The 53,707-nt window shown below is 65.7% G+C and carries 58 protein-coding genes (2 of these 58 only partly in view); 28 read left to right on the top strand and 30 right to left on the bottom strand.

Annotation, left to right across the window (positions count from 1 at the left end):
- Both LFT46_RS17465 and LFT46_RS17460 read right to left on the bottom strand, forming a co-directional pair.
- Positions 1 to 745, bottom strand: the 5' portion of a protein-coding gene (locus tag LFT46_RS17465) for an ABC transporter permease (protein WP_236799682.1). It extends 110 nt beyond the left edge of the window; the window shows 745 of its 855 coding nt (coding positions 1-745); its start codon is at positions 743 to 745; its stop codon lies beyond the left edge, outside the window.
- Positions 742 to 1,863 (bottom strand): ABC transporter substrate-binding protein, encoded by a 1,122-nt coding sequence (locus LFT46_RS17460; protein WP_236820498.1) that lies wholly within the window; start codon positions 1,861 to 1,863, stop codon positions 742 to 744. The genes LFT46_RS17465 and LFT46_RS17460 overlap by 4 nt, the downstream gene beginning before the upstream one ends.
- A 403-nt stretch (positions 1,864 to 2,266) precedes the next feature.
- On the opposite strand from LFT46_RS17460, the gene LFT46_RS17455 reads away from it, so the two are divergent.
- Positions 2,267 to 2,674: a VOC family protein gene (locus tag LFT46_RS17455; protein ID WP_236799680.1), complete on the top strand. Its 408-nt coding sequence runs from the start codon at positions 2,267 to 2,269 to the stop codon at positions 2,672 to 2,674.
- A gap of 34 nt (positions 2,675 to 2,708) precedes the next feature.
- Here the strand turns inward: LFT46_RS17455 and LFT46_RS17450 are convergent, their stop codons facing one another.
- Positions 2,709 to 3,602, bottom strand: a complete 894-nt coding sequence (locus LFT46_RS17450) for a helix-turn-helix transcriptional regulator (RefSeq protein ID WP_236799679.1) — start codon at positions 3,600 to 3,602, stop codon at positions 2,709 to 2,711.
- A 140-nt stretch (positions 3,603 to 3,742) separates the two neighbouring features.
- Between LFT46_RS17450 and LFT46_RS17445 the strand changes: the two genes are divergently transcribed.
- Positions 3,743 to 4,759 (top strand): zinc-dependent alcohol dehydrogenase family protein, encoded by a 1,017-nt coding sequence (locus LFT46_RS17445; protein WP_236820497.1) that lies wholly within the window; start codon positions 3,743 to 3,745, stop codon positions 4,757 to 4,759.
- A gap of 158 nt (positions 4,760 to 4,917) precedes the next feature.
- Positions 4,918 to 5,958: an NAD(P)-dependent alcohol dehydrogenase gene (locus tag LFT46_RS17440; protein WP_236799677.1), complete on the top strand. Its 1,041-nt coding sequence runs from the start codon at positions 4,918 to 4,920 to the stop codon at positions 5,956 to 5,958.
- Positions 5,959 to 6,057: 99 nt separating this feature from the next.
- On the opposite strand, the gene LFT46_RS17435 is transcribed toward LFT46_RS17440, so the two are convergent.
- The 5 genes from LFT46_RS17435 to LFT46_RS17415 form a co-directional block, all read right to left on the bottom strand.
- Positions 6,058 to 7,095 (bottom strand): nitronate monooxygenase, encoded by a 1,038-nt coding sequence (locus tag LFT46_RS17435; protein WP_236820496.1) that lies wholly within the window; start codon positions 7,093 to 7,095, stop codon positions 6,058 to 6,060.
- A gap of 86 nt (positions 7,096 to 7,181) precedes the next feature.
- Positions 7,182 to 7,640: an SRPBCC family protein gene (locus LFT46_RS17430; protein ID WP_236820495.1), complete on the bottom strand. Its 459-nt coding sequence runs from the start codon at positions 7,638 to 7,640 to the stop codon at positions 7,182 to 7,184.
- A 175-nt stretch (positions 7,641 to 7,815) separates the two neighbouring features.
- Positions 7,816 to 8,010, bottom strand: a complete 195-nt coding sequence (locus LFT46_RS17425; RefSeq protein ID WP_142132572.1) for a hypothetical protein — start codon at positions 8,008 to 8,010, stop codon at positions 7,816 to 7,818.
- Between the two features lie 229 nt (positions 8,011 to 8,239).
- Positions 8,240 to 9,004, bottom strand: coding sequence for a GAF and ANTAR domain-containing protein (locus LFT46_RS17420; RefSeq protein WP_236820494.1), 765 nt, complete (start codon positions 9,002 to 9,004; stop codon positions 8,240 to 8,242).
- Positions 9,001 to 9,252: a hypothetical protein gene (locus LFT46_RS17415; protein ID WP_236799672.1), complete on the bottom strand. Its 252-nt coding sequence runs from the start codon at positions 9,250 to 9,252 to the stop codon at positions 9,001 to 9,003. Before LFT46_RS17415 ends, LFT46_RS17420 begins: the two co-directional genes overlap by 4 nt.
- A gap of 381 nt (positions 9,253 to 9,633) precedes the next feature.
- Here LFT46_RS17415 and LFT46_RS17410 point away from each other — a divergent pair, with 381 nt between their 5' ends.
- Positions 9,634 to 10,368, top strand: coding sequence for a GAF and ANTAR domain-containing protein (locus LFT46_RS17410; protein WP_236820493.1), 735 nt, complete (start codon positions 9,634 to 9,636; stop codon positions 10,366 to 10,368).
- A 54-nt stretch (positions 10,369 to 10,422) separates the two neighbouring features.
- Here LFT46_RS17410 and LFT46_RS17405 read toward each other — a convergent pair whose 3' ends face one another.
- Positions 10,423 to 11,154 carry a Type 1 glutamine amidotransferase-like domain-containing protein gene (locus LFT46_RS17405; RefSeq protein WP_236820492.1) on the bottom strand — a complete coding sequence of 244 codons (732 nt, stop codon included), beginning with the start codon at positions 11,152 to 11,154 and terminating at the stop codon, positions 10,423 to 10,425.
- 104 nt (positions 11,155 to 11,258) lie between these two features.
- Here LFT46_RS17405 and LFT46_RS17400 point away from each other — a divergent pair, with 104 nt between their 5' ends.
- From LFT46_RS17400 to LFT46_RS17390, 3 genes are all read left to right on the top strand, one after another.
- The gene (locus LFT46_RS17400; protein WP_236820491.1) at positions 11,259 to 11,591 is read left to right on the top strand and encodes an ArsR/SmtB family transcription factor; all 333 of its coding nucleotides are present in this window, start codon (positions 11,259 to 11,261) and stop codon (positions 11,589 to 11,591) included.
- 12 nt (positions 11,592 to 11,603) lie between these two features.
- A complete protein-coding gene (locus LFT46_RS17395) occupies positions 11,604 to 12,101 on the top strand; it encodes an SRPBCC family protein (protein ID WP_236799668.1) in 498 nt (165 codons plus the stop codon).
- 156 nt (positions 12,102 to 12,257) lie between these two features.
- On the top strand, positions 12,258 to 12,851 hold the full coding sequence (locus LFT46_RS17390) for a J-domain-containing protein (protein ID WP_236820490.1): 594 nt from the start codon (positions 12,258 to 12,260) through the stop codon (positions 12,849 to 12,851).
- Here LFT46_RS17390 and LFT46_RS17385 read toward each other — a convergent pair.
- Complete coding sequence (locus tag LFT46_RS17385; RefSeq protein ID WP_236820489.1) at positions 12,848 to 13,441, bottom strand: GNAT family N-acetyltransferase; 594 nt, start codon at positions 13,439 to 13,441, stop codon at positions 12,848 to 12,850. The genes LFT46_RS17390 and LFT46_RS17385 overlap by 4 nt on opposite strands.
- A 288-nt stretch (positions 13,442 to 13,729) precedes the next feature.
- Between LFT46_RS17385 and LFT46_RS17380 the strand changes: the two genes are divergently transcribed.
- The gene (locus tag LFT46_RS17380; protein WP_236822070.1) at positions 13,730 to 15,154 is read left to right on the top strand and encodes an HNH endonuclease; all 1,425 of its coding nucleotides are present in this window, start codon (positions 13,730 to 13,732) and stop codon (positions 15,152 to 15,154) included.
- 31 nt (positions 15,155 to 15,185) lie between these two features.
- On the opposite strand, the gene LFT46_RS17375 is transcribed toward LFT46_RS17380, so the two are convergent.
- Complete coding sequence (locus LFT46_RS17375) at positions 15,186 to 17,363, bottom strand: transglycosylase domain-containing protein (RefSeq protein ID WP_236799664.1); 2,178 nt, start codon at positions 17,361 to 17,363, stop codon at positions 15,186 to 15,188.
- A 178-nt stretch (positions 17,364 to 17,541) separates the two neighbouring features.
- Here LFT46_RS17375 and LFT46_RS17370 point away from each other — a divergent pair, with 178 nt between their 5' ends.
- Positions 17,542 to 18,168, top strand: coding sequence for a PadR family transcriptional regulator (locus LFT46_RS17370; RefSeq protein WP_236799663.1), 627 nt, complete (start codon positions 17,542 to 17,544; stop codon positions 18,166 to 18,168).
- A 3-nt stretch (positions 18,169 to 18,171) separates the two neighbouring features.
- On the opposite strand, the gene LFT46_RS17365 is transcribed toward LFT46_RS17370, so the two are convergent.
- The 3 genes from LFT46_RS17365 to LFT46_RS17355 all read right to left on the bottom strand — a co-directional run bounded on the left by LFT46_RS17365 (position 18,172) and on the right by LFT46_RS17355 (position 20,936).
- Entirely contained in the window at positions 18,172 to 19,500 is a 1,329-nt protein-coding gene (locus LFT46_RS17365) for an ammonium transporter (protein ID WP_236799662.1), read from the bottom strand.
- 325 nt (positions 19,501 to 19,825) lie between these two features.
- Complete coding sequence (locus LFT46_RS17360) at positions 19,826 to 20,620, bottom strand: carbon-nitrogen hydrolase family protein (protein ID WP_236799661.1); 795 nt, start codon at positions 20,618 to 20,620, stop codon at positions 19,826 to 19,828.
- A gap of 82 nt (positions 20,621 to 20,702) precedes the next feature.
- Positions 20,703 to 20,936 (bottom strand): DUF2630 family protein, encoded by a 234-nt coding sequence (locus LFT46_RS17355; RefSeq protein ID WP_236799660.1) that lies wholly within the window; start codon positions 20,934 to 20,936, stop codon positions 20,703 to 20,705.
- Positions 20,937 to 21,021: 85 nt separating this feature from the next.
- On the opposite strand from LFT46_RS17355, the gene LFT46_RS17350 reads away from it, so the two are divergent.
- On the top strand, positions 21,022 to 21,420 hold the full coding sequence (locus LFT46_RS17350; protein ID WP_236820488.1) for a hypothetical protein: 399 nt from the start codon (positions 21,022 to 21,024) through the stop codon (positions 21,418 to 21,420).
- Positions 21,421 to 21,445: 25 nt separating this feature from the next.
- Here LFT46_RS17350 and LFT46_RS17345 read toward each other — a convergent pair whose 3' ends face one another.
- Positions 21,446 to 21,778 (bottom strand): DUF202 domain-containing protein, encoded by a 333-nt coding sequence (locus tag LFT46_RS17345; protein WP_236820487.1) that lies wholly within the window; start codon positions 21,776 to 21,778, stop codon positions 21,446 to 21,448.
- A 4-nt stretch (positions 21,779 to 21,782) separates the two neighbouring features.
- Positions 21,783 to 22,187, bottom strand: a complete 405-nt coding sequence (locus LFT46_RS17340; protein WP_236799657.1) for a YidH family protein — start codon at positions 22,185 to 22,187, stop codon at positions 21,783 to 21,785.
- A 251-nt stretch (positions 22,188 to 22,438) separates the two neighbouring features.
- Between LFT46_RS17340 and LFT46_RS17335 the strand changes: the two genes are divergently transcribed.
- The 3 genes from LFT46_RS17335 to LFT46_RS17325 all read left to right on the top strand — a co-directional run bounded on the left by LFT46_RS17335 (position 22,439) and on the right by LFT46_RS17325 (position 25,903).
- Positions 22,439 to 23,464 carry an LLM class flavin-dependent oxidoreductase gene (locus LFT46_RS17335; RefSeq protein ID WP_236799656.1) on the top strand — a complete coding sequence of 342 codons (1,026 nt, stop codon included), beginning with the start codon at positions 22,439 to 22,441 and terminating at the stop codon, positions 23,462 to 23,464.
- 143 nt (positions 23,465 to 23,607) lie between these two features.
- Complete coding sequence (locus tag LFT46_RS17330; RefSeq protein WP_236799655.1) at positions 23,608 to 24,705, top strand: ferredoxin reductase; 1,098 nt, start codon at positions 23,608 to 23,610, stop codon at positions 24,703 to 24,705.
- A gap of 13 nt (positions 24,706 to 24,718) precedes the next feature.
- The gene (locus tag LFT46_RS17325) at positions 24,719 to 25,903 is read left to right on the top strand and encodes a fatty acid desaturase family protein (RefSeq protein WP_236799654.1); all 1,185 of its coding nucleotides are present in this window, start codon (positions 24,719 to 24,721) and stop codon (positions 25,901 to 25,903) included.
- A 69-nt stretch (positions 25,904 to 25,972) separates the two neighbouring features.
- Here LFT46_RS17325 and LFT46_RS17320 read toward each other — a convergent pair whose 3' ends face one another.
- A complete protein-coding gene (locus LFT46_RS17320) occupies positions 25,973 to 27,043 on the bottom strand; it encodes a cation diffusion facilitator family transporter (protein ID WP_236820486.1) in 1,071 nt (356 codons plus the stop codon).
- A complete protein-coding gene (locus LFT46_RS17315) occupies positions 27,040 to 27,435 on the bottom strand; it encodes an ArsR/SmtB family transcription factor (protein ID WP_236799652.1) in 396 nt (131 codons plus the stop codon). The genes LFT46_RS17320 and LFT46_RS17315 overlap by 4 nt, the downstream gene beginning before the upstream one ends.
- Positions 27,436 to 27,597: 162 nt before the next feature.
- Between LFT46_RS17315 and LFT46_RS17310 the strand changes: the two genes are divergently transcribed.
- Positions 27,598 to 28,434, top strand: a complete 837-nt coding sequence (locus LFT46_RS17310; protein ID WP_236799651.1) for an alpha/beta fold hydrolase — start codon at positions 27,598 to 27,600, stop codon at positions 28,432 to 28,434.
- A gap of 52 nt (positions 28,435 to 28,486) precedes the next feature.
- On the opposite strand, the gene LFT46_RS17305 is transcribed toward LFT46_RS17310, so the two are convergent.
- Together LFT46_RS17305 and LFT46_RS17300 are read right to left on the bottom strand one after the other, a co-directional pair.
- On the bottom strand, positions 28,487 to 28,894 hold the full coding sequence (locus LFT46_RS17305) for a response regulator transcription factor (protein ID WP_236799650.1): 408 nt from the start codon (positions 28,892 to 28,894) through the stop codon (positions 28,487 to 28,489).
- A 68-nt stretch (positions 28,895 to 28,962) separates the two neighbouring features.
- Complete coding sequence (locus tag LFT46_RS17300) at positions 28,963 to 29,706, bottom strand: GAF and ANTAR domain-containing protein (RefSeq protein WP_236802943.1); 744 nt, start codon at positions 29,704 to 29,706, stop codon at positions 28,963 to 28,965.
- Positions 29,707 to 29,959: 253 nt separating this feature from the next.
- Here LFT46_RS17300 and LFT46_RS17295 point away from each other — a divergent pair, with 253 nt between their 5' ends.
- The 4 genes from LFT46_RS17295 to LFT46_RS17280 all read left to right on the top strand — a co-directional run bounded on the left by LFT46_RS17295 (position 29,960) and on the right by LFT46_RS17280 (position 34,464).
- Positions 29,960 to 30,553 (top strand): adenylate kinase, encoded by a 594-nt coding sequence (locus LFT46_RS17295; RefSeq protein WP_236799649.1) that lies wholly within the window; start codon positions 29,960 to 29,962, stop codon positions 30,551 to 30,553.
- Between the two features lie 44 nt (positions 30,554 to 30,597).
- A complete protein-coding gene (locus LFT46_RS17290) occupies positions 30,598 to 31,464 on the top strand; it encodes an NAD-dependent epimerase/dehydratase family protein (RefSeq protein ID WP_236820485.1) in 867 nt (288 codons plus the stop codon).
- A 38-nt stretch (positions 31,465 to 31,502) separates the two neighbouring features.
- Positions 31,503 to 33,491: a S8 family serine peptidase gene (locus tag LFT46_RS17285; protein ID WP_236820484.1), complete on the top strand. Its 1,989-nt coding sequence runs from the start codon at positions 31,503 to 31,505 to the stop codon at positions 33,489 to 33,491.
- A 175-nt stretch (positions 33,492 to 33,666) separates the two neighbouring features.
- Entirely contained in the window at positions 33,667 to 34,464 is a 798-nt protein-coding gene (locus LFT46_RS17280; RefSeq protein WP_236820483.1) for a phosphatase PAP2 family protein, read from the top strand.
- Positions 34,465 to 34,500: 36 nt separating this feature from the next.
- Here the strand turns inward: LFT46_RS17280 and LFT46_RS17275 are convergent, their stop codons facing one another.
- Positions 34,501 to 34,818 (bottom strand): MerR family transcriptional regulator, encoded by a 318-nt coding sequence (locus LFT46_RS17275; protein WP_236799645.1) that lies wholly within the window; start codon positions 34,816 to 34,818, stop codon positions 34,501 to 34,503.
- A 141-nt stretch (positions 34,819 to 34,959) separates the two neighbouring features.
- On the opposite strand from LFT46_RS17275, the gene LFT46_RS17270 reads away from it, so the two are divergent.
- From LFT46_RS17270 to LFT46_RS17255, 4 genes are all read left to right on the top strand, one after another.
- Positions 34,960 to 35,385, top strand: a complete 426-nt coding sequence (locus tag LFT46_RS17270) for an Hsp20/alpha crystallin family protein (protein ID WP_236822069.1) — start codon at positions 34,960 to 34,962, stop codon at positions 35,383 to 35,385.
- Positions 35,386 to 35,450: 65 nt separating this feature from the next.
- The gene (locus LFT46_RS17265; RefSeq protein ID WP_236820482.1) at positions 35,451 to 35,840 is read left to right on the top strand and encodes a DnaJ domain-containing protein; all 390 of its coding nucleotides are present in this window, start codon (positions 35,451 to 35,453) and stop codon (positions 35,838 to 35,840) included.
- A gap of 42 nt (positions 35,841 to 35,882) precedes the next feature.
- The gene (locus LFT46_RS17260) at positions 35,883 to 36,260 is read left to right on the top strand and encodes a hypothetical protein (protein ID WP_236799643.1); all 378 of its coding nucleotides are present in this window, start codon (positions 35,883 to 35,885) and stop codon (positions 36,258 to 36,260) included.
- Positions 36,261 to 36,357: 97 nt separating this feature from the next.
- Positions 36,358 to 37,920, top strand: coding sequence for a glycoside hydrolase family 1 protein (locus LFT46_RS17255; protein ID WP_236799642.1), 1,563 nt, complete (start codon positions 36,358 to 36,360; stop codon positions 37,918 to 37,920).
- Positions 37,921 to 37,933: 13 nt separating this feature from the next.
- On the opposite strand, the gene LFT46_RS17250 is transcribed toward LFT46_RS17255, so the two are convergent.
- Together LFT46_RS17250 and LFT46_RS17245 are read right to left on the bottom strand one after the other, a co-directional pair.
- A complete protein-coding gene (locus tag LFT46_RS17250) occupies positions 37,934 to 39,046 on the bottom strand; it encodes an App1 family protein (protein WP_236799641.1) in 1,113 nt (370 codons plus the stop codon).
- A 36-nt stretch (positions 39,047 to 39,082) separates the two neighbouring features.
- A complete protein-coding gene (locus LFT46_RS17245; protein WP_236799640.1) occupies positions 39,083 to 39,814 on the bottom strand; it encodes a DUF72 domain-containing protein in 732 nt (243 codons plus the stop codon).
- A gap of 64 nt (positions 39,815 to 39,878) precedes the next feature.
- On the opposite strand from LFT46_RS17245, the gene LFT46_RS17240 reads away from it, so the two are divergent.
- The 3 genes from LFT46_RS17240 to LFT46_RS17230 all read left to right on the top strand — a co-directional run bounded on the left by LFT46_RS17240 (position 39,879) and on the right by LFT46_RS17230 (position 42,805).
- Positions 39,879 to 41,687 carry a glycoside hydrolase family 15 protein gene (locus LFT46_RS17240; RefSeq protein ID WP_236799639.1) on the top strand — a complete coding sequence of 603 codons (1,809 nt, stop codon included), beginning with the start codon at positions 39,879 to 39,881 and terminating at the stop codon, positions 41,685 to 41,687.
- Positions 41,688 to 41,801: 114 nt separating this feature from the next.
- On the top strand, positions 41,802 to 42,092 hold the full coding sequence (locus LFT46_RS17235; protein WP_236799638.1) for a hypothetical protein: 291 nt from the start codon (positions 41,802 to 41,804) through the stop codon (positions 42,090 to 42,092).
- On the top strand, positions 42,092 to 42,805 hold the full coding sequence (locus LFT46_RS17230) for an HAD family hydrolase (protein ID WP_236799637.1): 714 nt from the start codon (positions 42,092 to 42,094) through the stop codon (positions 42,803 to 42,805). Before LFT46_RS17235 ends, LFT46_RS17230 begins: the two co-directional genes overlap by 1 nt.
- A 17-nt stretch (positions 42,806 to 42,822) precedes the next feature.
- On the opposite strand, the gene LFT46_RS17225 is transcribed toward LFT46_RS17230, so the two are convergent.
- On the bottom strand, positions 42,823 to 43,071 hold the full coding sequence (locus LFT46_RS17225; protein ID WP_236799636.1) for a hypothetical protein: 249 nt from the start codon (positions 43,069 to 43,071) through the stop codon (positions 42,823 to 42,825).
- 198 nt (positions 43,072 to 43,269) lie between these two features.
- Between LFT46_RS17225 and LFT46_RS17220 the strand changes: the two genes are divergently transcribed.
- Complete coding sequence (locus LFT46_RS17220) at positions 43,270 to 44,451, top strand: zinc-dependent alcohol dehydrogenase (protein WP_236799635.1); 1,182 nt, start codon at positions 43,270 to 43,272, stop codon at positions 44,449 to 44,451.
- Positions 44,452 to 44,533: 82 nt separating this feature from the next.
- On the opposite strand, the gene LFT46_RS17215 is transcribed toward LFT46_RS17220, so the two are convergent.
- The 4 genes from LFT46_RS17215 to LFT46_RS17200 are packed head-to-tail and all read right to left on the bottom strand — an operon-like array spanning position 44,534 to position 49,724.
- Positions 44,534 to 45,346 carry a bifunctional allantoicase/(S)-ureidoglycine aminohydrolase gene (locus LFT46_RS17215; RefSeq protein ID WP_236799634.1) on the bottom strand — a complete coding sequence of 271 codons (813 nt, stop codon included), beginning with the start codon at positions 45,344 to 45,346 and terminating at the stop codon, positions 44,534 to 44,536.
- Positions 45,347 to 45,361: 15 nt separating this feature from the next.
- Positions 45,362 to 46,636 (bottom strand): DUF6986 family protein, encoded by a 1,275-nt coding sequence (locus tag LFT46_RS17210; protein ID WP_236799633.1) that lies wholly within the window; start codon positions 46,634 to 46,636, stop codon positions 45,362 to 45,364.
- 1 nt (position 46,637) lies between these two features.
- On the bottom strand, positions 46,638 to 48,236 hold the full coding sequence (aceB, locus tag LFT46_RS17205; protein ID WP_236820481.1) for a malate synthase A: 1,599 nt from the start codon (positions 48,234 to 48,236) through the stop codon (positions 46,638 to 46,640).
- 36 nt (positions 48,237 to 48,272) lie between these two features.
- On the bottom strand, positions 48,273 to 49,724 hold the full coding sequence (locus LFT46_RS17200; protein WP_236820480.1) for an NAD-dependent malic enzyme: 1,452 nt from the start codon (positions 49,722 to 49,724) through the stop codon (positions 48,273 to 48,275).
- 220 nt (positions 49,725 to 49,944) lie between these two features.
- Between LFT46_RS17200 and LFT46_RS17195 the strand changes: the two genes are divergently transcribed.
- Positions 49,945 to 50,700, top strand: a complete 756-nt coding sequence (locus LFT46_RS17195; protein WP_236799630.1) for an IclR family transcriptional regulator — start codon at positions 49,945 to 49,947, stop codon at positions 50,698 to 50,700.
- Between the two features lie 104 nt (positions 50,701 to 50,804).
- On the opposite strand, the gene LFT46_RS17190 is transcribed toward LFT46_RS17195, so the two are convergent.
- Together LFT46_RS17190 and pucL are read right to left on the bottom strand one after the other, a co-directional pair.
- The gene (locus tag LFT46_RS17190; protein ID WP_236799629.1) at positions 50,805 to 52,310 is read right to left on the bottom strand and encodes a nucleobase:cation symporter-2 family protein; all 1,506 of its coding nucleotides are present in this window, start codon (positions 52,308 to 52,310) and stop codon (positions 50,805 to 50,807) included.
- 127 nt (positions 52,311 to 52,437) lie between these two features.
- A complete protein-coding gene (gene pucL, locus LFT46_RS17185; protein ID WP_236799628.1) occupies positions 52,438 to 53,346 on the bottom strand; it encodes a factor-independent urate hydroxylase in 909 nt (302 codons plus the stop codon).
- Between the two features lie 349 nt (positions 53,347 to 53,695).
- Here pucL and LFT46_RS17180 point away from each other — a divergent pair, with 349 nt between their 5' ends.
- On the top strand, positions 53,696 to 53,707 hold the 5' portion of the coding sequence (locus LFT46_RS17180) for a hypothetical protein (RefSeq protein ID WP_236820479.1). Its footprint extends 171 nt past the window's final position; 12 of the gene's 183 nt are visible here — the first part of the coding sequence; its start codon is at positions 53,696 to 53,698; the stop codon falls past the right edge of the window.

Genomic DNA, 53,707 nt, shown 5'->3' with positions numbered 1-53,707 from the left:
TGTTTGTTTGGCCGTAGGTGCGGGCGAGCTCCATCATGTAGCCGATCCCGCTGGTGGCATTGATCTGTTCCACCACCACCAGGGATACCCAGGCGCCGGTGACCGCGAAGCGGAGGCCCAGGAAGAACCCGGGAAGCGCGCCGGGGAGGACCACCTTGCGGATGAAGCCGGCCCGGCTCAGGCCCACCGTCTGGGCGAGCTCCACGAAGCGCAGGTCGATCCCGCGCAGCCCTGCGTGGGTCTGCAGGTAGACCGGGACGAAGACGCCGAGGGTGATGGTGAGGACCTTCATGGTTTCGTCGATGCCGAACCAGAGGATGAGCAGCGGGATCAGGGCCAGGCCCGGGATGGCGCGCTTGATCTGCACCGGCCCGTCGATGAGCGCCTCACCCACCCGGCTCAGCCCGGACAGGAGCGCCAGGGCGGCGCCCACCAGGATGCCGAAGAACAAGCCCAGGCCGGCGCGCTGGGCGGAGATGGCCAGGTTTTCCTGCAGCTTGCCGTCCGCGATCAGTTCACCGGCGGTGGCCACCACAGTCCAGGGTTCGGACATGATCCTGGGGTCAAGGAGCCCCGTGGCGGAAAAGACTGTCCAGAGCAGCAGCAAAACGGACGGACCCACCCAGGCGAGCCGCCGTCGTCGTCCGGGCCCCAGCTTCTTGGCCGCGGGCCGGACGTCTTCCCGCCCGGACAGCACCGGGTCCTGGTGCGGCGCCACGGTGGTGCGCTCCAGTACGGCGCTCATGCCGCACCTGCCTTTCCGGCGGAAGCAAACGCAGTGCCGGCAATGGACTCGAAGCGGGTGTCATAGAGGTCTGCCGCCTTCAGTTGTGGCTTCTTCTGCTCGCGGGACAGGAGATCGACGGTTTCCTGATGCCGTTCGATCGCGTCGGTCCACGAGGTGGGCAGGTCGCGCTTGCCCGTTGCGTCGATCAGGTACTGGCCGTCCTCCCGGGACAGGCCCTGGTCCTTGACGTAGTAGCCCTCCAGCCACTCGGCCGGGTGGTCCTCGATCCAGCGCTGCGCCTTGCCCCACACCTTCGCATACGCGGCAAGGGCTGCCGCCTTCGCGGGATCGGCCAGGACCTTGGCGGGGGAATAGAGGAGGCTGGGATCATCCCGAAGGCCGTGGCGGAGGGTGGTGGCGCCGTCGGCCCTGTATTTGGCCAGGTACCGCTTGATCTGCACGCCGCCCAACGGAGCCGCGTCCACCTGCTTGCTGGCCAGGGCGGTGGCGTAGGCGTCCCCGGTGCTGGGCAGTTCCACCAGCTTGACGTCCTCCTGTTTGAGCCCGGCCTTGTCCAGGATCCGCAGGACCAGGGCACCCTGCGCCTGGCCCGGGCTGTAGGCCACCTTTTTGCCGCGCAGGTCCTCAAGCCGGCTGATGCCCGCTCCCGGTGCCACGCCGAGTTCGTAGATGGGGTGGTTCACCGCATCCTGCCGGTAGCCGGCCGCGATGACGCGCACGTCCAATCCGGTCCAGGTGGCGTGGATGGGCGGAATATCCGCCACGGAGCCCACGTCCAGGGCGTTGGCCCGGAAAGCTTCGGTGGTTTGCGGACCGCCGGAGATGTTGGCGAACTCCACGGTGAAGCCGTCAAGGTCCTTGATCAGGCCGGACAGTTCCAGTGCGACCTTGATGCTGGGATCGCCCACCTTGATGCTGGTCCCCGCGGGCACTGAGGCGGCCAATGGTTCCAGGGCGCTTTGGCTGTTGCGCTGGCTGCCTGCGGTTGCCGTTCCCCCGCAGGCAGCCAGCAAGCCGGCGCCGGGGACCGCCAGGAGAGCCACCAGGGCGCGGCGGCGGGTGAAGGACGGGGCTTGTTGGCGGGAGCGGGGCGGCGGGGATGACGGGAAGGACATGGTGTTCCTTTCGGGAAAGATTCCGGGTACGACGACGAGACCCGGGATGTGTGCCCGGGTGGACGTGCAAGGTGAGTGGGTCCGCCTTGAACGGCGGGGTGCGCGAGCTTGTGGGTGGTGCTTCGTGGTGCTGCATGCGGCCTGGCCGGTGCCGTGACAACACCTAAACACGGCCCGCCGGGCATTGGCCAGCGTCACGCAACGGACGCTAAACGCGGCGAAATGGCACTACTTATGGCGCCATCCGGAAGACAAATTGGGACCAACGAGGACAATCAGGGCAACCCGGCGCCATAAACCGCAACCCGGGCTCACGTGACTGGCCGTGCCGTGCAAGCAGGCCCTTGGCGACGGGAGAGGCTCCCCGGCCGCGGGCGGACCCCGGTGTCTGTAGGCTGGCGGAATGACCGCACCCCAGATCTACGTCAGCTTTCCCGGCACGGCGCGTGAGGCACTCGGATTCTATGCGTCCGTTTTCGGTGGTGAGCTTACCCTCCACACAAATGCGGAGTTCGGCCGGACGGATGGTGCCCCGGATGCGATAGCGCACGGCGAACTCAGCGGCGTTGTTGCCTTGGCGGGGTCGGACACGCCTCCGGGCGGGACGAGCGCCCGGTTTGAAGGCCTAATGCTCTCCTTGCTCGGTACCGCTGAGCCTGCAGTTCTCCACGACTGGTTCAACAAACTCAGCCTTGGCGGCCGGGTGGTTGACCCTCTTGCGGCCAAGCCTTGGGGCGCCTCTGATGGCCAGGTCATCGACCGCTACGGGCTCCACTGGCTCATTGGCTATGAGCCCGGCGCCGACGCTTAGTGCCAGCCCAAGGGCTGCGGGCCGGGGCAGGTTCCTAGCTGCCCACCTTTGCCTGCGCCGTTTCCACAATGTTTTCAGTGACCGCCCACGACGCCAGGAGCTTCAGGGCCTCAGCGGACGGGCTTCCGGGTGTGGCCGGATAGACCGTAAGGGTATGTCCGGGGTCCTCTTCCAGCCCCAGGACCTGGTAGTTCAGCTCAAGAAGGCCCACCACGGGGTGCTGGAAGAACTTGGTCCCGGCGTAGTGGCGGCGGACGTTGTGGGCGGCCCACAGGGTGCGGAACTCGTCGCTGCGCATGGACAGCTCCCCAATCAGTTCGGCGATGCCCTTGTCATGCGGGTTGCGGCCGGCCTCGCGGCGGAGGATGGCCACGTTGGTGTTAGCCGCCCGGTCCCAGTCCGTGTAGAAATTGTGGGCGCGCGGATCCAGGAAGATGAACCGGGAGTGGTTGGCCGGCCGGGACGGATTGCGGTACATGTCCGAGTAGAGGGCGTAGCCCAGGGTGTTGGCGGCCACGATGTCCAGCCGGTTGTTGCCGATGAAGGCCGGCGCGTCCGTGATGGCGTCCAGGAGGTACTGCAGCTCCGGCCGAACCTTTGACGGGGACGCGGCACCCGCGCTCGCCGCCCGCTTGCGGCCCGATGTGTTGGCCGCGCGGGCAAGGTCGTAGAGGTGGTCGTGCTCGGCGCGGTCCAGTTCCAGGGCGCCGGCAATGGCATCCAGGACGCTGTCCGAAACACCGCTGAGGTTTCCCCGTTCCAAGCGCGTGTAGTAGTCCACGCTGACACCGGCCAGCCGCGCCACCTCCTCGCGCCGCAGCCCCGGCACCCGCCGCCGGCCACCGTACGGTTCGATGCCTGCCTGCTCCGGGGTGATGCGTCCACGGCGTGAGGACAGGAACTGTCGGACCTCGGCTCGGTTATCCATATGGAACACGTTACGGCGCCCGCGGCGGCGCTAAGGAGGTTCTGCCAGAACCAGTTTCAGCAGGGCCCTCGCAAACGGTTCCCGCGCCGGGTTTGATGGGAGTGTCCGCTTTCAGCCTTTCACCCTTTGGAGGAGCCAGCATGCGCGCAACCATCATGCACGCCCCCGGCGACGTCCGCGTCGAGGACCGGGACAAGCCCGCCATCCAGCAGCCCACGGATGCCGTGATCAAGGTTGTTGCCGCCTGCGTCTGCGGGTCGGACCTGTGGCCCTACCGCGGCGCCGACACCCTGCACGAACCCAGGCCCATGGGCCACGAGTACGTGGGGATCGTCGAAGAGGTGGGCGCGGACGTGAAGAATGTGCAGCCGGGCCAGTTCGTCGTCGGCTCCTTCTTTGCCTCGGACAACACCTGCGAAATCTGCCGCTCCGGCTACCAGAGCGGCTGTGTCCACCGGCAGGGCGTAGGCGGCGCCCAGGCCGAGTACCTGCGCGTCCCGCTGGCGGACGGCACCCTGGTGGCCACCCCGGGAACGCCCGACGCCGGGAAGGTTCCGTCGCTGCTGGCCGCCTCCGATGTGTTGGGAACCGGATGGTTTGCAGCCAAGGCGGCCGAGGCGGGACCCGGCAAGACAGTCGCGGTAGTGGGCGACGGCGCCGTGGGACTTCTGGGCGTCCTCGCGGCGAAGCAGATGGGTGCCGAACGGATCATCGCCATGTCCCGGCACGCGGACCGGCAGGCCCTGGCCCGGGAGTTTGGCGCCACCGACATCGTGGAGGAGCGGGGGGACGCAGGCGTGCAGAAGATCAAGGAGCTCACGGACGGGCTCGGTGCGCACTCCGTCATCGAGGCCGTGGGCACGCAGGAATCGATGATGCAGGCCATCCACGCCACCCGCGCCGGAGGCCACGTGGGGTTCGTGGGAGTATCCCACGATGTGGCGCTGCCCGGCCGGGACCTGTTCTCCTCGCTCGTGCACCTGCACGGCGGCCCCGCTCCCGTCCGGCAGTACCTGCCCGAGCTGATCGACCTGATCCTGGGCGGTGGGATCAACCCTGGAAAGGTGTTCGACCTCGAGCTCCCGCTTGACCGGGCCGCAGAGGGGTACAAGGCCATGGATGAACGCCGCGCCATCAAGGTGCTCCTCCGCCCGTGACAAGTTAGTCCGAATGAAGTCCGCGTCCATCACTTCTGCCAAAGGTAGGACTCAGAAGACCAGGCACAACAGGGCCACCCTTGCCCGCCCATTTCCGGGGTTTGCTCCGAACAACCCCGGTAGCATTTAGAAGTCCCCCAACAGATCACAGGAGAACCATGACTACCGTCAAGGCTTATGCATCCCCGTCCGCCACGGAGGACCTGGTGGCAACCACCATCGAGCGCCGCGAAGTGGGTCCTCACGATGTCCTGATCGACATCAAGTTCGCCGGCATCTGCCACTCGGACATCCACACCGTCCGCGGTGACTGGGGCCCGCAGCAGTACCCCCTGGTCCCCGGCCACGAAATCGCCGGCATCGTCACCGAGGTCGGCTCCGAGGTGACCAAGCACAAGGTAGGCGACCGCGTTGGTGTTGGCTGCATGGTCAACTCTTGCCGGGAGTGCGTCAACTGCCAAAAGGGCGAGGAACAGTACTGCCTCAAGGGCAACGTTGGCACCTACGGCGCCGTTGACCGCGATGGCACCATCACCCAGGGCGGCTACTCCACCCACGTCGTGGTGACCGAGGACTTCGTCGTGACCATCCCCGAGGGCATCGACCTCGACGTCGCCGCACCGCTGCTGTGCGCCGGCATCACCACGTTCTCACCCCTGCGCCACTGGGGTGCCGGCCCCGGCAAGAACGTTGCCGTCGTCGGCCTTGGCGGGCTGGGCCACATGGCCGTCAAGCTCGCCCACGCCATGGGCGCCGAGGTGACGGTCCTGTCGCAGTCCCTGAAGAAGCAGGAAGACGGCCTGAAGCTGGGCGCTGACCACTACTACGCCACCAGCGACGAGAACACCTTCTCCGAGCTCGCCGGCTCCTTCGACCTGATCATCAACACCGTCAGCGCCTCCATTGACATCAGCTCCTACCTTGGCCTGCTGAAGCTCGACGGCGCCCTGGTGAACGTCGGCGCTCCCGCCGAGCCGCTCCCCGTCAACGCCTTCGCATTGATCGGCGGCCGCCGTTCCTTCGCCGGTTCCATGATCGGCGGCATCCGTGAAACCCAGGAGATGCTCAACTTCTGCGCCGAGCACGGCCTGGGCGCTGAGATCGAGGTCATCCCGGCCGAAAAGATCAACGAAGCCTACGAGCGCGTCCTTGCCTCGGACGTCCGGTACCGGTTCGTGATCGACACCGCCACCCTCTAAGGCACCACGCACGCATGGCGGGCCGGCTCCCAAAAGGGGCGGGCCCGCCGTCGTGCTTTAAGGAGCGGACGACGGCGGGCCAAGCCTTTCGGCAGGGGCTTACGGCGCGAGGCTCTTCAGGATTGACGCCGCCGCGCCCTCCACGACGTTCCGGTAATTGATGCCGGCCCACAGATTCAGCCAGTCCGGTTCCCCTGCCGCCGCAGCCGCGGCGCGCAGGGGAGTGGTGAGGTGGTGGATCTCGGGATAGCCGTAAGGGGCGTCGCCATCATGGCGGCGCATGAACTCGTTGTGCAGGCCCCTGGCGTTGCGGCCGGAGAAGACCCGGGTGACGGCCGTGGTGGTGAAACGGTGCGACGACGTCAATGCGGCCCGGTGGGTGGCCTTGGTTCCGGCTTCGTCCGCGCAGAGGAAAGCGGTGCCGGCCTGGACCGCCGCGGCACCGACGGCGAGTGCGGCACGGGTGTGCTCCGCAGTGGCGATGCCGCCGGCGGCAATGAGCGGCACCTCAAGGTCGGACAGCTCGCCCAGGATCCCGTGCAGGGGCACCAGCGGGGGAGGCGCGTCGGCCTTGAAGGTGCCACGGTGGCCGCCGGCCTCGGGGCCCTGCACACACAAGGCGTCGGCGCCTGCCGCCAGCGCCCGAAGCGCCTCTTCACGGCCCGTGACCGTGGCTATCACGTACATCCCGCGCTTCCGGAGTTCCTCCACCACACTGGATTCGGGGAAATCGAAAGTGAATGAGACCACGGCCGGTGCGAGCTCCAGGAGTACTTGGAGCTTTTGGTCCCAGTCGTCATCGTCGTGCTTGGGCTCTCCCAGGCTGACACCAAACCGCTCAGCGTCAGCCGCCAGCGAATCGGCGTACTGCTGCAGGGCTTCGGGGCTGATGACCGAGGGCTGGGGGACAAAGAGGTTGACACCGAAAGGGTGCGTTGTGATCGACCTGACTGCTTCGATCTCTGCACGCATGGCGGCGGCACTCTTGTAGCCCGCCCCAAGGAAGCCGAGCCCGCCCGCGGAACTCACCGCAGCCGCCAATTGGGGTGTGGAGGGTCCGCCGGCCATCGGGGCCTGGACGACGGGCAGCGCCAATGACTTGAGACTGAACCTTTGGCCGTGGTGCTGCGTGTCCATCTGCCCTCCCCGTCGTCTGCGCGTACCTGACGAATGCTACGCCGGTACGCGCTTTCGTTCGATGTGGCAGGGGCCTGTCGCCACGATCAGCTTTGGCCGGCTTCGACCAGGAGCTTGAGGTTCTCGAGGGTCTGTTGGCGCGCCCGCTCCTGCATGCGCTCGATGATCAGTTCATCAGCGAACTTCCCCACGGCGCTGCCCGGAACGTTGTAGTCGAACTCTGCGGTCACCATGGTGGTCCCGTTTCCGTCCGGGGTGTAGTCCCATGTTTGCCAGCCCTTGAGCGGGCCATCGAACTCCAGCCGCAGTCGCTGTCCACCGTTCGGAGTCTGCTCCCTGCCGGTCACGCGGGTGGTCACGTGAAACGGGACAGCCGCCATCAGGTACTTGTGCTCGACGACGGTTCCCACACCGCCGTCGCCCTCAATCTTCTCCGCCTCACCGAGGTTGACCCACCACGACGCCCAGTGCTTCGGGTCCGACGCAACCTCGACGACGCGGTCCACCGATGCGTTGATCGGCGTGCTCACCTTGATATGGCCCATGGGAATCTCCTCGTGCTCGCGGCCGGATAGTTGGTGATGAGCAGACGCTATCGGCAGCCTGCCGGGCCAAACAGGGGCCAAAGCCCCGATGGGGCCCTTGGGCGCGGGCAGCAAAAAGGACGCGGACGACGGCGGGTGGGTCCCGCCGTCGTCCGCGTCCTCTGTTTGGGGCTGCTTACAGCGCCAGTGCCGGCTCGTCGCCGCGCACGCTCAGCGTGAAGGTGTTCGGTCCGCTGCAGTGGACTGCAATGCGGCACGTGGTGGTGTTGTGACGGGAAGAGAGGTCGGAGACCGCGGAATCAAGGGTCTCGTGGAGCGACGCCCGGTCCCAGATCTTAAGCGTCACGGATTCGGCAGTGTTAAACGTCATTGTTCAGTACTTTCCTGTGTCTAGCCGGTTGTCTGCCGGCGGTGGCCTGTCCGCGCTCGGAGGGTCGGTGGCCTGTGCTCACCGGTGGGCCTCGTTGCGTCACCAGGATGTCAAGGGCGGATGGTTCCCGCCCTGCCCATCCATAGTGCCCATGCCGAAAGGCGAGACTCAACCGGATGGCACAGTTATTGCGAGTGTTTCTCATCACGTGTGAGCCGCGCCACAGCTTCTATTCCTCGAAGTGGGTGGTGATGCGTTCTTCCCCCGAGATGGAAGCGATGACCATCGCGGCAACGTCGCGGAGCTTGACGTTCCTGGTGCTCGAGGCCCTGGTCAGGATGTTGAAGGCCGTGTCCCGGTCGCATCGGTTCTCGGCCATGATGGCGCCCACTGCCACGTCGATCACGGTGCGGGACTGCATGGCCGCTGCAAGGTCATTCCTCGCATCACTGAGCTGGGTGATCCGCAAAATCAGCCGCAACGAACTCGCCGCCTGGCCGGCAAATGACTCCACAAGGGCGATGTCCTGCGATGAGAACCCGTTGCTGCGGCCTGAGTACAGATTGAGCACCGACTCGGCGTCCCCGGCCAGGTCCAGGGGAACGGCAAGGATGGAGTACACGCCGTGCTGCATCGCAGTCCGTACATAGGGACCCCAACGGGTTTCGGCGGCCAGGTCCGGCACAAGGAGCGTGGTCTTGTGCCGGAGCGCGGTGAGGCACGGCCCCTCGCCAAACCCGTTTTGCAGCTCATCGAGGGCCTTGGCTGCAGCATCACTGGAAGCTACTGCCTCCGGCTTCTTGCGCCGGAGGACGGTGACCCCGCTGTGGATGGTGTTGCCCGGGGCGGACAGTCGCGCCGAAGCCAGGATGGCCAGTTCCCCGAGGAAGCCCTTGATGCTGGGGTTTTCCAGGACCAGCCGCTGCAGCGAAACTTCCGGTTCAGCTGCGGCCAAGCCATCAGTTTCCCGGAAGGGACCCTCGTCGGCGCTCATTCGTCCTCATTTGCGCTTAATTCCGTCATGGCCGTGGTGATCAGTCCCACCTGGGCAGCCGGGAGGTGCAGCGCCTCATTGAGGTACGCATCCAGTGACATCTCGTCGGCATCTCCGCCGAGGCCGAAATAGTACGTCCACAGCTTGACCAGGGGGACCTCACCCTGGTGGAAACGCTGTGCCACTGCCCGGCGCTGTTCGTCTGCTTCCAGCAGGTTGTCCGGGCCGCCGGTCCAGTCGGCGTTCATGGCCGGCCTCCGTTTGCTGAAGCGGCCACTGGCACCACCTTTGGCGGGGCCTGGCGCAGCGGGGCGCCGCAGCGGATAAAGGAATCTTGGGGCAGAAGCTCCGGGAACCCCTCACGGACTCCTGGTGGATGGTAGCTGGCCATAAGGCCTCAATCCCTGATTACGCCTGAAGGTTTAGGCCCCGGCTGGCGGCCGCCGCTCTTGGCACGGACGGCCCGTACATTCAACCCCTGGACCTGCGCGCAATCCCGAAATCTCCTACCTTTGACACTACGCGCCTTGGCGGATTTCTGATACAGGAACTTATTCGCCTCCGGTTCACCTCCGGTTCGCCCGGCCGGAGCACGCCCGTGGCCGCTTGAACTCAAGTAAGCTGGGCGAATGTTGAGTTCATCGGACCACGAATCTGTACAGGTACTTCAAAGTATTCTGGTGGGCTCAGAGAACGGGGTCGAGTTCCTTTCGGGACTGTCCAGCCTTGCCGCTGCTGCGGTGTCTGAAGCTGCCGGGGACACGATTGAGTGCGCTGTCACGCTGAAAATGCGACGTAAGCCTGCAACCGCTGCCGGCAGTAGCGCGCGGGCTATCGAGATTGACCATATCGAGCAGGAGTTGGGCGACGGCCCCTGCGTCCGGGCGCTCAGGGAGATGGCCCCGGTAATCATCGATGACGTGGACAGGGATCCGCGCTGGCTACCGCTGAACCAGAAGCTGGCTGAGTACAATGTGCACAGTACTTTGGGTGTGCCGCTGGAGATCACCGACGATGCCAGAGCTGCGTTGAACTTCTTCGCCACAAAACCGGGGGTGTTCACAGCTGACGTGTACGACAAAGCAGTTGGCTTCGCCGCTGCCGCCCACAACACCCTGAACCTTTCCGTTCGAATCAACAACGCGCAGAGCAGGGCGGACGACCTCGAAGCGGCAATGCAAAGCCGCACCGCCATCAACCTGGCCTGCGGGGTGATCATGGCGCAGAACCGGTGTTCACAGGAAGAAGCGATGGAAATCCTCACCAAGGTCTCCAGCAACCGCAACAGGAAGCTCCGGGATGTGGCCAGCGAGCTGATCGAGCAGTTGTCAGGAAGCAGCGCCAGGACGCACTTCGACGGATAACCCGGCTGCACCGGGAATTAGCCCCGGGCCGTCGCTTCAACCGGGCCAGTCAGCTCAGTCGCCTTTCAGCACGGAGACCGAAGTGGCCGCGCCGCCGGTGCCCCGGATGTCCCAGCAGTTTCCGGCACCAATGACCTTGTAGTCGACGTCGCCCGCTGATTCCACCACCACTGCTGTGTTCTCGTCGATGGCCACTGCCCGCTCCGCCAGTCCGGCTGCCACGGCACCAAGTGCCCGGCTCAGCGTACCGGCCTGGGCGGCGTGGACATCCACTGTGAACGGGACCAGCCCCAGGCCCTTGCGGAGATCCACGGAATCCAGGCCTTCTGAACACTCCTCCCCGCAGACCTCTACCCCATCGATCCGGTATCCGCCGATCAGTGCCAGGCGCGGTGCCATCATCGCCCCGGCGGAAAAACCCAGGTAGGGCACGCCGGCAGTGACGAGGTTGGGAATGGCGCTGGCCGCGGGGTGGAGCCATTCCCAGTAGCCGGGCGTCAGCCCGCCACCCACCACCACGCCGTCGACTCCATCAAATGTGGCCGGATCCGCAGGCTTGCCCGGCGCCAGCGGTACAACAACGATCCGGCAGTCGATCCGGCCCTGCAGGGGTTCCGCGTAAGCTGCCACGAGGTCCTGCAGGTTGACCCCCGTGCCATGCACGGCGACGGCGACATGGGCGGGCCGGCGCTGCCCGGCGTGCTGCCGGACTTCAGCTGCAAACGCGTCGAAGACGTCCGGAAAGGCATCCGGATCCGGGCCCCCTCCGGCGAGGAAGATGGTCATGCGGCCCAAGATACCGTGACTGGCTGGCGTCCTCCCGACAGCGGGGCATGTCCGCGCAGAAAACCCATTGACGCCAGTGAGCGGGCGGACTAATCTACAACAAAATGGTTGTAGATCAGCTCCGTGAGACCGAAGTGGATCGCCTCTTCCAGGCGTTCGCGGATTCCACCCGCCGGGACATTGTCCGCCGGGTCACCGTCGGCGAGTACTCCATCTCCGGCCTGGCAGCCCTCTACGCCATGAGTTTTGCCGCCGTACAGAAGCATGTGGCGGTGTTGGAGCGCGCATCCCTGGTCAGCAAGGAAAAGCGCGGAAGGGAGCAGATCGTGCGGGGCAATCATGAAGGACTGCAAAAGGCCCGGCGGCTGCTCGACGAATATGAACAGGTCTGGCGGCAGCGCGCCGCCAAGATGGCAGACATTCTCGCTGAAGGTTAGGACGGCATTGCCATGACAGTCATCAGTACGGAAAAAAATCCTGAGGCCCTGAGCCTTACCGTTGTCGCCGAGTTTGACGCCGGAGTCGAACGCGTCTGGCAGCTCTGGGAAGACCCCCGCCAGCTTGAGCGGTGGTGGGGACCGCCCACCTATCCGGCAACCTTCTACCTGCATGATTTCGTGCCGGGCGGCAAGGCCAAGTACTACATGACAGGGCCTGAAGGGGATAAGGCGCACGGCTGGTGGGAGTTCACCAGCATCGAGTCACCGCGCAGGCTGCAGTTCGACGACGGGTTCGCGGACAATGACGGCAATCCCACCGGGGAATACGGCACTGCCCACGCCACGGTGACGCTGGAAACAGTGGGGGAGCGGACGCGCATGACCATCCTGTCCACTTTCGAATCCGAGGAACAGCTGGAGCAGATGGTGCAGATGGGTATGGAAGAAGGCATGAAGCAGGCAGTCGGACAGATTGACAGCATCCTCGCCGAGCACGCCAACGCCTGACTGCACAGCATCAACCAGGAACCTTTCCACGGCGCCAGGTGGAGCGGACGACGGCGGCACGTCCCGCCGTCGTCCGCTCACCCTGGGCGTTGAACGTGCAAGCTGCCCGCTGAATACTGGAAGGTGGGGATTGAGCGAGGGAAGGCGGCGACAGCGATGAGCGGCGGCGCAGGGAATTTCCGGAAGCGGCTGGAGCGGGCGTCGGAGCTGCGTTCATACCGCGGCGCCGGCATCAGTGCCGAGGAAGAAACAGCGCTGGATGCCCTCGACGCGCAGGAGCGGGAGAAGCGCAGGAAGGTCAGCGACGCGGCCCGCGCCGAATACCTGGTCCGGGACGCCATGGCGCAGGGCAAGTTCGACAACCTCAAGTACGCGGGCAAGCCGATTCCAGGCCTGGGCGAAAGCTATGACCCCGACTGGTGGGTCAAGGGATTGATCCAGCGCGAGAACATCAGCGGCCTGGGCCCGGCCGCCATCCTGCTCCGCACCGAGGACGCGGAACTGGATGCAAAGCTGGACGTCCAGTACACGGAGCAGCAGGTCCGGGACGTTCTGCAGGACTTCAACCGCCGGGTAATCGACGCCCGCCGCCAGCTGCAGGGCGGGCCGCCGGTGATCACCAAGACCCGCGACGTCGAGGAGGAAGTGCAGCGCTGGCGTGGCAGGCGGGCCGCGCGCGTTGAGGACGCTCCCGCCGAGCCCGAGCCCGAGCGGTCCTGGTGGAAGCGGCTCTGGAAGGGAACCGGCTAGGAGCCCGGGTTCATGCCCTCAAAAAGCTCGCATACGGCGTTATAGTACTTGTCCGTCTGCCCCCGGTGGCTCAGCCCGATCCTGGTGCACACCCGCTGCGAGGCTGCATTCGCGGGGTTGGTGACCGCAACAACCCGTGGCAGGCCGCGCGCGAAGGCGTGGTCGAGGACCACACGGGCGGCCTCGGTAGCGTAGCCCTTTCCCCAGTGGTCCGGGTGAAAATGCCATCCGATCTCCGTGTCGCCCGAGGGCCGGAGCGGCAATTCGCTACCCGACGCCGGAATGGACTTGAGGAGCAACGTTCCGGCGAGCTGGGGCTTTGCGGACCCGGGCTGGGAGGGCTCCGGTCGGGCGAGCCCGGGATGGGTCTTGAGCTCGACAGCCCAGATCCCGTGGACGGGGTGGTCAAGTGCGCGCCATTTCCCTATAAGTTCCACAGCCTCGCCCATGCCCACCATGACGCGGGGCTGTTTGCCAATGAAGCGCTGCACTTCCCAGCGCGAGTATAGGTCAAGCACGAATTCCGCGTCGTCCGTATGCCAGGGGCGCAGAATGAGCCGCTCAGTCTCCAGGATCGTCACGCCACCCATCGTGCCAGAGTAATCGGAACGGCTGACTTTGCGTTTTCCACATAGGGGTTTTGGGTGGCTGTCGATGTCACACCTTGGTGGAAGACTTTGGTTATGGAGGCGGTTGTGGGGACGGCGGGAGTATTGGAGGCAGAGCCTCGGGGGCTGTTTGCTGCTGATGGGCGTCAGTTCCAGTTCGCTTTTCCAAGCGTCATTAATGTGACGGAGTCATCACCTCCGTTGTCTGCGGTATTTTCCGCTGCTGATGCGCGTCGGTTCGCGCCTGCTGTTCAACCCGCCGCCCCTTCCATGGGTGATGTCCTGAGCCTGTTGGCCCGCGTCCCGGTCCCTGCTGATGGTGCGGGCATGATTGACCAGCTGCGCGGGTTGGAGGATCTGAAGTGCCTGGCGGGTGCGCGGCAGGCCGAGGTTGCTGTGGCGTTTGATCGTCAGCAGCGGCAGGTGCAGGCTGCCGCCGGGGTCCCGGCCGGTGAGCAGGGTGCCGGGGTGGCGGCGCAGATCGCGCTGGCCCGGCGGGAGTCGCCGGCGAAGGGTGCCCGGCTGCTGGGCATGGCCAAAACGCTCACCGGCATGCCGCACACCTCCGCCGCCTTCAGGAGAGGGCTGCTCAATGAGTGGCGGGTCACGCTGGTGGTGAAGGAAATCATTTGCCTCTCCCCGGAGGACCGGGCCGGGGTGGATGAGGAACTCGCCGCCGACGCCGGCGCCCTGGATGGCATGGGCGACAAGGCCATCATCGCCGCCGTCCGCGCCGCTGCCTGCCGGCGGGATCCGGCCTCGGTCGCGAGGCGTGCTGCACACGCGGTCACGGAACGCAGCGTGAGCCTGCGCCCGGCCCCGGACACCATGACGTACCTGACCGCCCTGCTCCCCGTCTCACAGGGGGTGGCCGCCTACGCGGCACTGGCCCGGGATGCCGACACGCTGCGTTCGGCCGGGGATGAGAGGTCGCGGGGGCAGGTCATGGCAGACACCCTCGTCGAGAGGGTCACCGGGATCCCGGGCGGGATCAGCGGCGTGGAGGTCCAGCTCGTCATGACAGACCGCACCCTCCTCCAAGCCGATGCCGAACCCGCACGGCTGCCCGGTTATGGCATCATCCCGGCGGCATGGGCAAGGGAACTCGCCCTCGCTGGTTCGTCAATGCGAATGCCGGTAACAGCCCCCGGCCCCGGCAACCTTGGTTCTCCGGCCACCCCTGAAGCCGCTGGCGAGGCCACCGTGGACGCGTCCGGCCGTCACAACCTGAATCTCTGGGTCCGCCGGCTCTACACCGCCCCCGGCACAGGTGAATTGGTGGCGATGGACTCCAAAGCCCGGTTGTTCCCGGCGGGTTTGAAGCGTTTCCTCCAGGTCCGGGACGATACGTGCCGGACCCCGTACTGCGACGCCCCGATCAGGCACCACGACCACATCAGGCCTTGGCACAGCGGCGGCCCCACCACCACCGGCAACGGCCAGGGGCTCTGCGAAGCCTGCAACCACGCCAAAGAAACACGCGGCTGGACCACCAAACCAGTCCCCGGCCCTCGCCACACCGTGGCAACCTCCACTCCAACAGGCCACACGTACCACTCCACCGCACCGCCACTCCCCGGAACCCCGCCCAGCGCAACCTGTGGTCCACCGGGCACGACCGCCGTCGTGCCTTCCAGATCAACGGCAGCTGACTGCGCCCCTCCAAAGCGGTGGCCAGTGCCTCGCCGACAGTGAGGAACGGCAGCACTGAGGGGCGCGTCCCAACCTATGGCTTGTAATTCGGGTTCGGACCGATCATCGAAGGGGAAGGTGGTGCGAACGGGCCTGCCGGATAGAGCGGTGCCACCTTGAGCATGTAGTTGGCCCACTGCGGGCCCGCAATCATGTAGCCGTCCAGGCGCGGGTAGAAGGTGCCGTTGATGGTCACGTTCTGGCCTGCACGTTTCTGTCCTTCCAGTGCATCGCCGAAGAAGGAAGCGGTCACCAGGCCGGTGGTGTATCCCACCACCCACGTGGACCCGTTGTTGTTGGAGGTACCGGTCTTGGCAGCGGTGGGAAGCTTGTCCTGCACTTTGGGGTTGATCCAGACGCCTGAGCCCTTCTTCAAAACGTCCTGCAGAACAGAGTTGACCCCGCGGGCCACATCCGGTTTGACGGCGTCGTGGCAATCCGGGGCTTGGGCAGGCAGTTTGGCACCAGCGGCATCCTTAATCTCAACCAGTGCCATGGTGGCGCAGAACCGGCCGTCCGTGGCGAAGGTGGCAAAGGCGTTGGCCAGGGTCAGGGGAGCGACGCCTGTGCCGCCGAGCAGATTGCCCAGCTGGTGCATGTTGACGGGGGAACTATCCAGGCCGCTGTGCAGGCCAACCGCATCCACCATCTTCTGGATGCCGCAGAAATCCAGCTGGGAAGCTGAGGCGAAGGTGGCGGTGTTGATCGAGTTGTAGAGGCCGTAGTTCACGGGCATGGGCCGGTAAAACCCGTCTTCGGCATTTTGCAGGTCATCGGCCGCGCCAAGGGCCGGGTTCGCCTGGGCCGTGCTGTAGGCCCCAAGCACCTTTCCGCAGCTGTCCCTCCAAGGGAACCCAAGTGGATAAACCCGGCGTGAAGCGTCCACTTCGGCCGTGAGCGTCTTGCCCTCGTTCAGCCACTCGGCGAACGTGAAGGGCTTCATGGTGGATCCCGGCTGGAACCCCCCGGCACCATTCAGGTCGTTCCCCTGCGCGTCCCGGGCATCCACATTGAAGTTGAGGTTGGTATCGAACTTGCCGGGCTGGGGAAGGAACACCGTGTTTTGGGCCATGGCCAGGATCTTGCCGCTGCCGGGTTGGATGCTCACCAGCGACGCTGCCCAGTGGTCCGGGTTAGCCCCCGCGGTCCCGTCCACCTGGGCCTGGGCGGCAGCCTGGAGCCGGCTGTCCAGGGTAGTGACGATGGTCAGGCCGCCCCGGAAGAGCCGCCGCTCACGTTCAGCTTCCGTTGGGCCATAAGCGGGATTGTTCAGGATCAGGTGGGAGATGTAGTCGCAGAAGTACGGGGCCATGGTGGCATTGGCACAGCCCTGCTGTTGGGGGCTGATCTTCAGCTGGATGGGCGTGGCCACGGCTTCATCGTGCTGGGTCCGGGAGATCTTCCCCAGCCGCAGCATCTCGTCCAGGACCTGGTTCCGCCGCACGATCGACTTGGCCGGGTTGGTGGCCGGGTTGTAGAGGGTGGGGCTGTTGACCACCCCGGCCAGCAGGGCTGCCTGGGGGAGGGTGAGGTCCTTCGCAGTGGTGCTGAAGAGGCGGCGGGCTGCGGCTTCGATGCCGTACGCGTTGTTGCTGAAGAACACGATGTTGAGGTAGCCCTCAAGGATCTGGTCCTTGGAGTATTTCTTTTCCAAGGTGATGGCAAGCTTCATTTCCCGCAGCTTGTCGCCGAGGTTCTTTTGCCCGTTCAGGACCACCGCGTCCGGCCGGTCCTGGGAGAGTTGCGCCTCATTAAGGACATTGGTCACGTACTGCTGGGTGATGGTGGATGCGCCCTGCTCGCCGCCTCTGGTCAGGTTGGAAACCAGCGCCCGCAGTATCCCCTGCGGATCCACGCCGGCGTGCTCATAGAACCGGCTGTCCTCGATCGCGATGATGCCGTCCTTGATGAAGGGTGACATCTGGTCCAGCGGCACCTGCACCCGGTTTTCGGCGTAGAACGTGGCAATTTGCTGCCCGTCGGCAGTCAGGACCTTCGTGGCCTGCGACGGCGGCTGCACTGTGAGGTCCGACGGCAGCTTTTCGAAGAAGTCTATGGAGGAACTGACCCCCATCCCCGCGGCGGCGACGGCAGGGACCACCAGACTTGCCACCAGGACGCCGCACATAACACTTGCGGCCAGGAACCCCAGGATCCTACCCATTGTGGCGTTCAAACCGCGCCTGCGCCTAGGCTTCCGCTGCTTCGCCATTCCCCTGCCCTCGCCCTCGAAGGTGGGACCAGAATACGCTCCTGCACGAGGCGGAAACAGGTGCGGAAAGGTCAGGATTTGGTCACGTCAAAGCGTTGACGGGCGATAGTTACCGATATATCTTTTAACTATCGCTGACGCCAAAGCGACTACCTATCAATGAAAGGACGATGCCACCATGAACGGCATATTTGACGACAAAAATCCCGGCCCTGGATTCGGCCGGGGCCGCTTCGAGCGGGGAAGGGGCCATAAAGGTCCGCACGGGCACAGGGGTCCGGGGTTCGGGCCGGGATTTGGTCCCGGTTTCGGGCCGGGCTTTGGTCCGGGTTTTGGCCCTGGGTTCGGCCCCGGTTTCGGACGGGGCGGCCAGCGGGCCAACCGGGGTGATGTCCGCGCCGCGATCCTCTCGCTGCTGGCAGACGCCCCCTCGAATGGTTACGGACTGATCAAGACCATCGCCGCAAAGACCGGCGGCATGTGGCGGCCCAGCCCCGGATCCATCTACCCCACCCTGCAGCAACTGGTGGACGAAGGCTTGATCGCGGCCCTCAGTGAAGGCCGCGGGACCGAGTTTTCCCTCACCGATGCCGGCAAGGCCTACGTGGCGGAGCACGCAGAGGAAATGGAAAACGCCTGGAACGCTGAACCGGACAGTGCGGACCGGGACTTCCACCAGAGCATTGGCAAGCTGATGGGTGCCATCCACCAGTTCCGCAGTGGAGTGTCAGAGGAACAGCGGGCTGCCGCCATCGAGAAGATGGATGAAACGCGGCGCGCGCTCTACAAGATCCTTGCGGACTAGCTGCTACGCGAAGGAATCTTCCTTGGCGAGCCGTTCCACGGGGACGGCGGCAGGAGCAGTTCCGTGGTGGTGGCTCAGCATGTGGCCCAGGCTGCTGAAGCCGGAACCCATCTCGCCGAAGGCGTAGGCGGTCTCGGCGTGCTCGGACAGGTCCACGCCGGCGGCTTCGGCCTCGTGGCTGACGCGGAAGCCCACGGTCTTGTTGATGATCCGGGCAATGACCGCGGTGCCGATGCCGGACAGGAGCAGGGTGATCACGACGGCGGCTGTCTGGGCGATGAGCTGCTGGACGCCGCCGCCGTAGAAGAGTCCACCGCCCAGGCCGTCCACGGGGAGGGCGATGAAGCCGAGTGACAGGGTGCCGATCAGGCCGGCGCCGAGGTGGACGCCCACCACGTCCAGCGAGTCGTCCAGGCCGAAGCGGTATTTGAGGTCCACGAACACGCAGCACGCGGCTCCCGCCACCAGGCCCAGGCCGATTGCCGCCACCGGGCTGATGTTGGCACAGGAAGGTGTGATGGCCACCAGGCCGGCGACAACGCCGGAGGCGGCGCCAAGCGACGTGGGGTGCCCGTGGCGCATCTTCTCGGTGACCAGCCAGCTCAGCATGGCTGCCGAAGGGGCCACCAGCGTGTTGATCCAGATGAGGCCGGCCTGCTCAGCGCTGGTTGCCGCACCGCCGTTGAAGCCGAACCAGCCAAACCAGAGAATGGCCGCGCCCAGCATGATGAAGGGGATGTTGTGGGGGCGGTGGTTCGGGTCCTTGGCGAAGCCGTGGCGCTGTCCCACGATGACGGCGAGTACCAGGGCTGCCGTTCCTGAGCTGATTTCGACGACGGCGCCGCCGGCGAAGTCGATGACCTGGCCGAAGATCCGGGTGACCGCCCCGCCTGCACTCATTAGTCCGCCGCCCCAGATCATGTAGGCAAGCGGGCAGTAGATCACCGTGATCCACACCGGCACAAACAGTGCCCAGGCGCTGAACTTGGCCCGGTCGGCGATGGCGCCGCTGATCAGGGCCACGGTAATGATGGCGAACGTGGCGCTGTAGCCGGCCTTGAGCAGGTCAGGGGAGCCCATCAGGTTCTGCAGCCCGAAGCTGGTGAAGGGGTTGCCGAACAGCCCAAGGATCCCGTTGCCGGTGGTCATCGAGTAACCCCAGAGGACCCAGACAACGCCAACGATCCCTGCCGAGATGAAGCTCATCATGATCATGTTGAGCGCAGCCTTGGCGCGGGTCATGCCGCCGTAGAAGAGGCCAAGCCCGGGGGTCATCAGCAGTACCATTGCGGCTGAAATCATCAGCCAGACGTGTTGGGCAGTGATTTCCACCGGTGGGTCCCTTCGCAACGTGATCTTGGTGCGGGACCCGATTGGGCCCCGGAGCATTTCCCCCGGGATCCATTTTTGGTGCAGCGTGTTTCAGCTGATGCCCTTTAAAGTTGCGCCCACGTTACACAAATCCCGTGGGCGTGAAGATCACGTGTCGGCAATGTTTCCGGAATGTAAACGGCCTGGTCTCTGCGTTCGGGCGCGAAAGGCGAACACGGCCTCAGTTCCCCGAAACGACGGGGCGCACGGGCCTCTTGAGGTGAGGACCGCCGTCGTACGCTCTTTTGCCTTCTGTTTCGGGGCCGTGAACGGCACCTCACCCGGATCAGAACTTGCGTGCGTTGGCCAGGACCGGCAGCTTGGCGCGAACGTCGTCCACTGTTGAGGGATCGATATCGACGACGGCGAGTTCGGGCTTCCCGCCCAAGGCCACCACGGCCTTGCCCAGGGGAGTGACCACCGCGCTGTGCCCGATGCCGGTGGGCGCTGCTCCGGCCGGACCCGCGCCGATGGCTTCGGGGTCGCCCTGGCCGCACGCAACCACGAAGGTGGTGCTGTCCAGCGCACGGGCGCGCACCAGCAGGTCCCACTGTTCAGCCTTGCCCGGACCCGCGCCCCAGGAAGCGCACACAATATTCACCTGGGCGCCTGCATTGGCGTTGGCCGTGAACAGGCCGGGAAAGCGGACGTCGTAGCACGTGGCCAGGCCGAAGACCGTCCCGTCCAGCTCGAAGGTCACCGGCGCTTCCCCCGCATCAACTGTCTTTGACTCGGTGAAGCCGAAGGCGTCGAAAAGGTGGACCTTGTCGTAGGAGGCCTCCACCCCGGGACCGGTGACCAGCAGCGTGTTGCGGACGCGGCCGTCCTGGCCCGGGGTGAACATGCCGGCCACGACCGTGATCTCCAGCTCCCGCGCCATCCTGCGGACCTCGCTGGCCCACGGCCCGTCGAGGGGCTCGGCGATGCCTTTCAGGGAGTGGCCGAAGGCACGCATGGTCGCCTCCGGGAAGACCACCAATTGCGCACCCGCGTTCTTTGCCTGGGCGGCGTAGTCCCACACCAGTTCAAGGTTGGCGGCGGTGTCTGCGCCGCTGATGATCTGCGCTACTGCGATACGCATGGAAAGGCTCAATCTGTTGGTGACGGAAACAGGTGTCCGGGCCAAGCGGCCCGGACACCCAGGTTGACTCAGTGCGGCGGACTTACTGCCGGTAACCCTCAACCTCGCTGATGGGGCGGGCCTCGGCGTCGTCCGGGTTCTCGCCGGACTCCTTCTTGGCGCGGCGCTGGCGCAGCAGGTCCCAGCACTGGTCCAGGCTCTCTTCCACGTGCTTTAGCCGTGCCGGGTCCGGCTGGCCGCCTTCTGAACCTTCCCGCAGCGAGTGCTCCTCCTCCACCAGGGCCTGGATGTGCGTCAAAATATCCTGATCATTCATGGTTTCCCCTTACTCCGGTCCGGTCCCCTTCAGCGTACGTACCTGGTGCTGAAGCCACCAGTCCCCGCGCTGTACCATCAATTTCATGCCCACTGCGCTGGATATGGCAGGTCCCATCCTGGAGGTCCTCACTTGGTTGTGCCTGCCCGCCGGGCTGGGCCTGCTCTTCTATACCGGCTTCCTCCGCCGCTACGTACACCCCTGGGACGTGGCCGAGGCGGTGGTGTACTCCGATTCCACCGGGGTGGGGTTCCGCTGGTTCGACCGGAAACACCAGGTGCACAACGCCCCCATGTCCCCGTACGACATCAGGGACATGGCTGTGGGCGACACCCTGCCCATCTACTACCACCCCAAACGGCCAACTCAGTGGCAGATCACCCAGCCTGAGGAAGCAGGCCGGACGGCGTCGGTCCTTGGCCGCTGCCTGACCGCTATCGGCTCGGTGGCATTGTTGGCCGGCTTCGTCCTGCCGATGTTCTAGGAGCATCAGCCGGTGGCCGGCACCTTCAACTGACCAGGACCACTGCGATGCCCAGCACTCCCAGGGCGACTCCGGCCAACGCCGTCCACAGCACCGCCGGCAGGTCCGCCTCGATGCTCTCGCCGGCCAGCCCGTGGGACCTCTTCCGGTAGCGGCGGCGCTGGGTGAGGTAGATGGCAAGCGCGGCGCCGCCGGAAACCATCGGCAGCATCAGGATGGGCGCCCCGTACGTGGGAAGCCAGCGCAGGAAGAAGGCGCTCGCCGTCACCAGCGCCAGCATGGTCCGGCCCCACGCGAGGGCTGTCCGTTCGGGCTGGAGCCCGGGATCGCCATGGGGGATGGGTGCGGGGGACGGCACGGAATCAGCGCCAGAGGATAAAGACCAGTACGACGGCGGCGGCCAGTGCGCCTGCCCCGGCCAGGAGGGGCACAAAGAGCGGCAGCGGCAGCGGGGCTTTGTTGCGCATGCTCCGTTCCACCCGGAGCCAGCGCACGGCGGCCCCGCCGCTGAGCATCATGCCCAGCAGCAGCAAAAGGACCGCCAGGCCTTTGCGGACAGGTTCAACGAAGAGGCCCGAAGTGAACGCCTCGATCGCGATGCCGCCCGCCAGCAGCGCAAGGGACGTGCGGATCCAAGCCAGGAAGGTGCGTTCGTTGGCAAGGGTGAAGCGCGGGTCCGGTTCTTCGCCGCCGGGCAGCAGCCGTTCGGCGATTTTTCCGCGCGACGGCGGGACCGCCGGGGTGGACGGCTGCTCACTGTTGATCACCGGGCCAGTTTAGCTGTGCGGGAATGGCGCGGCCGGGCAGCCGATTTGGAAACTAAGCAAGCTTCCTATTATTTTGGTTCCAGCCTCTCCGTTTGGCCCCCCAATCAAGCGGAGAGGCTTCCATCTTCCGGCGGAGGCGGAGCACGGCCTTGTCCGCCAAAATGTTTCAGCGATCGGCAGATCAGCGGTAAGCCCGTGCAGCCGTCATGCCAGCCGGGAATGCAGCCGCCGCCCGCGCAGTTGGGGGAGGTATGGAGCGTATCGGATTCCTTTCATTCGGCCACTGGGGCCCCGGCCAGGGTTCCCGCACCAGGACAGCGGCGGACGCCCTGCTCCAGGGAATTGAATTGGCGGTTGCCGCTGAGGAGATGGGCGTGGATGGCGCATTCTTCCGTGTCCACCACTTTGCCCGCCAGCAGGCCTCCCCGTTCCCTCTCCTGTCCGCCATCGCCGCCCGCACCAGCCGGATCGAGATCGGCACCGGTGTCATCGACATGCGCTACGAAAATCCGTTGTATATGGCGGAGGAGGCCGCGGCAGCGGACCTGATCAGCGGCGGCAGGCTGCAGCTCGGCATCAGCCGTGGTTCACCCGAGCCCGCCTTGGAAGGCGCCTCAGTCTTTGGCTACCGTCCGCAGCCGGGGGAGACCGATGCGGACATGGCCCGTCGCCACACTGATGTCTTTCGCAAGGCCATCACCGGTGCCGGCATGGCCCAGGCCGATCCGCGCTACGCCGGTGGTGCCACCGGACTCCTGCCCATCCAGCCGCAGTCACCGGGACTGGCGGAACGGATCTGGTGGGGTGCCGGCACCAGGAAAACCGCGGTTTGGGCCGCGGAACTGGGCATGAACCTGATGAGCTCAACCTTGTTGACCGAGGACACCGGCGTTCCCTTCCATGAACTCCAGGCCGAACAGATCCAGCTTTTCAGGGAAGCATGGACCGCGGCAGGACACCCCCACGCCCCGCGTGTTTCGGTCAGCCGCAGCGTCCTGCCCATCGTTGATGAAGAGGACAACTACTACTTCGCAGGCAGTGCCCTCCGCGACGGCCGGGACCAAGTGGGCGTCATCGACGGCACCACTGCCCGCTTCGGCAAGAGCTATGTGGGGCCGCCGGACCTCCTGGCGGAGCAGCTCGCTGCCGACACTGCGGTACAAGCGGCGGATACCCTGCTGCTGACCGTCCCCAACCAGTTGGGCGTGGATTTCAACGCCAAGCTGCTGGGCACCATCGCGGAGCACGTTGCCCCGGCCCTGGGATGGAGCCGATAGGACGCTGGGAACTATTAGTGAGACCCAACCGTTACTCTTGAAGAGCGTAGTGGGGGCTTCGCGCCCTACTACTAGTGTGACTGCTGAACGGTCATATGACGGAGAGAGAGAAATATGGCTCGCGCCGCCTTAGGCTTTGACGCATGATCCGGCTACGACAGCTGGCCCAGGCGGCTTCAGTACTCACTACCCCTTTGACGCCCGAGGACGTCCTCTCGCTATTCAATCCGGTCTACTCGGCCCGGCAGTTGCGTGGCGTGGTCACCCGGGTGGTCCAGGAGACCGCCCAGTCCGCCACCATCTTCTTCCGCCCCGGACGAGGCTGGAAGGCGCACCTTGCAGGGCAGTGGGCGCGCATCGGCGTCGAACTCGACGGTGTCCGCCACTGGCGCTCCTACTCGCTCAGCGCACCCGCCGGCAAGGACCCGGCGATCACCGTGACCGACGTCGGTGCCGTCTCCGGCACCCTGGTCCGCACCACCAAGCCCGGGGATGTCCTGTTCCTGGCCCCGCCGCAGGGTGATTTCGTCCTGCCGGAACATCCGCGCCCCCTCCTGATGGTTACCGCGGGCAGCGGCATCACCCCGGTGATGTCCATGATCCGCACCCTCGTGCCGCGGCGCCCGGACGCCGACGTCGTCCTGGTCCACTCAGCCCGCACGCGGGATGACAGCCTGTTCCGTGAGGAGCTGGCTGAGCTTGCCGACCAGTTCCCGAATTTCCGGCTGGCACACTGGTACACCGGCGAGCAGGGCCGCATGGACTTCTCCAGCACCAAGGAGCTGGACGAGATCTGCCCGGACTGGAAGGAACGGGCTGCCTATGCCTGCGGCCCGGACAGCTTCCTGGACGACGCCGAAGCGTTGTGGCAGCGGGCAGCCCTGACAACGCGGGCGCCCGGCACTGACGTGGCGGTGGCCGGCAGTGCCGGCAACCTGATGATCGAACGCTTCAACACCAGCTTCGACGCCGCCGTGGGGCACGACGGCGGCCTGGTCACCTTTGAAGCCAGCGACCGGGAGGTGGAGGCCGACGGCGACACACCCATCCTGGACGTCGGCGAGGACGCCGGGGTGCTGATGCCCAGCGGCTGCCGGATGGGCATCTGCCACAGCTGCCTCACGCCGCTCCTGGCCGGGCAGGTCCGCGACCTCCGTACCGGGGAAGTCCACGGCGAACCCGGCCAACTGATCCAAACGTGTGTCTCGGCAGCCGCCGGACCCGTCAACCTCGAAATCTGAGGAGCAGTACCGTATGTCTGTCATCTCACCCACAAAGACCACTGCCGCCGGAGGGGCCAGCGCCGGCTCATCGAGGACACGCCCCGGCAAGCTCGCCGAGTCCGGAAGCCCCACTGTTCGGCCGCCCGCCGCCGCGCACCTCACCGACGAACAGGTGGCGGAGCTGGGCCGCGAGCTCGACGCCATCCGGGATGAGATCCTGGGCAAGCGGGGCGCGGAAGATGCCGCCTACATCCGCCGCATGATCAAGATCCAGCGCGGCCTGGAACTCTCCGGCCGTGCCGCCCTGCTGGTGGGAAAGAACAAGGCCGCCTGGGTCACGGGCACCACGCTGCTGAGCCTTGCCAAGATCCTGGAAAACATGGAGCTGGGCCACAACATCCTGCACGGCCAGTGGGACTGGATGCGGGACCCGGACATCCACTCCACCACCTGGGAATGGGACTTCGTCACGCCGTCGCGGTCCTGGCAGCACACCCACAACGACCTGCACCACCGCTGGACCAACGTGGTGGGCAAGGACAATGACGTCGGATACAACCTCCTGCGCATGGACGAGCAGCAGCCGTGGAAGCCCATCAACCTGGCCAACCCGCTGTTCAACGCCATCCTGGCACCGGTCTTCGAGTGGGGCATTGCCATCTACGACCTCGAACTCACCGAGTACAAGGAAGGCACCAAGTCCAAGGAAGCCCTGCTCAAGGACCTGAAGGCGCTGGGCAAGAAGGTGGTCACCCAGTTCACCAAGGACTACGCCGCCACGCCCGCCCTGGCAATGCTGACCGGCTCCGCGAAGCAGGCCCTGTTCGGCACCATCGCAGCCAACGCCATCCGCAACGTCTGGGCCCACGCCGTCATCTTCTGCGGCCACTTCCCGGAAGGCACCGACACCTTCACGGAAGAGATGGTGGACGGCGAGACCCGCGGCGACTGGTATGTCCGCCAGATGATCGGGTCCGCCAACATTTCGGGCTCCAAATTCATGCACCTCATGACCGGCAACCTGTCGCACCAGATTGAGCACCACCTCTTCCCGGACCTGCCGTCCAACCGGTACGCCGAGGTGGCCCCAAGGGTCCGCGAAATCTGCCAGCGCTACGGCCTGAAGTACACCACCGGCCCGCTGCTGAAGCAGGTGGGGTCATCCTGGGCCAAGGTCTTCAAGCTGGCACTGCCGGGCAAGACCGCACAAGCCTAGCCAAAATCCCTGAATGCAGAAGTGACCCGGCCGGCCCTGCCCGCCGGGTCACTTCCGCATTTACCTGTGTTACCGCCGGGTGCCCGGAGCCAGGAGCATATGGTCCAGCTTGGGCAGCGCATGCCGGAGCTGGTGCTCCGCGCGGTGAAGGGTCTCTTCCGCCTGCGACAACGCGGTGTCCGCCAGCTCGATGCGGGCCGACCCCTGCAGCCGGTGGCCGGACCAGCGCAGCTGCAGGTGCTGCACTGAAAGCACGCCCGGCGTCCGCGCCAGTGCGGCCTCGGCACGTGATACCAGTTCCGGTTCGATCCCGTCCATCAGCCGGCGCCCGATGCTGCGGACCGTGCCCCACAGCAGCACCATGATGGCGGCGGAGATGACGAGCCCGACGATCGGGTCTGCCAACGGAAAACCGAGCATGACTCCCACGGCGCCGATCACCACGGCCAGCGAGGTAAAGCCGTCCGTCCGGGCGTGCACGCCGTCGGCAACCAACGCTGCGGAACCGATCCTGCGGCCAACCCGGATGCGATAGATCGCCACGGCCTCGTTTCCTGCAAACCCGATCAGGCCTGCCGCGATGACCCAGCCCAGGTTCTGCAGCGGCTGGGGATTGATCAGACGGTCCACCGACTGCCAGCCGGCCACGACGGCCGAGAGGGCCACCACGGCAACAATGAACAGGCCGGCCAAATCCTCGGCCCTGCCGTAGCCGTAGGTATACCGGCGGGTGGCGGCCCTGCGCCCCAGGATGAAGGCAACCCACAGGGGCACTGCCGTCAGAGCGTCGGAAAAGTTGTGGATGGTGTCCGCCAGCAGGGCCACCGAACTGCTGAACAGAACCACCACAAACTGCAGCACCGTGGTGGCCAGCAGAAGGAACATGCTGATCTTGAGCGCCCGGATGCCCTCGGTGCTGGCCTCCATCGCATCGTCAATCGAATCTGCAGCATCGTGCGTGTGCGGGACGAACAGCTCGATCAGCCAGCCCTTGAAACCGGAGTGGTGATGATGGTCGTGGTCGTGGTCGTGGTCGTGGTCGTGGTCGTGGTCGTGGTCGTGGTCGTGGTCGTGCCTGGCGTGGCTGTCCTCGTGGGGATGGCTATGCGTGTGCGTCGACTCCGGGTGCGGCCCGGTCATGAGGCGCTCCTCTCTGCACTGTGTACGGGGGCGCCGGTGTGGGAAGGGACGCGGTGGTGGGCGGGTTCCCCGCCCAGGGCGTGCTCGGCCTGGAAGATGGCGTCGGCCACCAACTGGCGGGCGTGCTCGTTCTCCAGGCGGTACAGCACCCGCGTGCCTTCCTGCCGGGTGGAAACCATCCGGGCGAGGCGCATTTTGGCCAGGTGCTGGGAGACCGCCGCGGGGGACTTGCCCACCACCTCCGCCAGCGCGCCTACAGCCATCTCGCCGTCACGCAGCGCCAGGATGATCCGCACCCTGGTGGCGTCCGCCAGCATGGCGAAAACCTCCACAGCCAGCTCCACGTATTGGCTGTCCGTGCCAAGGGAGCAAGCATTCTTATCTGCATTCATGCGCATATAGTGTCACACCTTTGGCTCCCGCGGCACTTTTGGGCGTACCGCCGCCGTGAAATTCGGGCCTGCTCCCGAGCAGTCGCGCACCCTAGAGTAGGAGGTGCACTGGCGCGGCGCTCTGCCTGCCGCCCTGATCAGTCTCGAAAGGAATACGCCCCGATGGCTTTCATCACCGTAGGTACTGAGAACAGCACTGACATCGAGCTCTACTACGAGGACCACGGCTCAGGCCAGCCCGTGGTGCTGATCCACGGCTACCCGCTGGACGGCTCCTCCTGGGAGAAGCAGACCGCGGCGCTCCTGGGTGCGGGCTACCGCGTCATCACCTACGACCGCCGCGGCTTCGGCAAATCCAGCAAGCCCACAGAGGGTTATGACTACGACACCTTCGCGGCGGACCTCAACACCCTGCTCACCACCCTGGACCTGAACAACGTCGTACTGGTGGGCTTCTCCATGGGGACTGGTGAGGTGGGCCGCTACCTTGGCACCTACGGCTCCGGCCGAGTGGCCCGCGCCGCGTTCCTGGGCTCGCTGGAACCGTTCCTGCTCAAGACCGACGATAACCCCGACGGCGTCCCGCAGGACGTGTTCGACGGGCTCAACGAAGCTGTTACTGCTGACCGCTACGCCTTCTTCACCGAGTTCTTCAAGAACTTCTACAACTCGGACACCTTCCTGGGCACCCCGCGCCTCAGCCAGGAAGCGGTGAACGCCAGCTGGAACCTTGCTTCAAGCGCCGGCGCCACGGCATCCGTTGCCGCCCAGCCCACCTGGCTCACGGACTTCCGCCAGGACATCCCCAAGATCGATGTTCCCGCGCTGATCGTGCACGGCACCGCGGACAACATCCTGCCCATCGATTCCACGGGGCGGCTGTTCGCCAAGGCCCTGCCGAGCGCCGAGTACGTCGAGATTGAGGGCGCGCCGCACGGCATGTTGTGGACCCATGCGGCAGAGGTCAACGAAGCGCTGCTCGGCTTCCTTTCCAAGTAGGCACTGAAGGAAGAAGGGCGACGGCGGCTGCCCGCCGCCGTCGCCCTTCTTCCTAACTGCCGTTCCCGGCCGGGGCGTTGTGCCTGGGCGTGGGTTGTCCCGCCGCCAACTGCCGGGCAAGCTCCTTCAGTTCCCCTGGGTGGAACGGCTTGGTGAGGTAGCCGTCAGCCCCTGATGCCATGCCGGCCAGCAAATCGTCGTTCTCGGAACGGGCTGTCAGGAACAACTGCGGTGCGGTGCTGAGGGCACGGATGGCACGGGCCACTACGTGCCCGTCCATGTCCGGAAGGCCAAGGTCCAGGGTGACCAGGGCGATGGTGGGATCAGCAGCGGCGGCTATGCCCTCTGCCCCCGTGCCCACGGCTGTCACTTCGAAGCCGGCACGGGACAGGACCATTGTGATCAGTTCCCGGATATCGTCGTCATCCTCCACGACAAGGCAAACACGCTGCTGTTCCATTAAGGCCCCCCGGCGAAAAGTTGGCACTAGTCTACTTGTGGCGGAACACGTTGCCGTGTGCCGGCCACCTAACCGTCGTAATGTGTACGCGCAGGCCCCTGGCCCAGGGCATTCACCACAGCAGCGGCCACATCGTGCAGCTTGGTGTTGCGGGTGCTCGATGCCGTCTTAAGGATGCCGAACGCGTCCTGCTGGCTGCACCGGTTCTGGGCCATGATGATTCCCACCGCCATATCGATGACCGTGCGGGATTCCAGTGTGGCGCGGAGGTTCGCAGCGGTTTCGCTGTAATGCGCAAAGCGGACTGCAAGGCGGAGCGCCAGCGAAGTCTGGCTGACGAAATCCTCGGCGAACGCCAGCACACGGCCTTCGAAGCGGTGGGCCCGGCGTGAGTACAGCAGCAGCGCAGCCTTGGTTTCCCCCTCAAGCCGGAAGGGAAGTGCCGCGACCGATTGCACACCCTGGGCCACGACGGCCGAGGAGTATTCCGGCCAGCGCTCGTCCCCGGCAAGGTTCGGCGCGTGCACAGTCTCCTGTGCGGTGATTGCGGTGAGGCTGGGGGTCTCTGCAAACTTGTGCTCAAGCAGGCCGATCGACTTGGCGTCCTGGCTGCTGCTCGCGATTGTCGCCGTTTTCCGCTGCCGGAGCAGGGTGATGGCACATAGCATTTCATCGCCCGGCTCGGAGAGGTTGCGGGCGGACACCTGCGCCAGTTCCGTTAAGAAGTCCTCGACGTCGGAGCTGTTGAGGACCAATTCATGCAGGTGTTCTGTTATGGATGTATCGGTTTTTGCTGTTGACTCGCTGGCCACGGTTCTTGGTGCCATTCGTTCAGGTCAAAACGAGCCTGCAACACACAAACGCCCCGCAACTGGGCGGGGAGCCGGTGATGGTCGCTGGATCGACGAACTTTCCAACGGCCTGCTGCTAAACCGATAACCAGAGTATATACATTCGGGGCGGCGCCAAGCCCACAACCACCCGGGGCCGCGACGCCGTTTGCCGGCGCCGAAAGGGGGTACCGGTCACAATGAAGCGGGCAGCACCTCGGGGAAGGGCAGGAACATGACCAGGCTCCTCATCATCGGCCCACCAGGCTCCGGCAAAGGGACCCAGGCAGAACACTTGGCCAGGCACTTCGGAGTGCCCGCCGTTTCCACCGGCGACATCTTCCGGAGCAACGTCAGCCGGCAGACGGAGCTGGGGAGCCAGGCCGCGGACTACCTGGACGGCGGCCGCTTCGTACCGGACCATCTCACCAACGCGCTCGTGAAGGACCGGCTCCTTGAACGCGATGCCCGGCACGGCTTCCTGTTGGACGGGTATCCGCGGACGCCACCGCAGGCAACGGAACTCGACAACATGCTCGCGGCGCAGGGGCATGCGCTGGACGCCGTCATCGAGCTGCAGGCGCCGGATTCGGAACTGGAGGAGCGGATGCAGCGCCGCGCCTCGGAACAGGGCCGAACGGATGACACCATCGACGTGTTCCGCCGCCGGCTGGACCTCTACCGCCGGCAGACGCATGAAGTAGTCTCGGTGTACGCGGGCCGGGGCATCCTGGTGTCCGTCAACGGCAGCGGCGATCCGGGAACGATTACCGGCCTGGCAATCGCCGCCGTCGAACAGTTCCTGGCAGCCCCGCGTCCCCCGTCCTGACCGAAACACCGCACGGAGAAGCACTCGAACAGAAGGAAACACTGATGAGAATTGCCGTTACAGGCGGAAACGGAAAGCTGGGGCGGCACGTGGTGCGCCGGCTCACCGACGACGGCCACCAGGTCCTTACCCTGGACCGCGCGGGTGACCGCAGCCCGGGCCTGCTGGTGGTAGACCTACGCAACTATGGCCAGGTGGTGGACGCGCTCTTGGGCGTTGATGACCGGCATGATGGGTTCGACGCCGTGGTGCACCTGGGTGCCATTCCCGCCCCCGGCATCCTTCCGGACGCAGCAACGTTCGAAAACAATATGCTCTCCACCTACAACGTGTTCCAGGCCGCGCGCCGCGCAGGCATCAAAAAGGTGGTGTATGCCTCCAGCGAGACCGTCCTGGGGCTGCCCTTCGACATTGACCCGCCCTACATTCCGGTGGACGAGGAATACCCGCCCCGGCCGGAAAGCACCTACTCCCTGGTGAAGCGGCTGGAGGAGCAGATGGCCGTGGAAATGACCCGATGGGATCCTGAGCTGAGCATCACGGGCCTGCGGTTCTCCAATGTGATGGATGAGGCCGACTATGCACGGTTCCCCTCCTTCGACGAGGACGCAACCCTGCGGAAGTGGAACCTCTGGGGCTACATCGACGGCAGGGACGGTGCACAGGCCGTGGCGCGGGCTCTGGAGAACGCCAAACCGGGATTCGAAGCCTTCATCATTGCCAATGCCGATACCGTCATGAGCCGGCCAAGCGCCAGCCTGGCGGCAGAGGTCTTCCCCGGCGTCAAAGTCACCAAGGACCTGGGCGAACACGAAACGATGCTGTCCATCGACAAGGCGCGGCGCCTGCTGGGTTTCGAACCCGAGCACAGCTGGCGGAACCACGTGCCGGCAACCAACAGCGCCGGCTAAAACCAGCAAAATCGCCGGCCCGCAGGAATCCCGAAGGGTTGGCACAGGATCATCCAAGGAGCCGGAAGCCATGCGCTTCCGGCTCCTATCCTTTTTGGTACAGCCACCGTTGGTCCGGTTCCGCGGGGGAGGATTCTCCAGCCAGGGACCGGCCACCCAGCCACCACGAGGACCCCAAAATTCGTACCCGATCCTTCCTGCTGCCTGCCCTCGCGGCGCTGCTTTCCGCCGTCGCCCTTTCCACCGCGTCCCTTCCAGCCGTCGCCGCCCCTGCCTCCCCGGCAGGTTCCGGCGGAGCCGGCAACGCAACCGGCCGCTACATCGTCCAGTACGCGCCCGGAACCGATGTCGCTGCGGAGGTGTCCGGACTCCACGGCCAGGGACTCGCCGTCGGCCGCACCTTTGAGCACGCCATCCGCGGCGCCGTCGTCACCGCCAACCCGGCCCAGGCGGCTGCCCTTGCCAAGTCCGGAAAGGTGCTGTCCGTGGAGCCCGATGCACCCGTCAAGGCCTCCGGGACCGAGCAGCCCGCCCCTTGGGGCCTGGACCGCGCCGACCAGCGCGCGCTCCCTCTCTCGGGTTCCTACTCATGGACCGCTGCCGGAGCCGGCGTGACCGCCTACGTGGTGGACACCGGCATCCTGGCCTCACACACCGACTTCGGCGGCAGGGTGGCCGCCGGCTGGACCGCCGTGGCGGACGGCAACGGAACCACCGACTGCAACGGACACGGCACCCACGTGGCCGGAACCGTGGCAGGCTCCACCTATGGCGTGGCCAAGAGCGCCACCCTGGTGCCGGTCAGGGTGCTTGACTGCAGCGGATCCGGATACAACTCCGACGTCGTGGCGGGCCTGGACTGGATCGCCGCCAACCACGCAGCAGGAACCCCCGCCGTGGCCAACCTCAGCCTGGGCGGAGCCGCCAGCAGCACGGTGGACAATGCCATCCAGGCCGTCCTTGACGACGGCGTCACCACCGTGGTTGCCGCCGGGAACTCTGCCACAGACGCCTGCACCACCTCTCCCGCCCGGGTTCCCGGGGCCGTCACGGTGGCAGCCAGCGACTCCGCCGACAAACAGGCATCGTTCTCCAACTTCGGATCCTGCGTGGACCTCTACGCTCCCGGCGTCGGCATCACCTCCGACTACTACACCTCCACCACTGCCACGGCATCCATGTCCGGAACCTCCATGGCAGCCCCGCACACGACCGGGGCTGCGGCCCTCCTGTTGTCCCAGAACCCGGCCCTGACGCCGGCGGGGGTAGCGGCCGCCCTGGTCTCCAACGCCACGCCCGGAGTGATCAGCGGGGCCACCACCGGAACCCCGAACCGCCTGCTGTTCACGGGTACCGACGCAGCTGCTCCGGCACCTGCCCCCGCCCCTGCACCAACCGTCACGTCCGTATCGCCCGCCGGGAAGGCAGCGGCGGTGGCAGTTGACACCAACGTGACGGCCACCTTCAGCACCTCGGTGCAGGGCGTTTCCGCTGGAACCTTCGTGCTGCGGAACGCGGCCGGCAGCAGCATCACCGCGGCCGTCAGCTACAACGACACCACCAGGACGGCCACCCTTGACCCGGCCGCAAACCTGGCCGCAGATGCCACCTACACCGCAACCCTGGTGGGCGGTACCTCGGCCATCCGGGATGCCGCGGGTACGCCGCTGACCACTACCAGCTGGACGTTCACCACGGGCCCCGCGCCCACGGTCACCAGCTACAGCCCTGGCAGCAATGCCCTCCTGGTCCGCAGGAGCAGCAACGTCAGTGCCACGTTCAGCGAGACGGTCCAGGGGGTTGGTACGGCCACCTTCACCCTGAAGAACGCTTCCACCGGGGCGGTGGTGGCGGCAACCGTCTACCGCAACGGCACCACCAACCAGTGGATCCTCGATCCCCAGGCAGCATTGGCCGCCAAGACCCGGTACACCGTGACGCTGACCGGTGGCGCCACCGGCATCCAGGACCTGGCAGGGAACCCGCTCGCCTCCCGCAGCTGGCAGTTCACCACCGGCTCGTTCTAGCCGCCAACCTGCCGGACCACCGAGGCGCCCGCCCTGGACCAGTGTCCAAGGCGGGCGCCGTGGTGTCCAGCCCTGATGGAGTGAATGGCGGTTCACCGGGATAATCTTCAGCCTAGGCATTTACCATGGCCGTTATTCGGCATGGCTAAAACAGGGCGCAGGGACGGGCAGCACATTGGCACATAATTCAACAGGTTCCGCAGTCAGGGAAAATGGCAACGGCCGGTGGCGTACTTTCCATGAGAAGTTCGTGGTGGAGGAGCGGTATATCGACCCTGCCGACCGGCGCCGCCTCTACCGGACGTCGGTGGTCCTGGCCGTGGTGGGGCTTGCCCTCTTCATTGCCACGCTGGTCAGCGTTGTCCAGGCCGACGGACTTTCCTTCGCCGACCACCCGGTGCATGACTGGCTCCTGACGACACGTTCAGCGGCAGTGACGGCCATCATGATCTTCCTGGCGGTGTTCTTCGGCCCCGTCGCGCTGCCCATCATCATCCTGGTGGTGATCCTCATCTGGGGATTCGCGGCCAAACATGCCTGGCGCCCCATCCTGCTGGCCGCGGCCATGCTGGCCGGGGTGATCATCTCCCAGATCATCCTGCATATCGTCCAGCGCTCGCGCCCACCCGTGGACCAGATGCTGTTCGGTGCGGACCAGACCTTCTCGTTCCCGTCCGGGCACGTGCTGGGGGCCTGTGACTTCCTGCTGGTGGGTGCCTACCTGATCTTCTCCCGCCACAGGAACCCGCGGGCTGCGGTCTTCGGATTTATCGGCGCCGGGATCGGGATCGTCCTGGCCATCGCCAGCCGCCTGTACCTCGGATACCACTGGCCCACGGACACGCTTGCTTCGTTCTCCCTCTCGCTGCTCATCCTGGGCGGCGTCATCGCCCTGGATACCTGGCGAACCGCCCGCGTCCCCGGGGAACCTGTCACCGGAGAGCTGTCAAAGGAAGAATCTTCCCGGGAGTGAAATCTGCACTCCGGGCCTGGTCACTGCCGGGCCTGGTCACTGCGGCCGGGAACGGGCGCGCTTCAGGGCGCGGTGGAGTTTAACGTTCGCTGCCTCCAGCTCCAGGACCTTGGCAACGCCCGCCAGGTTCAGCCCTTCTTCGAGGAGCTCGCCAATCCGCAGCAGCACGGCAATATCATCTTCGCTGTACTGGCGGGTTCCGCCGGCAGTCCGCGACGGTGTCAGCAGCCCCTTTGTTTCATAAAGCCTGATGTTCTGCTGTCCCGTTCCTGTTAGCTCGGCCGCCACCGAGATCGCGTACAGCGCCCTTGAGCCGGGGGAGCGGGCGCTGCGTCCTGCATCAGGTCCTGCCATTTCTTCTCCCAAAATCGGTCCAGCCGGTGTCTTGCTTCAGTTTCCCACCAGTGCTATAAAAAATCTATATCCACCACCATAGATTACGCGGAGGTGGGTAACCACAGATCCAACACCTGGAAGCTGAAGGAGTGGGAAATGATGTTGATGCGTACCGACCCGTTCCGTGAGCTGGACCGGCTCACGCAGCAGGTCTTTGGAACCACCGCCCGCCCGGCTGCCATGCCCATGGACGCCTGGCAGGAGGACGGCGAATTCGTGGTGGCGTTCGATCTTCCCGGCGTGAAGCTGGACTCGCTGGACCTGAACGTTGAACGGAATGTCCTGACCGTCCGCGCGGAGCGCCAGGACCCCACACAGCCCAACGTCGAGCTGGTGGCCTCGGAGCGTCCCCGCGGTGTGTTCAGCCGCCAACTGATCCTGGGCGACACCCTGGACACGGAGAAGATCAAGGCCAGCTACGACCAGGGCGTCCTGACCCTGCGGATTTCGATGGCTGAGCAGGCCAAGCCACGCAAGATCGAGATCAAGACCCAGCAGGGCGAGATGCACCAGATTGGCACTTAGATCCATGCTTTCCAGCCCGTGCCCCTGCCTTCCCGGCAGGGGCACGGGCTGAAGAGGAGGCTGGGATGACTGACCCCCCTGATTACTACGCCATCCTGGGGGTGGGCCGTGATGCCACCCGGCAGGACATCTCCCACGCGTACCGCGCCCTGATGCGCAGCCACCATCCGGACATGGACGGCGCCCGCGCTGACAGCGATGGCGGCGGGGGCGCGCAATCGAAGGCGGACAAACCGGCGAAGAACGTGGACCCTGGACAGGGGGACCAACTCCTGCGGATCATGCAGGCGTTCAACGTGCTGGGGGACCCGGAACGGCGTGCCGAGTACGACAGGAAGCTGGCGGCACCGGCACCCACGATCATTCCCGTCCGGAAAGTCCGCAGTACCCGGGGACCGTCCGGGCCCGTCATCCGCATCACTCCGGTGCGGTGGGAAAGCGGACCCTGGGCCTGAACACACAACCTTTCAACGCTTTCCAAGGAGGCGGAACACCGCATGAGCGAGTGGCGGCGCTACGATTCACACCTGATCCCCGCGTTCCATGAACGTTTTGAGCAGCGGTGGGGCGCCGGCACCGCGCCCTTCCTGGACCCCGAGGCGCATGAACAGCCGCTGCCCCGGGCACAGTGGATCAACCCGGCCACGGGTGCCGCCCTTGCCGTCGTCCCGGTCTGGACCGCCGACGAGCGGCAACAGCGCTCGTTCGGGGTGTTCTACCTGCCGCCAGGCGGGGACATCTGGGTCCTCCGGCCCGGGTACACCGGTTACCTGGAACCATCCGACGGCGACACCGAGCATCTCGTGACCCTGCGCAATGATGCGTTCCGCAAAGCAGTGGCGCACGCCAAGGAGTTTCTTTTCGGTTCGCAGTAGCAGCGGTGCCGGGCGCGGGTTGCTGCTCGTCAGCCGCCCTCCGCTATGACATTCTGGGACGTACCCTGACCACCGTGACCAAAAGGCTGGACCCCAAATGCACATCTCCGCCAAGGACCTCGCAGCACTCATCCCCCCGGGGTTCACCCTTGGCGTTGCCACCGCAGCATTCCAGATCGAGGGGGCACTGGACGAGGACGGACGCGGTCCAGCAGCCTGGGACAGGTTCGCAGCCAAGCCTGGTGCAATCGTGGAGGACCACAGCCCGGTGGTGGCCACAGACCACTACCACCGGATGCCCCAGGACGTGGCCCTCCTGAAGCAGCTGGGCGTTGACTCCTACCGGTTCTCCTTCTCCTGGCCGCGCATCCAGCCCGGCGGCACCGGTCCCGCCAACCGCGCCGGCCTGGCGTTCTACGACCGGCTCCTGGATGAGCTCCTGGCCAGCGGCATCTCGCCGATGGCCACCATCTACCACTGGGATACACCCTTGGAACTGGAGGAAGCCGGCGGGTGGATGAACCGGGACACCGCCTACCGCCTGGGTGAATACGCCGCCATCCTGGCCGAGGCGTTCGGGGACAGGGTGGCCCGCTGGGTCACCATCAACGAACCGGCGACGGTTAGTGCCAATGGCTATGCATTTGGGCTGCATTCGCCGGGCAAGGAGCTGGCACTGGGCGCCTTCCCCACCGTCCACCACCAGCTGCTGGGCCATGGGCTGGCTGTCCAGGCACTGCGCGCGGCGAAGGTGCCGGGCGAAATTGGCATGACCAACGTCTACTCACCCATGGTGCCGAACTCGATCAACCCGCTGGACAAAATCAGCGCCGGGATCATGGACCTGGGCCAAAACCGGCTTTACGCGGACCCCGTCCTCACGGGTAAGTACCCGGACCTGATCCGTGCCGCAAAGTTCTTCAGCTCCTTTGAGCACCCCGAAGAGGACATGGAGATCATTTCCCAGCCCCTGGACTTCTACGGGCTCAACTACTACATGCCCACCAAGGTGGCGGCCGGGCCGGGCGGCGGGACCGTTCCGTCAAGCATGGCGGAGGCCATGGGCAGCGACCTCAGCGCGACGGGCAGCGGCGCAACGCCGTTCCACGTCGAGACCTGGCCGGAAGCCGACATCACCGCCTACGGCTGGCCGGTCAAACCGGAGTACATGGCGGTTGCCCTGAAGGAAATGGCAGAGCGGTACCCCAACCTGCCCCCGGTGATCATCACCGAAGGCGGCGCCAGCTTCGAGGACATCATTGTCCGGGACAAGTCCACCAACACCCGCTTCATTCCGGACGAACGCCGGCTGAAGTACCTCTCCGACCACCTGGAAACCGCGCTGCGCGCAACGGCGCCGGGCGGCGTGGCGGAGTCCATGGATCTCCGCGGCTATTACGTGTGGTCCTTCCTGGACAACTTCGAGTGGTCCGCCGGCTACAACCAGCCGTTCGGCCTCCTGCACGTGGACTTCGAAACGCTGGAGCGGACCCCCAAGGCGTCCTACTTCTGGTTCCAGGAACTCATCGAGGAACGCGACCTCGCCGCAGCGGCGGAGCTGGCCATCGCCCAGGCAGTGGTCCCGGATCTTCTGGTCGAGGAAGGTGTGGAGGGCACCGAAGCGCCCGACGACGGCGCGGCGCTGGGTGCCAGCGCCTAGGGACCGGGGGGTGTCAGCCCCGGAGCAGGTCCAGCATGGCGAGCTGCTTTGCGATGCCGGCGCCGTCGGGGGAATAGATCCAGGGCACCCTTGAGGTGCTGTGGTCCCCGTCTTCGGAGTGGCCGCCGGCGAAGACCGACTCGCTGACGGACAGTTGACGAATGGCGATCGCCGCAACCTTGTCCGGGTTCTCAGCCGCGAAGGCGGAGTAGATGGCCTCGTCGTGCTGGCCGTTGTCGCCGATCAGGAGCCACCGCATGTCCGGAAACTCCTGCGCCAGCCGCTCCAGGTTCCGGTGCTTGTGGTCCTGCCCGCTGCGGAACCAGCGGTCCTGGGTGAGCCCCCAGTCCGTCAACAGCAGCGCGCCCTTGGGGTACATGTTGCGGGTCAGGAACCGTGCCAGCGTGGGGGCGGCGTTCCAGGGCCCCGTGGACAGGTAGATGATCGGGGCTTCAGGGTGCTCGATGGTCAGCCTGTCCAGCAGCACGGCCATGCCCGGGGTGGCCATGCGGGCGCGTTCGCTGAGCACGAAGGTATTCCACAGCGCCAGGAAGGGCCGGGGCAGGGCGGTGACCATTACGGTGTCGTCGATGTCGGAGACGATGCCGAATTCCACTCCGGGGGCGATCACCTGGATCAGTGCCTCTGCCGGCTCGGTACCCTCCGCGCGGAGCACTGCGGTGTGCCAGCCGGGGGAGAGCTTGACATCCACCTCGGTGTCGATCAGCCCGCCCCGGTCCGCCGTGACGTGGGTGACCACGTCCCCGATGGTGATTTCGACGTCGCTGTACTGCAGCGGCACCCCGGTGAAGGCGCGCCAGCCGCGGACGTTCTGGTTGCCGTTTTTCGCTTGGTGCTCCGCCTTGCTGCCCGGCTGCGGCTTCTGCGTCAGCAGCACCCGCCCCAACACCCGCACCCGGGTGGTGGAACCGTAACCCTGGTAGGCGATGGTCTGCGGCACGAACTTCCACCGTTGGGCGAGCTGGATCCTGACGTCATTGAGAGCGTCGGACAGCCGGTGTGCCAGCCGGAAGAACTGGCCTCCGGAAAGCGCAACGCGGCCCTTGGTGTTGTCCCGGGGCGGGCGTGCCGTGTCATGGGCGGGGTTCTGCGGAGCCGTGTCCATGGCACCACTCTGCCACAGGCCGGCCCCGGGCAGGCATCAGCCGTTGCCCAGGATCCCGCGCAGGGTCTGGGCGTTCCGCACCGCGTTCCCGCCGCCGTCGTTATTGAAGTAGGCGTACACGTCGACGCCGGCGCTGTCCCACTCCCGGATCCTGTCCGCCCACCAGTGCATGTCCGCGTCTGAGTAGGAGCCGCCGTACAGGTGCTCCTGGTCCGGTCCGTGCAGCCGGATGTACGTGAATGGCGCAGTGGTGCGCAGGATGCAGGGCAGGTTGGCGCCGCTCATGATGCAGTACGCCGCCTGGTGGCGCTCCAGCAGCTCAAATACCTCCGGGCAGTCCCAGGTGGGGTGCCGGAACTCAACGGCAACCCTGATCCAGGACGGCAGCACGGCCAGGAAATAGTCCAGCCTCGCATCGTCCCGCGCCAGTTGCGGAGGCAGCTGGACCAGGAGCACGGCACGTTTGTCCCCGAGCTCATGCCAGCACCTGGCGATGCGCTCCACCCAGACTTCGGGGGAGTACAGCTTGCGGGCGTGGGTCAGTCCGCGGGGAGCCTTGACGGACATGCTGAACCCTGGCGGCAGGCGCCTGTTCCAGCCAGCGAAAGTGGTGTCCCGCGGCCACCGGTAAAAGCTGGCATTCAGTTCAACCGTGCTGAACCTGGAGACGTAGCACTGGAGCCGGTCCCGGACGGGCAGTCCGGGCGGGTACAGCACGTTCTCCCAGTGGTCGTAACTCCAGCCGGAGGTGCCAATGTGGATTGCCATTTGCCTCAGGCTACACCCGGACATTTCCCCTTCCATTGGGGACTCTGTGTGGCAGGGTAATGTCATGGTGCGAATTGAGGATTATGCGGTGGTTGGCGACCTTCACACCGGGGCCCTGATCAGCAAGGACGGCTCGATCGACTGGCTCTGCCTGCCGCGGTTCGATTCCCCTGCGTGCTTCAACGCGCTGCTGGACACCCCGGACGCGGGCCGCTGGCTGCTGGCGCCCGTGGGTGGAGGTGCCTGCACGCGCCGCAGCTACCGGGACGGCAGCCTGGTCCTGGACACCGAGTGGGACACGCCGGACGGAACCGTGCGCGTTACCGACTTCATGCCGCCCCGCGACTCCGTGGCTGACATCGTCCGGATCGTGGAAGGCGTCAGCGGCAGCGTCAAAATGCACGGGGAGCTGATCCTGAGGTTCGACTACGGCCACATCATTCCGTGGGTCCGCAAGGACAAGCGCGGGCTGCACGCCATTGCGGGGCCGGACGCCGTCTACCTGGTGACCCCCGCACCCCTGCACGGGGAAAACATGCATACCGTCAGCGACTTCACCGTGAACGCCGGCGACAAAGTCCCGTTCGTACTGACCTGGGCGCCCAGCCACGTGGGCAGGCCCGTCTCCGTGGATGCCGAGGACGTCCTGGCGAGCACCTTTGAATTCTGGCGGGGCTGGTCCTCGCAATGCACCGTGGAGGGGAAATACCAGGACGCGGTGGTGCGCTCCCTGATTACGCTCAAGGCACTGACCTACGCCCCAACCGGGGGCATCGTAGCCGCGGTCACCACCTCCCTTCCCGAGCAGCCCGGCGGCCAGCGCAACTGGGACTACCGCTACTGCTGGCTGCGGGATGCCGCCATGACCCTGCAGGCGCTCCTGGCCGCGGGGTACACCGCCGAGGCCGCCGCGTGGCGGGACTGGCTGCTCCGCGCGGTTGCCGGCGACCCCGCCGACCTGCAGATCATGTACGGGATCCACGGTGAACGGCGGCTGCCGGAAATGGAGCTGCCCTGGCTGAAGGGCTATGAGAACTCGGTTCCCGTGCGGATCGGAAACGCGGCGGCCGAGCAGTTCCAGCTGGACGTGTGGGGCGAGGTCCTGGACTGCCTGGCGCTGACCCGGAACTCGCTGCTGAAGCATACCGACGAGGCTTGGGACGTGCAGATCGCGCTGATGGAACACCTGGAAACCATCTGGGACCAGCCGGACAACGGGCTCTGGGAAATGCGGGGGCCCCGCCGGCACTTTACCCATTCCAAGGTCATGGCCTGGGTGGCGGCCGACCGGATGGTGAAGGGCGTCCGCGAGTCCGGTCTGCCGGGTCCGGTGGAGCGCTGGGAAGCGCTGCGGGACCAGATCCGCGCGGACATCATGGCCAACGGTTTTGACGCCGAGCGCAATACGTTCGTCCAGTCCTACGGCCGGCCCGAGCTGGATGCGAGCCTGCTGCTGATTCCCAGGGTGGGATTCCTGCCCAACGACGACCCCAAGGTCATCGGCACCATCGAGGCCATCCAACGGGAGCTGACCCAGGACGGGTTCGTGCTGCGGTACAAACCGCAAGAGAGCGACGACGGCCTGCCGGGCGACGAAGGCGTCTTCCTGGCCTGCTCGTTCTGGATGGTTGAGGCGCTCCTGGGTGCCGGGCGCCATGAGGAATCGCGTGAACTTTTCGAACGGCTGCTGGAACTGCGCAATGATGTGGGGCTGCTGAGTGAGGAATGGGCGGTCAAGGCAGGCCGCCAGCTGGGTAATACACCGCAGGCATTCAGCCACTTCGCCCTTGTGACTAGCGCTCTGGAGCTACATCAGGATACCGTTCGGCGCAGTGACATCCCTCTTCCATCTGCAAGGGCGGATTCGCGCTGAGGCGGCGCGGACCAGGGCTGGAACTTCTCCTTCGCGCGATAGATAAGTATACTTACTAACACCTCATGGAGTGCTCCCAGGCACAGCGCCGTGATTGATGGAGGAGTGATTGTTATGGCCGGATTTTTTGAGCTCGTTGATGCCCCTGACGGTGGATACCGGATCAGGATGATGGACGGAAGCGGGAACCTGATGGCCATCTCGGTGACCTTCCCAACCAAAAGGGCAGCTGTGGCAGGCGTCGCCATGGCCCGCGAAATCGCCGGCACCGGCCTCATTCGGGACAAGAGCCTGGACGGCGCCGGGTCCGTCATCCGTGACCGCGTGCGGCCCGTCAGTTCCCCCAAGGATGAAGCGGCCAAGCGGAAAAAGGCGCCGGATGTACGACGGGCAGCGGTGGGCTGATGACTGAGTCCACGACACCCCCTGACGGTGTCCGCCGGGGGGTCCTCTTTGACGTTGACGGCACCCTGATCGACTCGTCCTACATCCACACCATCTCCTGGTGGGGTGCCTTCCGCCAATACGGGCACGACGTGTCCATGGCGGCCATCCACCAGCTCGTCGGCATGGGCGGTGCCCGCTTGGTGGACAACCTGCTGCCGTCCGGCCGCGACCGTGACGAGGACGAGGACATCATGGCCAGCCACGGTGCACTGTACGCTTCGCACTGGCCCTCGCTCCGTCCCTTGGACGGGGCCAAAGAACTGTTGGGCCAGTGCCATGCCGGCGGGTTGGCCGTGGCGCTTGCCTCCTCGGCCCGGGAGCGGGATCTGCAGGTCATGCGGTCCGTCCTGGATGCAGACGCCTTTATCGATGCCGCTACCAGCGCCAACGATGCGAAGGAAAGCAAGCCGGCGCCTGACATCCTCGAGGCGGCCCTCGAATCTGCCGGCGTGGACGCGGCGCACGCGGTCTATGTCGGCGACGCCGTGTGGGACATGAAGGCGGCCGGAGCCCTGGGGATCCCGGCCATAGGAGTCACCTGCGGGGGCATCCAGGCCGCGCAACTGCGCGAGGCGGGCGCCGTCGAGGTTTATGAAGGGCCGCGCGACCTACTGGAGAACCTTGCCTCCAGCGCCATCGGCCGCTTGCTTGCACTGCAGCCGAATCCCTGAAACCGGCTAGCACCGGTTCACAGCGGCTGGCCGCCTGGCACTGAATCCTCATCGCCCGCGATGGCCGGCTTCGGCCAGGACACCACTACCACCACCGAGCCGTCATCGTTCCGCTTGATGTCCGTGGCCACCTCGGCCGCGGGCGCACCCATCTCCTCTACCCGCCTCCGGTAGGTGCTGACCAGCTCCGTCAGGCTTTCCTCCGTCCATTCGCCAGGGCGCATGCGGGTGGAGATCTCGACCGGTTCCGGCTGGTACAGCGACATGGCGTTCCTCTTTCGGGTGCTCTTCTTGGTGTTCCGGGACTCTCCCTACGCTAGAAGCAGCGGACGGCCGCCACAAGCTTTTAGTCAGCATGCTTACTTTTTTCCCTCAAAACCGATACGGTCGAAGAAAGGGTGCCTCCGGGTGCCCTGCCCCGCCCAAGGAGATCTCCACGGGCAAAGCAGAGCGAAAGGGAGACTGTGAAAGCACTGACGTGGCAAGGAAAACGGTCGGTAAGCGTAGAAGAAGTACCTGATCCCGTTATCCAGGAACCGACGGATGCAATCGTACGGATCACCTCCACCGCCATCTGCGGCTCGGACCTGCACCTCTACGAGGTCCTGGGCCCGTACATGCACAAGGGTGACGTCATTGGCCACGAGCCGATGGGCATCGTGGAAGAAGTGGGCAGCGGCGTCACCAACCTCCGCAAGGGCGACCGTGTGGTGATTCCCTTCAACATCTCCTGCGGCTCCTGCTACATGTGCAAGCTGGGGCTGCAGTCCCAGTGCGAGGTAACCCAGGTCAAGGAAAAGGGATCCGGCGCCGCCCTCTTCGGCTACTCAGAGCTGTACGGGTCCGTTCCCGGCGGCCAGGCCGAGTACCTGCGGGTGCCGCACGCCGACTACGGACCCGTCAAGGTGGGCAACGAGCTTCCGGACGAACGCTACCTGTTCCTCTCCGATATCCTGCCCACCGCCTGGCAGGCCGTGGAATACGCCGACGTCCCGGCAGGCGGTACCCTGGCCGTGTTCGGCCTTGGCCCGGTTGGCCAGTTCGCCGGCCGGATCGGCGTCCACCGCGGGTTCCGCGTCATCGGTATTGACCCCGTTCCGGAGCGCCGGGAGATGGCTGCGCGGCACGGGGTGGAAACGCTGGACTTGAGCAAGACCATCGGGGACGAACTCCGCGAAATGACCGGGGGACGGGGCCCGGACGCGGTGGTTGACGCCGTCGGAATGGAAGCCCACGGCTCGCCTATGGCAGGCTTCGCCCACCAGGCGCTGGGGCTCCTGCCGGACAAGCTGGCCCAGAAGGCTATGGAGACCGGCGGCGTGGACCGGCTGGCAGCGCTGCACGCTTCCGTCGACGCTGTGCGCCGCGGCGGCACGCTGTCCCTGAGCGGTGTGTACGGCGGCACGGCCAGCCCCATGCCGCTGCTCACCATGTTCGACAAGCAGCTGCAGGTGCGCATGGGGCAGTGCAACGTGCGGAACTGGACGGACGCCATCCTTCCCCTTGTGGAGGACGACGCCGATCCGCTGGGTGTGATGGACCTGGTCACCCATCGTGCGGGCCTGGAAGGCGCGCCCGCTCTGTATGAGAAGTTCCAGAAGAAGGAAGACGGCTGCATCAAGGTGGTCCTCAACCCGGGCGCCTAAGCCTTCCCCAACAGCACTAAAAAAGCAGGGGCCGTTATGGAATTCCATAACGGCCCCTGCTGCTGCCCGAACGCACAAATGGCTAGGTCAGCTTCACCTGCCGGTTCATGTCCTTGTACAGCAGGTAGCGGAACTCGCCGGGGCCGCCGGCGTAGCAGGCCTGCGGGCAGAAGGCGCGCAGCCACATGAAGTCGCCGGCCTCCACCTCAACCCAGTCGTTGTTCAGCAGGTACATGGCCTTGCCCTCCAGGACGAACAGGCCATGCTCCATCACGTGCGTTTCCGGGAACGGGATGACGCCGCCGGGCTGGAACGTCACGATGTTCACTTGCATGTCGTGGGCCAGGTCGCTCGAGTCGGTGAAGCGGGTGGTCTTCCAGACGTCATTGGTGTCCGGCATTGAGGTCGGCTCCACGTCCTTTTCATTGGTGACGAAGGACTTGGCCTCGTATCCCTCGAGCCGCTCGTAGGCCTTGCGGATCCAGTGGAAGGAGACGATGTCCTCGGAGACGTTCTCCAGGCCCCACTGCGCTCCGGCGGCCAGGTAGGCGTAGCCGCCTTCCTCGAGCTTGTGCAGTTCGCCGTCAAGGGTCAGGTTGACGGTTCCCTGCGTGACGAAAATGACGCCCTCCACGCCTTCTTCGAATTCGGCGCGGGGTGCCCCGCCGCCCGGTCCGATCTCCACGATCAGCTGCGAGAACGTGGTGGCGAAGCCGGAGATGGGGCGGGCGATGATCCACGACCGGGTGTTGGCGAAGCCCGGCAGGTTGGAGGTGACGATGTCCGTCAGCACGCCCTTGGGGATGACGGTGTAGGCCTCGGTGACGATGGCGCGTTCGGTGGTGAGGTGGGTCTGCGGCGGCAGGCCGCCGGTGGGGGTGTAGTACTTGCCCATGAAGGGGTCCTTTGCTTAGGAGTTGGAAGTGGTGGCCAGCCGCGGGTGCGCCAGCGCGGTGAGCTGCGGAATTCCGACGCCGGCAAGCGCCTGGACCTCCTCGCCACCAACAGCGCCGCACTGGACGCCGCGGAGCACGAAGGCGGCAAGGGCGCGGGCGGTGGCGGGCTCGTCCATCACGCCGCCTTCGGTCCGCTCCACGTAGTTGCGCAGGCGGGCCGCGGCGGCCGGGAGGCCTTCACGGTAGAAGGCGTAGGTGGCAGCGAAGCGGCTGGGCAGCTGGGCCGGATGCAGGTCCCAGCCCTGGTAATAGCCGCGCTCCAGCGACCGGCGGACCAGGCGGCCGTGCAGCTGCCAGGCGTTCTCCACGTTGTCGCCCACCGGGATGATGTTGGTGGAACCATCGGAGAGCCGGATGCCCGTGCCGGCCACGGCCAGCTGCATGACCTCCTTGGCGAAGTCCGCCACGGGGTGCTCCATGGACTGGTATTCGGCGGAGATCTGCAGGGACGCGGAGTAGTCGTAGGTGCCGTAGTGCAGGCCGCTGATCCGGCCGGGCACGGCGTGCGGCAGCTGCGCCACCGGCGATGTGCCTTCCGGGCCAAGGATCAGCTGCGGAGTTTCCACCTGCACCTCGAACCGGAGGCGGCCGGCGGGAAGTCCGTGGACTTCCTCCAGCCGCGACACGGCAAAGTCCATGGCCTTCACCTGCGCCACCGTGGTGACCTTGGGCAGGGTCAGGACCAGGCCCTCGGGCAGTTCACCGGCCGTGGCCAGGCCGGAGACAAAGAGGTCCAGGGTCCGCAGGCCGCGGGCCCGGGTGGGGGCCTCAAAGCACTTGAACCGGATGCCGATGAACGGCGGAGCGGAGCCCGCCGCGACTGCCTGGGCCACCGTGGAAGCCGCGGCAACCGCGGCGGCGTCCTCGGCGTCGTCGCCCCTGTCCCCAAAGCCGTCCTCAAAGTCCAGGCGCAGGTCCTCAATTGGCTCGGCTGCCAGCTTTGCGGCAACCCGGCAGGCGACCGCCTCGGCGAGGCTGGCTTCCTGGCCCAGGAGCCGGCCCAGCTTTTCGAACCCGCCGTGGGCTTCCACCGTCGTGGCTGCCTGGGCGCCCCAGTCGGCAGCGAACGACGGCGTGAACCGGTCCGCCGGCACGTACACCGTGTGCACGGGCTGGCGGGAGCCGTCGTCGCCCGGGTAGTTCTGCTCCAGCAACCGGTCCGTGGCGGCAAGTTGCCCGTCGATGGCGGCCAGGTCCCCTGCGGAGAGCGAGGGTTTAGGTGTTGCCATCTCAGCCCACCAGCTCGTAGGCGGGGGTGGTCAGGAAGTCCGTGTAGTCATCGGACAGGCAGATGTCCGCGATCAGTTCGCTGGCCGGCTGGTAGTAGCGGCGGAACGCTTCGTCGCCGAACTCGGTGCGGAGCCGCTCGGTCTCCTCGCCCAGGACCCGCTCCACCAGTTCCTTGGTCACGGTGTTGCCGGAGTCCGCCAGGATGGACTTGTTGCGGATCTGCTGCCACACCTGGGAACGGGAGATCTCCGCAGTGGCGGCATCTTCCATCAGGTTGTGGATGGCCACGGCGCCGTTTCCGGACAGCCACACCGCCGTGTAGGCGACGGCTACGTACAGGTTCAGCCGCAGTCCGGCCTCGGTGACCTGGCCGTCGGCGGACTGGACGTCCAGCAGCTGCTCCGCCGTCACGGAAACCTCGGGCCGCTGCTTGTCCACCTGGTTGGGCTTGTCACCCAGCACGGAGTCGAAGACTTCGCGGCAGGTGGGGACCAGGTCCGGGTGGGCAACCCAGGAACCGTCGAAGCCGTCGTTTGCCTCGCGGGTCTTGTCCGCACGCACCTTTTCGAAAGCTGCCGCGGTGACTTCCGGGTGGCGCCGGTTGGGGATGACCGCTGCCATGCCGCCCATGGCGAAGGCGCCGCGCTTGTGGCAGGTCTTCACCAGGAGTTCGGTGTAGGCACGCATGAACGGGGCGGTCATCACCACGGACGCGCGGTCCGGCAGGACGAATTCCTCGCCGGCGTCGCGGAAGTACTTGATGATGCTGAACAGGTAGTCCCAGCGGCCGGCATTCAGTCCGGAGGCGTGGTCCCGCAGTTCGTACAGGATCTCGTCCATCTCGAAGGCGGCCGGGATGGTTTCGATCAGCACGGTGGCGCGGATGGTGCCCTGGTTCAGGCCCAGGTAGTCCTGCGCGAACACGAACACGTCGTTCCACAGACGCGCCTCAAGGTGGCTCTCCATCTTGGGCAGGTAGTAGTACGGGCCCTGTCCGTTGAGCACCAGCTGTTTGGCGATGTGGAAGAAATGCAGCCCAAAGTCCACCAGCGCGCCCACGGCCGGTTCACCGTTGATCAGCAGGTGCTTTTCCTGCATGTGCCAGCCGCGGGGGCGGGCCACTACGACGGCGAGCGGTGCGTCGGTGCGGAGGCGGTACTCCTTGCCTTCCTCCGAGGTGAAGCTGAGGGTGCCCTGGGCCGCGTCGCGGAGGTTCAGGATGGCGTCGATGACGTTGGCCCAGGTGGGCGTGCTGGCGTCCTCAAGGTCCGCCAGCCACACCTTGGCGCCGGAGTTCAGGGCGTTGATGGCCATCTTTGCCGGCGACGCGGGTCCGGTCATCTCCACGCGGCGGTCCTGCAAAGCCGCCGGTGCCGGCGCAACCTTCCAGTCGCCGTCGCGCACGTCCTTGGTCTCCGGCAGGAAGTCCAGCTTGCCGGTCTCGGCTACCCGCTGCCGCTTGACGGCGCGGGCCGCCAGGAGCTCGTTGCGGGTACCCGCGAACCGGTTGTGGAGCTCTTCCACGAAGGCCAGTGCCTTGGGCGTGAGGATCTCCTCCGCGCGGTCGATCGGCCGGGGATCTGTGACGGTGATGGCCATTTCTGGTCCTTTCCTTGGGCTGGGAAGTCGGGCGGGTCAGGCGGAGGCGAGTGCCGGCACTGATTCCTTGGCAGAGTCGGCCGATTCGGCGGCCGTTGCAACGTTTGAGGCCTGGGCTGCGGCCGCTACGGCCGCTGCGACGTCGGCGGTCACATGGGGGTCGAAAATGCTCGGAATGATGTAGCTCGCATTGAGCTCATTATCATTCACGCGGTTTGCGATTGCCTCGGCGGCAGCCACCAGCATTTCCGGCGTGATGTCGCTTGCGCCGACATCCAGGAGCCCGCGGAAGAGGCCGGGGAAGGCCAGGACATTGTTGATCTGGTTGGGGAAGTCGCTGCGGCCGGTGGCCACGACGGCGGCGTGCCGGGAGGCAACGGCGGGGTCCACCTCGGGGGTGGGGTTGGCCATGGCGAACACGATGGCGTCCTTGGCCATGGATGCAATGTGCTCTTCGCCAAGGATGTTCGGGGCGGAGACGCCGATGAAGACATCGGCACCCGCCAGGGCCTCGTGCAGGCTGCCGGCGAAGCCTTCCTGGTTGGTGTTGTCCGCGATCCAGGTGCGGTGGGGATCGTTGTAGGTCTCGCCCTTGTGGATGGCGCCGGAGCGGCCGGCGGCCACGATGTGCCGGGCGCCCTGGGCTTTGAGCAGCTGGATGATGGCAGAACCGGCGGCGCCGACGCCGGACACCACGATCTTGACGTCCGCGATCTTCTTGTCCACTACGCGCAGGGCGTTGACCAGGGCTGCCAGGGTCACGATGGCCGTGCCGTGCTGGTCATCGTGGAAGACCGGGATGTCCAGTTCCTCGCGCAGGCGGGCCTCGATCTCGAAGCAGCGCGGAGCAGCGATGTCCTCCAGGTTGACGCCACCGAAGACGGGTGCCAGGAGCTTGACGGTGCGGATGATTTCCTGGGTGTCCTGGGTGTCCAGGCAGACCGGCCAGGCGTCCACGTTGGCGAACTGCTTGAAGAGTGCGGCTTTGCCTTCCATGACCGGGAGCGCGGCTGCGGGACCGATGTTGCCCAGGCCCAGCACCGCGGAGCCGTCGGTGACCACTGCCACCGTGTTGCGCTTGACCGTCAGGTTGCGGGCAGCGGCAGGGTCCTCGGCGATGGCCAGGCAGACGCGGGCGACGCCCGGCGTGTAGGCGCGGGAGAGATCGTCGCGGTTGCGCAGCGGGACCTTGGGGACCACCTCGAGCTTGCCGCCGAGGTGCATCAGGAAGGTGCGGTCCGAGACGTGCTGGACCGTAACGCCGTCGAGCGCGTTGAGGGCGTCCTTGACGCGTGCGGCGTGGTCGTCATCGGTGGTGTTGCAGGTGACGTCAACGACGAGGGTCTCGTGGTGGGACTCCGTGACGTCCAGTGCGGTGATGGCCGCGCCGGCTGCTCCGACGGCTGCGGCAAGTTCGCTGGTGGCGCTGAAGCTTGAGGGCGCTTCCACGCGCAGGGTGATCGAATTTCCGGGGCTGGGGTTCGCCATTGAATGTCCTCCTGTTAGGCCCGGTCGGGCTTCTACTCTAATCCGAATATTTTCGTATTATGGATATTATTATCTACTTTATGGAAATACAAGCCCTGCGAATGCGACTGTCCCTGCGCGTCGCGGTGGCGCCTGCCGTGCTGTATGTTGGGTGTTCTAAGCAACTCTTTTCACGATGCGGATAAGAGTTGTCGGATTCCGAGCCATAGGAGACAACGGAATGGCAGAAAAAGCCTCTGGCGGGGTGCAGTCGGTGGAGCGCGTCTTCGAACTGCTTGAGCTCATCACCGATGCCGGCGGCGACGTCACCCTCAGCGAGCTGTCGTCCTCGACGGACCTGCCGCTGCCCACCATCCACCGCCTGCTCCGCACCCTGGTGTCGCTTGGCTACATCCGCCAGCTGCCCAACCGGCGCTACGCGCTGGGCCCCCGGCTCATCCGCCTTGGCGAGGGTGCGAATAAGCAGCTCGGAGCCTTGGCCCAGCCCCAGTTGAAGATGCTGGTGGACCGGCTGGGGGAGACCTCCAACATGGCCGTGCTGGACTCGGACATGGTGATCTACGTGGCCCAGGTGCCGTCGCTGCACTCCATGCGCATGTTCACCGAAGTGGGCCGCCGCGCCCATACCCATGCCACCGGCGTGGGCAAGGCCATCCTGGCCCAGCTCGACGACGATACCGTGCGGGGCATCGTTGCCCGCGCCGGCATGCCCACCCCCACCGCCAAGAGCATTGGCGACGTGGAGGAACTCCTGGCCGACCTCAAGCTCATCCGCGAGCGTGGCTACTCCATCGACGAGGAGGAACAGGAACTCGGCGTCCGCTGCTTCGCCATGGCGGTACCCAACGCCCCCACGCCCAGTGCGATTTCCGTTTCCGGGCCGGTATCCCGGGTGGATGAAGACTTCGCCGACAAAGCTGTGCCCATCCTCCGGGAGGCCGCCGAGGCCATCTCCCGCGAGCTCAACCGCACCTGAGGCAGCGACGCGTCGTCCCGCCGTCGTCCTTAACCCGCGAGATGGCAGTTCGCGGCAATGTTCCTGGGGAACACTGCCGTGAACTGCCATCTCGCGTTGGTCGCTCAGTGCTCTGATGCCTTCTCGGATGACTGGACCGGTACTTCCTTGCCGTCGCAGTCGATGAGCTTGCCGTTCTCGAACCGGTCACCCTCGGCCAGGCAGCGCAGGTCCTCGGCGCGTACCAGGCGTTCGGTACCGGCGACGAACACGGACTGGTTATCAGAGTTGCCGGCCTTGAGGTGGTTGAACAGCAGATTCAGCAGGATGGCCATGACGGCCGCCGAGCTGATGCCGGAGTGGAAGATGGTGCCGAACCAGGACGGGAACTGGTCGTAGAAGGTGGGCGCGGCGATGGGGATCATCCCGAAGCCGATGGAAGCGGCCACCACGATCAGGTTCATGTTGTTTTTGTAGTCGACCTTGGACAGGGTGCGGATGCCGCTGGCCGCGACGGTGCCGAAGAGTACTACGCCGGCACCGCCCAGGACGGGCGTGGGGACCGCTGCCACCACCCGGCCAAGGACGGGCAGCAGGCCAAGGACCACCAGGATGATGCCGCCGGCGCTGACAACGAACCGGCTCTTGACGCCCGTGATGGCCACCAGCCCCACGTTCTGGGCGAAGGCGCTTTGGGTGAAGGAGTTGAAGAGCGGGGAGACTGCGCTGGAAAGCATGTCCGCCCGCAGGCCGTTGCCGATCCGTTTCGAGTCCACCTTGGTGCCCACGATCTCGCCCACGGCGATGATGTCGGCAGAGGTCTCGGTGAGGGTGACCAGGATGACGATCAGCATGGAGATGATGGCGGCTGCCTCGAACGTAGGCGGTCCGAAGGCGAAGGGGGTGGGGAAGGCGACAATCTCGCCCTGGCCCACCTTGGAGAAGTCGGCCATGCCGAAGACGACTGCGATCACCGTGCCCAGGACCATGGCCAGCAGGATGGACAGCCGGGAAATGGCGGCGCTGCCCACCTTGCTCAGGAGCAGGACGATGCCCATGGTGGCGGCGGCGAGCCCGATGTTCGCCATGCTGCCGTAGTTGGGCGCCTTGTTGTTTCCGCCCATGGCCCAGTTCGCGGCAACCGGCATCAGGGTCAGGCCGATGGTGGTGATCACCGTGCCGGTAACGACTGGCGGGAAGAAGCGGATGATCTTCGAGAACAGGGGAGTGATCAACAGACCGATCAGGGACGCCGCGATGACCGACCCGAAGACGGCCTGGATTCCCCCGCCGCCGTGGACGATGGCCACCATGGTGGAGACCCCCGCGAAGGAGACGCCCTGGACCAGCGGCAGCTGCGAACCGAAGAAGGGGACGCCGACGGTCTGCAGGATGGTGGCCAGGCCGCCGACGAAAAGGCAGGCCGCGATGAGCAGGCCGATGTCCTGGGAGTTCATCCCTGCGGCTGCGCCGATGATCAGGGGAGGGGCGATGATGCCGCCGTACATGGTCAGGACGTGTTGGAAGCCGTAGGCAAACATGCTTCCAATTGGGAGCCGCTGGTCCTCGGGGCGGGCCGGCCGTGCGCCTTTTGCAGCGGCTGCGGCGGCGAGTTTCTTCTTGGTGTTCATGGCAGACTTTCTTGGTTCATGGCAGACGTCATCGTCTGGCTAACTGGTGTCTGGCTAACAGGTGAATCTGTGGGGGTGACGACGGGCCCAACCAGGTAGCTGAGCCCGTCGATGGTGAATCCGGGATTTAGCAGAAGCCCGCGATGCCCGACCAGGCGGTGGGAGCCGGGGCCGCGTCGTCGCGCTGGACGGTGGCCTCGATCAGGCCGTAGGGGCGGTCCGCCGCGAAGAAGACCTCGTTGGGGTTGTCGAGGCCGAACGGTGAGAGGTCCACCAGGAAGTGGTGCTTGTTGGGCATGGAGAACTTGATCTCATCGATTTCGCTGTGTGCTTCAAGCACCTTGGTGCCCATGTCGAACAGGGTCTGCTGGAGGGCGTGGGAGTACTTCTCGGTGAAGCCTTCCAGCAGGAGGCCCTTGACGTCGTCGTAGCTCTTGTTGAAGTCCAGCGTGCTGAAATCGGTGCCGGTCTTGAAGCGCCACCGGGCTGAAACGTCCGTGGCGAGGATGCGGTCGGTGGTCTCGGGCAGCGTGGTGTAGCGGTCCCGGGGGTAGCCGACGAATCCTGACTGGGTGGACTTGAGGACGGTCAGGTCCTTGAGTCCGGAGATCAGGTGGCTCGTGGCACCGTCTCGGACCAGGACGGCGGTCCGGACTTCCTGGCCATTGCGGACGAAGGAGTGGTCGTGTTCGCTGCCGTGGGCCTGGATCCGGTTCCAGGCGTAAGACTCGGCTTCCCAGCGTCCGCCGGTGACCCAGTCGAAGCTGGAGGTGAAGTGCTCACCGAGGCGCAGCAGGAACTGTTCCGGTGACCCGATGCCCTCACGGGCAAAGGCGTAGATGGTGTTCTTCTGGGTGTCGGTGGCCACCACGTGGGCGTTGTCGCCCTCAAGGTGGGCCGCGGCGAAGTCGCCCCGCAGTTGCGAGGTGACGTTCAGGTCTTCGATCTCGTGGCGGTTCGTGTCCCGGGTGATCTTGACGACGCGGACTTCTGCCTTGCCGTACTGGTTTTCGCCGAGGATGATCTTGCTGCTCATGGTCTTTTCCCAACTTCCGGTAAGTGGAACCTAGGTTCCATCACTGAAATTAAGCGCGCGTTTCATGCGCGTTTCCGATGGAGCCGACCCAACAAAAAAGAGCCGGCATCCGTTGATGCCAGCTCATTACGACCCTGCCTGCTGCTCCCAGGTTACGTGACGTGCGCCACGAGTTGCACACCAGCGTACCCCGCAATGGCGGTGGTGTACATCACAGGTGCAAAATTCGGTTTGTGACCGGACTAGGCACTTGGGCCTTGGCAGGGGCTATTGACCCCCCGGCCAACCCAGTTCTAGAATTTCATAAAGCAGAAACAAATTTTCGTACTATGAAAAATAGGAGGCTTCGATGTACCAGCAG

This window comes from Arthrobacter sp. FW306-07-I, from assembly GCF_021800405.1.
In the GTDB taxonomy this organism is placed as follows: domain Bacteria; phylum Actinomycetota; class Actinomycetes; order Actinomycetales; family Micrococcaceae; genus Arthrobacter.
The sequence above is the reverse complement of the archived record's forward strand: the minus strand, read 5'-3'. Positions and strand labels throughout refer to the sequence as shown.

Bases quoted from the DNA above. Each gene is read 5' to 3' on its own strand.
- LFT46_RS17410 (WP_236820493.1), top strand. From the start codon at position 9,634: ATGTTGAGTTCATCGGACCACGAATCTGTACAGGTACTTCAAAGTATT.
- LFT46_RS17260 (WP_236799643.1), top strand. From the start codon at position 35,883: ATGAGCGAGTGGCGGCGCTACGATTCACACCTGATCCCCGCGTTCCAT.
- LFT46_RS17265 (WP_236820482.1), top strand. From the start codon at position 35,451: ATGACTGACCCCCCTGATTACTACGCCATCCTGGGGGTGGGCCGTGAT.
- LFT46_RS17450 (WP_236799679.1), bottom strand. From the start codon at position 3,602: ATGGATAACCGAGCCGAGGTCCGACAGTTCCTGTCCTCACGCCGTGGA.
- LFT46_RS17250 (WP_236799641.1), bottom strand. From the start codon at position 39,046: ATGGACACGGCTCCGCAGAACCCCGCCCATGACACGGCACGCCCGCCC.
- LFT46_RS17355 (WP_236799660.1), bottom strand. From the start codon at position 20,936: ATGAATGATCAGGATATTTTGACGCACATCCAGGCCCTGGTGGAGGAG.
- LFT46_RS17230 (WP_236799637.1), top strand. From the start codon at position 42,092: ATGACTGAGTCCACGACACCCCCTGACGGTGTCCGCCGGGGGGTCCTC.
- pucL (WP_236799628.1), bottom strand. From the start codon at position 53,346: ATGAGCAGCAAGATCATCCTCGGCGAAAACCAGTACGGCAAGGCAGAA.
- LFT46_RS17330 (WP_236799655.1), top strand. From the start codon at position 23,608: ATGATCCGGCTACGACAGCTGGCCCAGGCGGCTTCAGTACTCACTACC.
- LFT46_RS17235 (WP_236799638.1), top strand. From the start codon at position 41,802: ATGGCCGGATTTTTTGAGCTCGTTGATGCCCCTGACGGTGGATACCGG.
- LFT46_RS17395 (WP_236799668.1), top strand. From the start codon at position 11,604: ATGACAGTCATCAGTACGGAAAAAAATCCTGAGGCCCTGAGCCTTACC.
- LFT46_RS17310 (WP_236799651.1), top strand. From the start codon at position 27,598: ATGGCTTTCATCACCGTAGGTACTGAGAACAGCACTGACATCGAGCTC.
- LFT46_RS17440 (WP_236799677.1), top strand. From the start codon at position 4,918: ATGACTACCGTCAAGGCTTATGCATCCCCGTCCGCCACGGAGGACCTG.
- LFT46_RS17275 (WP_236799645.1), bottom strand. From the start codon at position 34,818: ATGGCAGGACCTGATGCAGGACGCAGCGCCCGCTCCCCCGGCTCAAGG.
- LFT46_RS17195 (WP_236799630.1), top strand. From the start codon at position 49,945: ATGGCAGAAAAAGCCTCTGGCGGGGTGCAGTCGGTGGAGCGCGTCTTC.
- LFT46_RS17415 (WP_236799672.1), bottom strand. From the start codon at position 9,252: ATGAACGCCGACTGGACCGGCGGCCCGGACAACCTGCTGGAAGCAGAC.
- LFT46_RS17210 (WP_236799633.1), bottom strand. From the start codon at position 46,636: ATGGCAACACCTAAACCCTCGCTCTCCGCAGGGGACCTGGCCGCCATC.
- LFT46_RS17335 (WP_236799656.1), top strand. From the start codon at position 22,439: ATGGAGCGTATCGGATTCCTTTCATTCGGCCACTGGGGCCCCGGCCAG.
- LFT46_RS17460 (WP_236820498.1), bottom strand. From the start codon at position 1,863: ATGTCCTTCCCGTCATCCCCGCCGCCCCGCTCCCGCCAACAAGCCCCG.
- LFT46_RS17370 (WP_236799663.1), top strand. From the start codon at position 17,542: ATGAACGGCATATTTGACGACAAAAATCCCGGCCCTGGATTCGGCCGG.
- LFT46_RS17455 (WP_236799680.1), top strand. From the start codon at position 2,267: ATGACCGCACCCCAGATCTACGTCAGCTTTCCCGGCACGGCGCGTGAG.
- LFT46_RS17200 (WP_236820480.1), bottom strand. From the start codon at position 49,724: ATGGCGAACCCCAGCCCCGGAAATTCGATCACCCTGCGCGTGGAAGCG.
- LFT46_RS17270 (WP_236822069.1), top strand. From the start codon at position 34,960: ATGTTGATGCGTACCGACCCGTTCCGTGAGCTGGACCGGCTCACGCAG.
- LFT46_RS17305 (WP_236799650.1), bottom strand. From the start codon at position 28,894: ATGGAACAGCAGCGTGTTTGCCTTGTCGTGGAGGATGACGACGATATC.
- LFT46_RS17240 (WP_236799639.1), top strand. From the start codon at position 39,879: ATGGTGCGAATTGAGGATTATGCGGTGGTTGGCGACCTTCACACCGGG.
- LFT46_RS17405 (WP_236820492.1), bottom strand. From the start codon at position 11,154: ATGACCATCTTCCTCGCCGGAGGGGGCCCGGATCCGGATGCCTTTCCG.
- LFT46_RS17400 (WP_236820491.1), top strand. From the start codon at position 11,259: ATGGTTGTAGATCAGCTCCGTGAGACCGAAGTGGATCGCCTCTTCCAG.
- LFT46_RS17255 (WP_236799642.1), top strand. From the start codon at position 36,358: ATGCACATCTCCGCCAAGGACCTCGCAGCACTCATCCCCCCGGGGTTC.
- LFT46_RS17320 (WP_236820486.1), bottom strand. From the start codon at position 27,043: ATGACCGGGCCGCACCCGGAGTCGACGCACACGCATAGCCATCCCCAC.
- LFT46_RS17360 (WP_236799661.1), bottom strand. From the start codon at position 20,620: ATGCGTATCGCAGTAGCGCAGATCATCAGCGGCGCAGACACCGCCGCC.
- LFT46_RS17245 (WP_236799640.1), bottom strand. From the start codon at position 39,814: ATGGCAATCCACATTGGCACCTCCGGCTGGAGTTACGACCACTGGGAG.
- LFT46_RS17315 (WP_236799652.1), bottom strand. From the start codon at position 27,435: ATGAATGCAGATAAGAATGCTTGCTCCCTTGGCACGGACAGCCAATAC.
- LFT46_RS17190 (WP_236799629.1), bottom strand. From the start codon at position 52,310: ATGAACACCAAGAAGAAACTCGCCGCCGCAGCCGCTGCAAAAGGCGCA.
- LFT46_RS17380 (WP_236822070.1), top strand. From the start codon at position 13,730: ATGGGTGATGTCCTGAGCCTGTTGGCCCGCGTCCCGGTCCCTGCTGAT.
- LFT46_RS17445 (WP_236820497.1), top strand. From the start codon at position 3,743: ATGCGCGCAACCATCATGCACGCCCCCGGCGACGTCCGCGTCGAGGAC.
- LFT46_RS17425 (WP_142132572.1), bottom strand. From the start codon at position 8,010: ATGACGTTTAACACTGCCGAATCCGTGACGCTTAAGATCTGGGACCGG.
- LFT46_RS17420 (WP_236820494.1), bottom strand. From the start codon at position 9,004: ATGAGCGCCGACGAGGGTCCCTTCCGGGAAACTGATGGCTTGGCCGCA.
- LFT46_RS17225 (WP_236799636.1), bottom strand. From the start codon at position 43,071: ATGTCGCTGTACCAGCCGGAACCGGTCGAGATCTCCACCCGCATGCGC.
- LFT46_RS17350 (WP_236820488.1), top strand. From the start codon at position 21,022: ATGCCCACTGCGCTGGATATGGCAGGTCCCATCCTGGAGGTCCTCACT.
- LFT46_RS17290 (WP_236820485.1), top strand. From the start codon at position 30,598: ATGAGAATTGCCGTTACAGGCGGAAACGGAAAGCTGGGGCGGCACGTG.
- LFT46_RS17430 (WP_236820495.1), bottom strand. From the start codon at position 7,640: ATGGGCCATATCAAGGTGAGCACGCCGATCAACGCATCGGTGGACCGC.
- aceB (WP_236820481.1), bottom strand. From the start codon at position 48,236: ATGGCCATCACCGTCACAGATCCCCGGCCGATCGACCGCGCGGAGGAG.
- LFT46_RS17325 (WP_236799654.1), top strand. From the start codon at position 24,719: ATGTCTGTCATCTCACCCACAAAGACCACTGCCGCCGGAGGGGCCAGC.
- LFT46_RS17390 (WP_236820490.1), top strand. From the start codon at position 12,258: ATGAGCGGCGGCGCAGGGAATTTCCGGAAGCGGCTGGAGCGGGCGTCG.
- LFT46_RS17215 (WP_236799634.1), bottom strand. From the start codon at position 45,346: ATGGGCAAGTACTACACCCCCACCGGCGGCCTGCCGCCGCAGACCCAC.
- LFT46_RS17375 (WP_236799664.1), bottom strand. From the start codon at position 17,363: ATGGCGAAGCAGCGGAAGCCTAGGCGCAGGCGCGGTTTGAACGCCACA.
- LFT46_RS17385 (WP_236820489.1), bottom strand. From the start codon at position 13,441: ATGGGTGGCGTGACGATCCTGGAGACTGAGCGGCTCATTCTGCGCCCC.
- LFT46_RS17295 (WP_236799649.1), top strand. From the start codon at position 29,960: ATGACCAGGCTCCTCATCATCGGCCCACCAGGCTCCGGCAAAGGGACC.
- LFT46_RS17435 (WP_236820496.1), bottom strand. From the start codon at position 7,095: ATGGACACGCAGCACCACGGCCAAAGGTTCAGTCTCAAGTCATTGGCG.